This is a genomic window from Streptomyces sp. NPDC021225 (genome assembly GCF_044332865.1).
In the GTDB taxonomy this organism is placed as follows: domain Bacteria; phylum Actinomycetota; class Actinomycetes; order Streptomycetales; family Streptomycetaceae; genus Streptomyces.
This window is the reverse complement of the sequence record NZ_JBIRPV010000001.1, coordinates 418,046-475,012: the sequence shown is the minus strand read 5'-3', so window position 1 is coordinate 475,012 and position 56,967 is coordinate 418,046. Positions and strand designations below refer to the sequence as shown.

General features: G+C 72.0%; 46 protein-coding genes, 3 pseudogenes and 1 riboswitch (1 of these 50 running past the window's edge). Of the genes and pseudogenes, 18 read left to right on the top strand and 31 right to left on the bottom strand.

Translation table 11 applies throughout. From position 1 onward, the window contains the following. Window positions 1-98: 98 nt before the first annotated feature. The gene (locus tag ACH4S9_RS02195; RefSeq protein WP_398369249.1) at window positions 99-1,217 is read right to left on the bottom strand and encodes a protein-L-isoaspartate O-methyltransferase; all 1,119 of its coding nucleotides are present in this window, start codon (window positions 1,215-1,217) and stop codon (window positions 99-101) included. A gap of 278 nt (window positions 1,218-1,495) precedes the next feature. Then, window positions 1,496-1,741, bottom strand: coding sequence for a hypothetical protein (locus tag ACH4S9_RS02190; protein WP_311729651.1), 246 nt, complete (start codon window positions 1,739-1,741; stop codon window positions 1,496-1,498). 198 nt (window positions 1,742-1,939) lie between these two features. Between ACH4S9_RS02190 and ACH4S9_RS02185 the strand changes: the two genes are divergently transcribed. Then, complete coding sequence (locus ACH4S9_RS02185; protein ID WP_398369247.1) at window positions 1,940-3,331, top strand: helix-turn-helix domain-containing protein; 1,392 nt, start codon at window positions 1,940-1,942, stop codon at window positions 3,329-3,331. Between the two features lie 85 nt (window positions 3,332-3,416). Here the strand turns inward: ACH4S9_RS02185 and ACH4S9_RS02180 are convergent. Continuing rightward, window positions 3,417-3,506, bottom strand: a pseudogene (locus tag ACH4S9_RS02180) (sugar phosphate isomerase/epimerase); the annotation flags it as partial. A 259-nt stretch (window positions 3,507-3,765) separates the two neighbouring features. After that, window positions 3,766-4,192: pseudogene (locus ACH4S9_RS02175) on the bottom strand (bifunctional 5,10-methylene-tetrahydrofolate dehydrogenase/5,10-methylene-tetrahydrofolate cyclohydrolase); the annotation flags it as partial. A 180-nt stretch (window positions 4,193-4,372) separates the two neighbouring features. Here ACH4S9_RS02175 and ACH4S9_RS02170 point away from each other — a divergent pair. Beyond that, the gene (locus ACH4S9_RS02170) at window positions 4,373-6,067 is read left to right on the top strand and encodes an IS200/IS605 family accessory protein TnpB-related protein (protein ID WP_398369245.1); all 1,695 of its coding nucleotides are present in this window, start codon (window positions 4,373-4,375) and stop codon (window positions 6,065-6,067) included. 9 nt (window positions 6,068-6,076) lie between these two features. Continuing rightward, window positions 6,077-6,164, bottom strand: a riboswitch (ZMP/ZTP riboswitch). Between the two features lie 97 nt (window positions 6,165-6,261). Continuing rightward, on the top strand, window positions 6,262-7,137 hold the full coding sequence (locus ACH4S9_RS02165; protein ID WP_398369243.1) for a glycosyltransferase family 2 protein: 876 nt from the start codon (window positions 6,262-6,264) through the stop codon (window positions 7,135-7,137). A gap of 85 nt (window positions 7,138-7,222) precedes the next feature. Here ACH4S9_RS02165 and ACH4S9_RS02160 read toward each other — a convergent pair whose 3' ends face one another. The 11 genes from ACH4S9_RS02160 to ACH4S9_RS02110 form a co-directional block, all read right to left on the bottom strand. Continuing rightward, window positions 7,223-8,056, bottom strand: a complete 834-nt coding sequence (locus ACH4S9_RS02160) for a sugar phosphate isomerase/epimerase family protein (RefSeq protein WP_398369241.1) — start codon at window positions 8,054-8,056, stop codon at window positions 7,223-7,225. After that, window positions 8,053-9,225 carry a dihydrodipicolinate synthase family protein gene (locus ACH4S9_RS02155; RefSeq protein ID WP_385340740.1) on the bottom strand — a complete coding sequence of 391 codons (1,173 nt, stop codon included), beginning with the start codon at window positions 9,223-9,225 and terminating at the stop codon, window positions 8,053-8,055. Before ACH4S9_RS02155 ends, ACH4S9_RS02160 begins: the two co-directional genes overlap by 4 nt. Further along, complete coding sequence (locus ACH4S9_RS02150) at window positions 9,222-10,373, bottom strand: Gfo/Idh/MocA family oxidoreductase (protein ID WP_311729657.1); 1,152 nt, start codon at window positions 10,371-10,373, stop codon at window positions 9,222-9,224. The genes ACH4S9_RS02155 and ACH4S9_RS02150 overlap by 4 nt, the downstream gene beginning before the upstream one ends. A 126-nt stretch (window positions 10,374-10,499) precedes the next feature. Further along, the gene (locus ACH4S9_RS02145; RefSeq protein WP_398369238.1) at window positions 10,500-12,299 is read right to left on the bottom strand and encodes a hypothetical protein; all 1,800 of its coding nucleotides are present in this window, start codon (window positions 12,297-12,299) and stop codon (window positions 10,500-10,502) included. Next, window positions 12,296-12,931 carry a hypothetical protein gene (locus tag ACH4S9_RS02140; RefSeq protein ID WP_311729659.1) on the bottom strand — a complete coding sequence of 212 codons (636 nt, stop codon included), beginning with the start codon at window positions 12,929-12,931 and terminating at the stop codon, window positions 12,296-12,298. Before ACH4S9_RS02140 ends, ACH4S9_RS02145 begins: the two co-directional genes overlap by 4 nt. A gap of 6 nt (window positions 12,932-12,937) precedes the next feature. After that, entirely contained in the window at window positions 12,938-13,819 is an 882-nt protein-coding gene (locus tag ACH4S9_RS02135) for a carbohydrate ABC transporter permease (RefSeq protein ID WP_385340734.1), read from the bottom strand. Beyond that, window positions 13,816-14,781, bottom strand: coding sequence for a sugar ABC transporter permease (locus ACH4S9_RS02130; protein ID WP_311729660.1), 966 nt, complete (start codon window positions 14,779-14,781; stop codon window positions 13,816-13,818). The genes ACH4S9_RS02135 and ACH4S9_RS02130 overlap by 4 nt, the downstream gene beginning before the upstream one ends. Next, window positions 14,778-16,067, bottom strand: coding sequence for an ABC transporter substrate-binding protein (locus tag ACH4S9_RS02125; protein WP_398369235.1), 1,290 nt, complete (start codon window positions 16,065-16,067; stop codon window positions 14,778-14,780). The genes ACH4S9_RS02130 and ACH4S9_RS02125 overlap by 4 nt, the downstream gene beginning before the upstream one ends. 120 nt (window positions 16,068-16,187) lie before the next feature. Further along, window positions 16,188-16,937 (bottom strand): cupin, encoded by a 750-nt coding sequence (locus ACH4S9_RS02120; protein WP_398369233.1) that lies wholly within the window; start codon window positions 16,935-16,937, stop codon window positions 16,188-16,190. Between the two features lie 7 nt (window positions 16,938-16,944). Further along, a complete protein-coding gene (locus ACH4S9_RS02115) occupies window positions 16,945-17,910 on the bottom strand; it encodes a PmoA family protein (protein WP_311729663.1) in 966 nt (321 codons plus the stop codon). 2 nt (window positions 17,911-17,912) lie between these two features. Next, window positions 17,913-19,079 carry a Gfo/Idh/MocA family oxidoreductase gene (locus ACH4S9_RS02110; RefSeq protein WP_311729664.1) on the bottom strand — a complete coding sequence of 389 codons (1,167 nt, stop codon included), beginning with the start codon at window positions 19,077-19,079 and terminating at the stop codon, window positions 17,913-17,915. 180 nt (window positions 19,080-19,259) lie between these two features. Between ACH4S9_RS02110 and ACH4S9_RS02105 the strand changes: the two genes are divergently transcribed. Then, window positions 19,260-20,312, top strand: coding sequence for a LacI family DNA-binding transcriptional regulator (locus tag ACH4S9_RS02105; RefSeq protein ID WP_311729665.1), 1,053 nt, complete (start codon window positions 19,260-19,262; stop codon window positions 20,310-20,312). A 175-nt stretch (window positions 20,313-20,487) separates the two neighbouring features. On the opposite strand, the gene ACH4S9_RS02100 is transcribed toward ACH4S9_RS02105, so the two are convergent. After that, window positions 20,488-21,198, bottom strand: a complete 711-nt coding sequence (locus ACH4S9_RS02100; RefSeq protein WP_398369230.1) for a lytic polysaccharide monooxygenase — start codon at window positions 21,196-21,198, stop codon at window positions 20,488-20,490. A gap of 196 nt (window positions 21,199-21,394) precedes the next feature. Here ACH4S9_RS02100 and ACH4S9_RS02095 point away from each other — a divergent pair, with 196 nt between their 5' ends. Both ACH4S9_RS02095 and ACH4S9_RS02090 read left to right on the top strand, forming a co-directional pair. Further along, entirely contained in the window at window positions 21,395-22,543 is a 1,149-nt protein-coding gene (locus ACH4S9_RS02095; protein WP_398370490.1) for a methyltransferase, read from the top strand. Between the two features lie 45 nt (window positions 22,544-22,588). Further along, window positions 22,589-23,263, top strand: a pseudogene (locus ACH4S9_RS02090) (sugar phosphate isomerase/epimerase family protein); the annotation flags it as partial. On the opposite strand, the gene ACH4S9_RS02085 reads toward ACH4S9_RS02090, so the two are convergent. Continuing rightward, window positions 23,253-24,233 (bottom strand): EamA family transporter, encoded by a 981-nt coding sequence (locus tag ACH4S9_RS02085; protein WP_398369228.1) that lies wholly within the window; start codon window positions 24,231-24,233, stop codon window positions 23,253-23,255. The pseudogene ACH4S9_RS02090 and the gene ACH4S9_RS02085 overlap by 11 nt on opposite strands. Before the next feature lie 87 nt (window positions 24,234-24,320). Between ACH4S9_RS02085 and ACH4S9_RS02080 the strand changes: the two genes are divergently transcribed. The 3 genes from ACH4S9_RS02080 (at window position 24,321) to ACH4S9_RS02070 (ending at window position 28,430) form a co-directional block, all read left to right on the top strand. Then, window positions 24,321-25,226 carry a LysR family transcriptional regulator gene (locus ACH4S9_RS02080; RefSeq protein WP_398369226.1) on the top strand — a complete coding sequence of 302 codons (906 nt, stop codon included), beginning with the start codon at window positions 24,321-24,323 and terminating at the stop codon, window positions 25,224-25,226. Window positions 25,227-25,737: 511 nt separating this feature from the next. Then, the gene (locus tag ACH4S9_RS02075) at window positions 25,738-26,262 is read left to right on the top strand and encodes a hypothetical protein (protein WP_385340725.1); all 525 of its coding nucleotides are present in this window, start codon (window positions 25,738-25,740) and stop codon (window positions 26,260-26,262) included. A gap of 182 nt (window positions 26,263-26,444) precedes the next feature. Beyond that, window positions 26,445-28,430, top strand: a complete 1,986-nt coding sequence (locus tag ACH4S9_RS02070; RefSeq protein ID WP_398369223.1) for a glycoside hydrolase family 3 protein — start codon at window positions 26,445-26,447, stop codon at window positions 28,428-28,430. 21 nt (window positions 28,431-28,451) lie between these two features. Here the strand turns inward: ACH4S9_RS02070 and ACH4S9_RS02065 are convergent, their stop codons facing one another. The 4 genes from ACH4S9_RS02065 to ACH4S9_RS02050 form a co-directional block, all read right to left on the bottom strand. After that, the gene (locus ACH4S9_RS02065; RefSeq protein WP_398369221.1) at window positions 28,452-29,807 is read right to left on the bottom strand and encodes a lanthionine synthetase C family protein; all 1,356 of its coding nucleotides are present in this window, start codon (window positions 29,805-29,807) and stop codon (window positions 28,452-28,454) included. Beyond that, window positions 29,804-32,980 carry a lantibiotic dehydratase gene (locus ACH4S9_RS02060; protein WP_398369219.1) on the bottom strand — a complete coding sequence of 1,059 codons (3,177 nt, stop codon included), beginning with the start codon at window positions 32,978-32,980 and terminating at the stop codon, window positions 29,804-29,806. Before ACH4S9_RS02060 ends, ACH4S9_RS02065 begins: the two co-directional genes overlap by 4 nt. A gap of 76 nt (window positions 32,981-33,056) precedes the next feature. Next, window positions 33,057-33,221, bottom strand: coding sequence for an SCO0268 family class II lanthipeptide (gene lanA, locus ACH4S9_RS02055; protein ID WP_311729673.1), 165 nt, complete (start codon window positions 33,219-33,221; stop codon window positions 33,057-33,059). Window positions 33,222-33,456: 235 nt separating this feature from the next. Then, the gene (locus tag ACH4S9_RS02050; protein ID WP_398369217.1) at window positions 33,457-34,872 is read right to left on the bottom strand and encodes a S28 family serine protease; all 1,416 of its coding nucleotides are present in this window, start codon (window positions 34,870-34,872) and stop codon (window positions 33,457-33,459) included. Window positions 34,873-35,018: 146 nt separating this feature from the next. Between ACH4S9_RS02050 and ACH4S9_RS02045 the strand changes: the two genes are divergently transcribed. Next, entirely contained in the window at window positions 35,019-35,462 is a 444-nt protein-coding gene (locus tag ACH4S9_RS02045; protein WP_311729675.1) for a hypothetical protein, read from the top strand. Between the two features lie 111 nt (window positions 35,463-35,573). Here ACH4S9_RS02045 and ACH4S9_RS02040 read toward each other — a convergent pair whose 3' ends face one another. The 5 genes from ACH4S9_RS02040 to ACH4S9_RS02020 form a co-directional block, all read right to left on the bottom strand. After that, on the bottom strand, window positions 35,574-39,518 hold the full coding sequence (locus ACH4S9_RS02040) for an ABC transporter ATP-binding protein (RefSeq protein ID WP_398370488.1): 3,945 nt from the start codon (window positions 39,516-39,518) through the stop codon (window positions 35,574-35,576). Window positions 39,519-39,661: 143 nt separating this feature from the next. Then, entirely contained in the window at window positions 39,662-40,780 is a 1,119-nt protein-coding gene (locus tag ACH4S9_RS02035; protein WP_398369214.1) for an esterase-like activity of phytase family protein, read from the bottom strand. A 103-nt stretch (window positions 40,781-40,883) separates the two neighbouring features. Continuing rightward, window positions 40,884-41,174: a helix-turn-helix transcriptional regulator gene (locus ACH4S9_RS02030; RefSeq protein WP_311729677.1), complete on the bottom strand. Its 291-nt coding sequence runs from the start codon at window positions 41,172-41,174 to the stop codon at window positions 40,884-40,886. 105 nt (window positions 41,175-41,279) lie between these two features. After that, window positions 41,280-44,003, bottom strand: coding sequence for a discoidin domain-containing protein (locus ACH4S9_RS02025; protein WP_398369212.1), 2,724 nt, complete (start codon window positions 44,001-44,003; stop codon window positions 41,280-41,282). 84 nt (window positions 44,004-44,087) lie between these two features. Further along, window positions 44,088-44,936: a hypothetical protein gene (locus tag ACH4S9_RS02020; protein WP_398370558.1), complete on the bottom strand. Its 849-nt coding sequence runs from the start codon at window positions 44,934-44,936 to the stop codon at window positions 44,088-44,090. On the opposite strand from ACH4S9_RS02020, the gene ACH4S9_RS02015 reads away from it, so the two are divergent. The 4 genes from ACH4S9_RS02015 to ACH4S9_RS02000 all read left to right on the top strand — a co-directional run bounded on the left by ACH4S9_RS02015 (window position 44,829) and on the right by ACH4S9_RS02000 (window position 49,234). Next, entirely contained in the window at window positions 44,829-45,455 is a 627-nt protein-coding gene (locus ACH4S9_RS02015) for an EamA family transporter (protein ID WP_398369210.1), read from the top strand. The two genes, ACH4S9_RS02020 and ACH4S9_RS02015, sit on opposite strands and share 108 nt — an antisense overlap. Before the next feature lie 130 nt (window positions 45,456-45,585). Beyond that, window positions 45,586-46,851, top strand: a complete 1,266-nt coding sequence (locus ACH4S9_RS02010) for a M20 family metallopeptidase (protein WP_398370486.1) — start codon at window positions 45,586-45,588, stop codon at window positions 46,849-46,851. Between the two features lie 116 nt (window positions 46,852-46,967). Then, on the top strand, window positions 46,968-47,615 hold the full coding sequence (locus ACH4S9_RS02005) for a TetR family transcriptional regulator (RefSeq protein WP_358846941.1): 648 nt from the start codon (window positions 46,968-46,970) through the stop codon (window positions 47,613-47,615). 77 nt (window positions 47,616-47,692) lie between these two features. Next, window positions 47,693-49,234, top strand: a complete 1,542-nt coding sequence (locus ACH4S9_RS02000; protein WP_398370484.1) for an FAD-dependent monooxygenase — start codon at window positions 47,693-47,695, stop codon at window positions 49,232-49,234. Window positions 49,235-49,324: 90 nt separating this feature from the next. Here the strand turns inward: ACH4S9_RS02000 and ACH4S9_RS01995 are convergent, their stop codons facing one another. Further along, window positions 49,325-50,176 (bottom strand): calcium-binding protein, encoded by an 852-nt coding sequence (locus tag ACH4S9_RS01995; RefSeq protein WP_385340706.1) that lies wholly within the window; start codon window positions 50,174-50,176, stop codon window positions 49,325-49,327. Window positions 50,177-50,518: 342 nt separating this feature from the next. Between ACH4S9_RS01995 and ACH4S9_RS01990 the strand changes: the two genes are divergently transcribed. Then, on the top strand, window positions 50,519-51,688 hold the full coding sequence (locus ACH4S9_RS01990) for a serine hydrolase domain-containing protein (protein WP_398369207.1): 1,170 nt from the start codon (window positions 50,519-50,521) through the stop codon (window positions 51,686-51,688). Window positions 51,689-51,697: 9 nt separating this feature from the next. Here the strand turns inward: ACH4S9_RS01990 and ACH4S9_RS01985 are convergent, their stop codons facing one another. From ACH4S9_RS01985 to ACH4S9_RS01975, 3 genes are read right to left on the bottom strand one after another with little or no spacing between them, the layout of a single operon-like run. Further along, window positions 51,698-52,681: an aldo/keto reductase gene (locus ACH4S9_RS01985; RefSeq protein ID WP_311729684.1), complete on the bottom strand. Its 984-nt coding sequence runs from the start codon at window positions 52,679-52,681 to the stop codon at window positions 51,698-51,700. Further along, the gene (locus tag ACH4S9_RS01980; RefSeq protein ID WP_361182822.1) at window positions 52,678-52,899 is read right to left on the bottom strand and encodes a DUF397 domain-containing protein; all 222 of its coding nucleotides are present in this window, start codon (window positions 52,897-52,899) and stop codon (window positions 52,678-52,680) included. Before ACH4S9_RS01980 ends, ACH4S9_RS01985 begins: the two co-directional genes overlap by 4 nt. An 11-nt stretch (window positions 52,900-52,910) precedes the next feature. Beyond that, the gene (locus ACH4S9_RS01975) at window positions 52,911-53,765 is read right to left on the bottom strand and encodes a helix-turn-helix transcriptional regulator (protein WP_361182824.1); all 855 of its coding nucleotides are present in this window, start codon (window positions 53,763-53,765) and stop codon (window positions 52,911-52,913) included. A gap of 142 nt (window positions 53,766-53,907) precedes the next feature. Here ACH4S9_RS01975 and ACH4S9_RS01970 point away from each other — a divergent pair, with 142 nt between their 5' ends. Beyond that, window positions 53,908-54,444, top strand: coding sequence for an ATP-binding protein (locus ACH4S9_RS01970; protein ID WP_398369204.1), 537 nt, complete (start codon window positions 53,908-53,910; stop codon window positions 54,442-54,444). Window positions 54,445-54,677: 233 nt separating this feature from the next. On the opposite strand, the gene speB is transcribed toward ACH4S9_RS01970, so the two are convergent. Continuing rightward, window positions 54,678-55,661, bottom strand: a complete 984-nt coding sequence (speB, locus tag ACH4S9_RS01965; protein ID WP_311729689.1) for an agmatinase — start codon at window positions 55,659-55,661, stop codon at window positions 54,678-54,680. 350 nt (window positions 55,662-56,011) lie between these two features. Here speB and ACH4S9_RS01960 point away from each other — a divergent pair, with 350 nt between their 5' ends. Further along, window positions 56,012-56,215, top strand: coding sequence for a cold-shock protein (locus ACH4S9_RS01960; protein ID WP_311729690.1), 204 nt, complete (start codon window positions 56,012-56,014; stop codon window positions 56,213-56,215). A gap of 169 nt (window positions 56,216-56,384) precedes the next feature. Then, a protein-coding gene (locus ACH4S9_RS01955) for a DEAD/DEAH box helicase (protein WP_398369201.1) crosses the window boundary here: on the top strand, window positions 56,385-56,967 show its start. It continues 902 nt past the right edge of the window; the window shows 583 of its 1,485 coding nt (coding positions 1-583); its start codon is at window positions 56,385-56,387; the stop codon falls past the right edge of the window.

The window sequence follows — 56,967 nt, the reverse complement described above, 5'->3', positions numbered from 1 at the left end:
CCGTGGTTGACTCGACGGGGCGTCTTGCCGCCCACTGCCGGGCCTAACGATACTCAGCCGTCCGGGTAACGGACGCTCGGAGGATTACGGGATAAGTCTTAGACGGGCCACCGAGACCCCGCGACCGGATCGCGGCACCACACATACTGCTGGTCCGGCTCCACGGTCATGCCGAAGTCATACAGTTCCGGCCTGCCCTCGCTCACCCACCAGCCCCGGGCGCGCTCCAGCTCCTCGACGAGGCGGCGCGGCCCACCCTGATGCGCGATGGCAGCGCCTTCGTCGTCGGACGCGGACAGCATGGCCCACGACGAGACACCGTCGTGGGCCCAGACCGCCGTGCCGTCGCATGCGTTCATGATGACCACCACGTCGGGCAGGACGACGCGCACCGCGAACAACAGGTGCGCGTCATCCCGGAGCGACAGCAGCTCCCGTGCGACCGGGCGCTCATCCTGCGGCGGCCCATCACCCCGTACCTCGCTCCAGCCCAGTCCCGCCTCACTCCCCCGACTGGGCATGAACATCGCCAGCCCCTGCACCCAGCCCGTCGCCGAGCCACCGCCCTCGGCCACCGTGAGAGCCACATGCCCCAGCCGCCCCCACGGGGTGACGATCCGCCCGCCCCCGCGCGTCTGGGCCACCCACTCCCAGGGCACCCGGTCCACGGCGTAAGTCGAGATCACCCGGTCGTACGGCGCGCCGACCGGCCATCCGAGGCTGCCGTCGCCGACCTGCACGTCCACGTCCGCCCCCGCCACCGCCAGGCATCGCCGTGCCTCTGCCGCGAGCCCCGCATCCACCTCGACACTCACCACCCGCCCCGGCCCGGCCCGCCACCCCAGCAGGGAGGCATTCCATCCCGCGCCGGTGCCGAGCTCCAGAACGCGATGCCCCTCTTGCAGCATCAGAGCATCCAGCATGTCCACCACGACGGCCTGACAGGAGATGCTGGAGGACGCCCGGCCGCCCATGACCTGAGTGACGGCCGGGTCGCTCGGCCCCGCGTACACCTCGGCGGCCCACAGCTCCGGATCCTCGGCGCGATCCACCGGCTGGTAGTGGAAGCCGTCCCAGCACCAGAGCCGGTCCGGGGCGAACAGATGCCGGGGCAGGGCGGCGACGGCGTCCCGGATCCACGGGGAGCGGTCGGGCCAGTCACCACCAGCCTCCATGGCCTCCGCCAACCGCATCCGCCGCTCTTCGAACTGGGTCATCGGAGACTACTTCCTGTGCGTGCCTGACGGCGGTGGCGGTTTGGGCACTTGTCCGTCCGTGTTCCCTGGCGGCGGCGTGCCCTGCCCGGGATCGGGGTCCGGCTTGTTGTGCTTTCCCATAGCGCACTCCTTAGCGACTGACTGTTGATCAACTCTGCGTGCACGCAAGGTGGTGCACGGCTACCCGAGCTGGAGGGCCCCGCCGAGCTGACCGCCCGGCTGCACGGCGACTTGGCGGTCGTGCACCATACCTCCACGTCGTGGTGAGGTGTACGGCGTCACTGGCCCTCTCGACGGGCCTGCTCGCGCTTGGCGATGAGCTGCGCGAACTGGATGGCGTACAGCTCCACCTGGTCGGGGGTGAAGACCAGCACCGATTCTGTGCTCCGGCCATCGGTGTGATGCAGCTCGATGCCGAGGCCAGCCTGCTGAGCACGGTGGTCGTACATCGCGTCCCGCTTCAGCGGAGTCGCGTACGTGACCGACGCCCACACGCCCTCAGCCGCCGGGCTCTTCTGCTCCATGGCACTCATTCCTGGGCTGTCACTGCGACCCGCTCACTGCGGGCCGTCCTGGTCTTCGAGGACACCGCAGCCCGGTCGCCGACGGGAGGTGCCGCCCTCTGACACGTACACGGTTTGCACGTGGCGTAAACGGTTTGCAACTGCCTGTATCGGCGACCGTTTGACGGGACAATAGGGCCCCATAGGAGGTGACTTGTCGTGGACGGCACACATCCGATCTGGCGCTCAGTCGCCATGCGCGATGCCCTCGCCCGCCGTGACGCCGGGGCGATCGTCCGGTTAGCCCGCCGCGCGGCCGACGTCACACTGGCCCAACTCGGAGCGGCCGTCGGCTACACCGCCGCCTCGCTGTCCCGGATGGAGCGCGGCATACAGCCCATGCGCGACGTACAGCTGCTGCGGCAGGTTGCCGAGTATCTGGACATACCGCCCGACCTGCTGGGACTCGCACCCCGACACGAGCAGGCGGCATCCCGCCGAAACGTCGATCAGCGCCTCTCCGGCACCACTAGGGTAGGAGCGCAGGCCCTGTTCGGCGAAGAGGGGGACGACCCAGTGCGACGCCGCGAACTCCTGACCGGTCTGGCCGGGGCGACCACCAGCGCGGTCTTCGGGCCCACGTCGGCCGCCGCCCAGTCTCCGGCGCGGCCGATGCTGTCGGGTCTGGAGGACCTGCTGCTGCACCGGCAGAACAGCCCGCTACTCGGCACGGACCCCACCCCGTCCACGGTCCTCGCGGCGGTCGGCGCCTCCCGCCGCGACTTCAGCGCCTGCCGCTATGACGCCCTTGCCCGTGGCCTGCCGTCCCGAATCGCACTCGCGCAGGCACTCGGCGCCGAGGGGCGCCCCCGGCAGGCGGCAACCGCGATCGCCGACCTCTACACCGTCGCGACCAGGCTGTGTATCAAGCTTGGCGAGGACGGTCTCGCGGCGGTCACCGCCGACCGAGCGCTGACCGCTGCCCTGGGGGGTGCGGACGCGCTGACCGTCGCCGAGGCCCACCGCATGGTCTCCAGCGCCTGGCGGCGCCAGGGCCACTACGCCCGCGCCACCGACGTTGCCGTCACCGCGGCCCAGCAGTTGGCCGCCGACCGCACCACGGACACGACCGAACGGCTGTCCGTCCAAGGCAACCTGTACGCCACCGCCGCCTACACGGCGGCGAAGCAAGGCGACCGACACACCGCGCGAACGCTCATCGCCGAGGCACAGACCACCGCCGGTCGACTCGGCCACGATGAAATGGGGCGCGGCGCCGTCTTCGGCCCCAGCCAGGTGGTCCTGCACCAGATCTCGATCAGCTACCTGCTCGGCGACGCCGGACAAGCCATCGAGCACGCCCGCCGTATCGACACCGCCGCCCTGCCCACCACCGAACGCCAGGGCCGCTACTGGATCGACGTCGCTCGCGCCTTCGACCAGTGGGGTAAGCCCGACCGTTGCTACCGCGCCCTGCTGGCCGCAGAGCACGCAGCACCGCAGGAAGTCCGCCGCGGCTCCGTACGGACCATAGCCGCCGGGTTGATGCGGCATGACCGCTCCCTCCCCGGCGTACGTGCGTTCGCCCAGCGCGTCGGCGCCCTCGCCTGACTGCTCCCGCGCCGGGGTGTGTCCGGCGGCCTGGGCGCACCCTGTCGAACGCACCCCGGGCAGCCGCTGGAGCACCAGATGTCCGGTAGCGGTCGGCCACCTCCGCCAGGACCTCCGCGCCGTCCCGTGCCCACACGGCCGGATTGAAGATCTCCACTTCGATCGGACCGTCGAAGAGCCCGTCGGCTACGCCTACGGCACGCCCCTCCCGCCCCGCTCCCGCTGGTGGGCCGGGATGCTCGAACCCCTTCCCGAGGAGATGACCCCGCGAGGACGGCACGCGGACCATGGCCCTGTGCGAGCTGATAGTGCGCTCGCCATGTCGGAAGGCCAGCACCGCTCACCGAATCCACGAAGAACTCATGCTTCACGTCCTGCGGCCCGCGTAAGCATCCAGGCGGCGCGGACGCGGCCGATGGCGCCGGTGGAGCGCCTCAGTCCACCCCCAACTGCCGTGCCGCCGCCTCCGCCGTCTGCGCGAGGAGCACGGCGATGGTCATGGGGCCGACCCCGCCCGGGACGGGGGTGATCAGGCTCGCCCGCTCCCTAGCGGTCTCGAAATCGACGTCCCCGACATTGGGCGGGTTGTATCCATCGTCGATCACCACGGCACCCGGCTTCACATCGCCCCCGGCGATGAACCGGGGACGGGCCGACCGCGGCCACCAGCACATCGGCCTCCCGCACGATCGCCAACAGATCGGTGGTGCGCGAGTGACAGTAGGTCACCGTGGCGTCCCGGCCGAGCAGCAGCATCCCGGCGGGCTTGCCCAGAATGACGCTGCGCCCCACCACGACCGCGTGTTTGCCCGCGAGGTCGACGTCGTACTCGTCCAGCAGCCGCATGAGGCCGCCGGGGGTTGGGAGCTGCTGTCGGTTGACAGTACCTGGACATGTTTTGGTGCGTATGAGCGAGTATCGACGACTGTGCGACGGGCCTGCGTCGGGAACGGGAGTTCTTGCGTCGAATGCGTGACCTTTGCGGGAGGTGCTCGTTGGGTGTGGTGACGGGTTATTCGCTGCCGGGTGGGGGTGGGGGAAGTGGGAGGGCTGCGTGAGGTGGCGGCGCCGTTTGTGGTGCCCGGTCCGTCCGGGGTGGCGATCCGCGGCAGCCTCAAGGGCCTGACCGGGCAGGACGAGAGGGTTCTGCGCCTGGTTGGTGGGCTGCTGGGCTCGCTGGCCTCCCGGGACCTGAAGGTCCGCTGCGCGGCCGGTCTTGATCATGACAGTGGCCAGTGGGCGGAGCGCAAGCGGGCTGTGACCGGTCAGTCCTCCTCGCGCTGGGCGGGCAGTATCACCAAGGCCACGCATGATCAGTGGGCGCTGGCCCGGCGCGGTCAGTCCGCGTATATCCACAGCCTCCAGGCAGGCATCGGCATGATCGCGCGTCGGTTGTCGCTGCCGGTGGGGTCGAAGGGTTCCAAGGGTTCACCGGGTGGTTACCGCTCCCGGCAGGAGTGGTTTGCCAAGTCCCGGCGCCTGCGCCTGCTGGAGGAGCGGCTGGAGCGGGAGCGGGCCGATCGTGAGGCCGGGCGGGTGCGGGTGGTGCGCGGTGGAAGGAAGCTGCTGCGCAACCGGCACAACCTTCAAGCCGCCCGGCTGACCGGGACCGGGTGGCGGGAGCGGTGGGAGGCCGGGCGCTGGTTCCTTCAGGCCGATGGCGAGTCGGGGAAACGCTGGGGGAACGAGACGATCCGTGTCAGTCCGGACGGTGAGGTGAGCATCAGGCTTCCGGCGCCGCTGGCCCATCTGGCGAACGCACCCCACGGCCGCTACATACTGGCCTGCCGGGTCCACTTCCGGCACCGGGGCGAGCAGTGGGCCGACCGTATCGCGGCCAACCGCGCCATGGCGTACCGCATCCACTACGACGTGGAGCGTGGGCGCTGGTACGTGACAGCCTCCTGGCAGATCCCACCCGTGAAGATGGTTCCGCTGGAGGCGGCCCGGTCCGGTGGGCTGATCGGCGTGGACATGAACGCCGACCATCTGGCCGCCTGGCGCCTGGACGCCCACGGCAACCCCGTCGGCGAACCCCGCAGATTCGACTACGACCTGTCCGGCAGCGCACCACACCGGGACGCACAGATGCGGCACGCCCTCATCCGCCTCCTGCACTGGACCCAACGCCACCACCTGTCCATCGCCATCGAAGACCTGGACTTCCAGGCGGAGACGACCCGCGAGAAGCACGGGCGGCGCAAACGCTTCCGCCGTCTGATCTCCGGCATGCCCGTCAGCAGGCTTCGCAGCAGGCTGACCTCCATGGCCGCCGAACTCGGCATCACCCTCGTGGCCGTCGACCCGGCCTACACCAGCCGCTGGGGCGCCCAGCACTGGCAACGGCCTCTGACCACCAACACCCGCACAACCACCCGCCACGACGCCGCCGCCGTGGCCATCGGACGGCGCGCCCTGGGATACCCAATCAAGCGACGGACGCAACCGCCCCCACAGCACCGGAGTGATGCTGCGGGGCATCGGAGCGTCCAGGCCACATCGGGAATCCTGGGGCGCGAGGGAACCCGCCCCCGCATTCCCGGACCACGGACACGATCCGCCGGCGCCGGACGCGGAGCGAAAGCGGGGAACCAGGGGGTACCTCCCAGCGGTAGCTGGGGGAGTGCCCACAACCGTTCGGAGCACACGGCTGAGCACGAGTCCTGGCAACAGGACTCGTGCTCAGTCCCTAGGAACGGTCCTGGGACAGCGCGGTCATGGGTACGTCACTCCTGAGGCACTCACATGAGTCGCCCAGGCGCGCGGCGTCGACAACCGGTGTCAGGCCGCTCCCCGGTGGTGCTCCACCTCAGCGCCAGTCACGGCCCGCGTCCACTGTAGGGGAGGAACGCTGCCCGGCGGCGGACGGGGGTCGGCCCCCGGGGGCGGATAGCATCGCCGGAAACCGGCCCCAGGAACGGAGTTCACCCGTGCGTCACCCGCGCGTTGGCGTCGCCATCCTGACCATGGGCACTCGGCCCGCCGAACTGGCCGACCTGCTCGCCTCGGTCGCCGAGCAGGACACCCCCGCGACGCGGGTGGTGGTCGTCGGCAACGGCTCGCCGCTGCCGCCCCTCCCCGACGGGGTCACCGGTGTCGAACTGCCGGAGAACCTGGGCATCGCCGGCGGCCGGAACGTCGCCCTGGCCCGGCTGAAGGAGTTCGGGGATGTCGATGTGGTGGTGGACCTGGACGACGACGGGCTGCTGATCAGCCCGGACGTCTTCACGCGGCTGGTGGAGCTGTACGAGTCCGACCCCCGGCTGGGCATCGTCAGCTTCCGTGTCGCCGACGAGCGGGGCCGCACCCAGCGCCGCCACGTCCCCCGACTGCGTGCCTCGGATCCGATGCGCGGCGGGCTGGTGACGACGTTCCTCGGGGGCGGGCACGGCCTGTCCATGCGGATGCTGGAGGAAATCGGCGGCTGGCCCGAGCCGTTCTTCTACGCCCATGAGGAGACCGACCTGGCCTGGCGGGCCCTGGACGCGGGTTGGAAGGTGCTCTACGAGCCGGAGTTGGTGCTCCGGCACCCGTGGACGTCGCCGACCCGGCACGCGGTCTTCTACCGCATGGTGGCCCGCAACCGGGTCTGGCTGGCCAAGCGGCACCTGCCCGCCCTCCTCGTCCCCGTCTACCTGGGCGTCTGGACCACGCTGACCGTGGCCCGCACCAGGTCGGCGGCGGGTTTGCGGGCGTGGTTCGGAGGCTTCGTCGAGGGCCTGCGCACCCCGTGCCCACCGCGTCGGCCGATGCGGTGGGCCACGGTTTGGCGGATGACCCGGCTGGGCCGGCCGCCGGTCATCTGATCAGGCGGCGGGTTTCCGGGCCCCGCGCCGGGGGTGTGTTCGGCGGTCTGGACGCACCCCTGCCGAACACACCCCGAAGCGGCGGCTAGAGCACCAGCGTGCGGTAGCGGTCGGCCACCTCCGCGAGCACCTCCGCGCCGTCCCGTGCCCACAGGGCCGGGTTGAAGATCTCCACCTCGATGGGGCCGTCGAAGCCCGTCGCGTCGACCCGCTCGCGGAACCAGCGGAAGTCGACCGCGCCGTCGCCGAGTTGGCCGCGGCCCAGGAGGACGCCCTCCGGGAGGGGGGTGATCCAGTCGGCGAGCTGGAAGGAGGCGATGCGGCCGCCCGCGCCCGCGCGGGCGATCTGGTCGGCCACGGTGTCGTCCCACCACAGGTGGTAGGTGTCGACGACGACGCCCACCTGATCCGCCGGGAAGCGCTCGGCCAGGTCGAGGGCCTGGGCGAGGGTGGAGACGACGCAGCGGTCGGAGGCGTACATGGGGTGCAGGGGCTCGATGGCCAGGCGGACGCCGCGCTCGGCGGCGTACGGGGCGAGCTCGGCCAGGGCGTCGGCGATGCGCTCGCGGGCGGCGAACAGGTCGCGGCTGCCGGGCGGGAGGCCGCCGGAGACCAGGATGAGGGTGTCGGTGCCGAGGGTGGCGGCCTCGTCGATGGCGGCGCGGTTGTCGGCGAGGGCGGCGGCGCGCTCGTCCGGGTCGATCGCGGTGAAGAAGCCGCCCCGGCACAGCGAGGTGACGGCCAGGCCCGCGTCGCGGATCAGCCTCGCGGCCGCCTCGACGCCGTACTCCTGCACCGGCGCGCGCCACAGGCCCACGCCCGGGACGCCCGCCTTGACGCAGCCCTCCGCCAGCTCGGACAGCGACCACTGCTTGATCGTTTCCTGGTTGAGGCTCAGGCGGGTGAGGTCCTGGGTCATTGCGCCACTCCGTATACCGCCAGCAGATTCTTCATTCTCGACTCCGCGAGGGCCGGGTCCGGGAACAGGCCAAGACCGTCCGCCAGTTCGTACGCGCGCGCCAGGTGCGGGAGCGAACGGGATGACTGCTGGCCGCCCACCATCGTGAAGTGCGACTGGTGGCCCGCCAGCCAGGCCAGGAAGACGACGCCCGTCTTGTAGAAGCGGGTCGGGGCCTGGAAGAGGTGGCGGGACAGCTCGACCGTGGGGTCCAGCAGGCCGCGGAAGGCCGCCACATCGCCGGTGTCCAGCCTGCGCACCGCCTCGGCGGCCAGCGGGCCCAGCGGGTCGAAGATGCCGAGCAGGGCGTGGCTGAAGCCGCGGTCGTCGCCCGCGATCAGCTCGGGGTAGTTGAAGTCGTCGCCCGTGTAGCAGCGCACGCCGTCCGGCAGCAGGCGGCGCAGCTCGATCTCGCGCTGGGCGTCGAGGAGGGAGACCTTGATGCCGTCGACCTTGTCGGGGTGGGCGGCGATGACGTCGAGGAAGGTGCGGGTGGCGGCGTCCAGGTCGGTGGAACCCCAGTAGCCCTCGAGCGCCGGGTCGAACATGGGGCCGAGCCAGTGCAGGACGACCGGCTCGGCGGCCTGGCGCAGCAGGTGGCCGTAGACCTCCAAGTAGTCCTCGGGGCCCTTGGCCACGGCGGTCAGGGCGCGGGAGGCCATCAGGATGGCCTGGGCGCCCGCCGTCTCGACGACCTCCAGCTGTTCCTCGTACGCGGCCCTGACCTGGTCGAGGCTGTACGGGTAGCCGATGTCGGTGGCGGGCAGCTGGTCGGTGCCGACGCCGCAGGCGATGCGGCCGCCGACCGCCTTGGCCTCGGCGGCCGAGCGGCGGATCAGCTCGGCGGCGCCGGCCCAGTCCAGGCCCATGCCGCGCTGGGCGGTGTCCATGGCCTCGGCGACGCCGAGCCCGTGGGACCACAGGTGGCGGCGGAAGGCGAGGGTGGCGTCCCAGTCGACGGCGGCGGGGCCGTCGGGGGTCACATCGGCGTACGGGTCGGCGACGACATGGGCCGCGGAGAAGACCGTACGGCAGGCGAGCGGCGCGCCGCCGGGGGCGAAGGCCGCGGGTTCGGTGCGGGGCTGGTACGGGCGGATGGCGCCGCCCTCGGCGGGGAGGTGGATGGTCACAGGCCCAGCTCCGGGACGTCCAGGCGGCGGCCCTCCGCCGACGACTTGAGGCCCAGCTCGGCGAGTTGCACGCCGCGCGCGCCGGCCAGCAGGTCCCAGTGCCAGGGCTCGTCGAGGGCGACATGGCGCAGGAACAGCTCCCACTGCGCCTTGAAGCCGTTGTCGAACTCCTCGTTGTCCGGGACCTCCTGCCACTGGTCGCGGAAGGACTCGGTGAGCGGGATGTCGGGGTTCCAGACCGGCTTGGGGGTGGCGGAGCGGTGCTGGACGCGGCAGCGGCGCAGCCCCGCGACGGCCGAGCCCTCGGTGCCGTCGACCTGGAACTCGACCAGCTCGTCGCGGTTGACGCGGACCGCCCAGGAGGAGTTGATCTGCGCGACGGCGCCGCCTTCGAGCTGGAAGATGCCGTAGGCCGCGTCGTCGGCGGTGGCGTCGTACGGCTTGCCCTGCTCGTCCCAGCGGGTGGGGATGTGGGTGGTGACATGGGCCTGGACGGACCGCACGGCGCCGAACAGCTCGTGCAGCACGTACTCCCAGTGGGGGAACATGTCGACGACGATGCCGCCGCCGTCCTCGGCGCGGTAGTTCCAGGAGGGCCGCTGGGCGCTCTGCCAGTCGCCCTCGAAGACCCAGTAGCCGAACTCGCCGCGCACCGACAGGATCTTGCCGAAGAAGCCGCCGTCGATGAGCCGCTTCAGCTTGAGCAGGCCGGGGAGGAAGATCTTGTCCTGGACCACGCCGTGCTTGATGCCGGCCGCGTCGGCGAGCCGGGCCAGCTCCAGGGCGCCGTCCAGGCCGGTGGCAGTGGGCTTCTCGGTGTAGATGTGCTTGCCGGCCGCGATGGCCTTCTTGAGGGCCTCCTCGCGGGCGGCGGTGACCTGGGCGTCGAAGTAGATGTCGATCGAGTCGTCGGCGAGGACGGCGTCCAGGTCGGTGGTCCAGTGGTCCAGGCCGTGGCGCTCGGCCAGGGCCTTCAGGGCGTGGTCCCGGCGGCCGACGAGGACCGGCTCGGGCCACAGCACGGTGCCGTCGCCGAGGTCGAGGCCGCCTTGTTCGCGGATGGCGAGGAGGGAGCGGACGAGGTGCTGGCGGTAGCCCATACGCCCCGTCACGCCGTTCATGGCGATCCGCACTGTCTTGCGTGTCACGGTTTTCTTCTCCTCACCGAGGTCCTCATCAGACGTCGCCAGAGTTATAGCAAGCGCTTTCTTTCTACCACGCTAGCCGCCCCGGCCCGCGTCTGTACAGAGAGCGGGCGCGGGGCGGTCGGCGCATCAGCGCAGCGTCAGGCGGTAACTGAAGGGCGTGCGCCCGGTGATCAGCACCCGGATGCCGGACACATTGAGGCTGCCGGCCATCCAGCTGTAGCGCTCCCCCGCGTCCACGGTGGCCGGCTGACGCGGTCCGCTGCCGTTGCCCGGCCCGAAGGTGATCACGTCATCGCCCACGGTGTACGTCCCGTACCCCTTCACCAGCTGGTACGTGTCCGTCTGGCCGGAGACCGGCTCCACGCCGCCGAGCGTGCCGCCCGGCCGGAAGCACAGCTCCAGGGCGAGCGGGACCTCGGAGGGGCCCACCGAGAAGTCCAGGTCCCAGCCGCCGCCGGACTCCCTCAGCCGCACCTCCGTCCGCAGCGTGCGCCACTGCTTGGGCCGGTGCGGGAAGTCCATCGCGGACCAGAACCGGCCGTCGTCGGTCAGCGGGTACTGCCCGTCGGAGCGCCGGTGCTGGGGCGGCAGCGGCAGATGGAACGCGGCGCGCACCTCCGCCGACAGGCGCCAGCCGTCGGACGTGCGCACCAGGTCCTCGGCGCGGAAGTGGCCGGTGGAGAAGAACTGCGGGGACAGCCGCAGCGAGTCCAGGATCGCCTCGCCCTTGCGCCACTTGAGGAAGGTCGGGTTGGTGGACAGACCGGAGGCGATGGCGCGCACATCGGGGAAGTCGGTCCCGCCGAAGATCGACGTACGGGCGGCGCCCCGCCCGATCCGGACCAGGCCGCACTCCTTGTCGTGGAAGGTGAACTTCTCCGGCGCCTCCGTGGCCTTGGGCAGCGGCTCGGCCAGCTCCGGGTGGTCGAGCACCTCGGCGAGGAAGTCCCCGAGCGGGGTCTCGTCGAAGATCTGGTCCTTGCCGCGCCGCTGGATGGTCTCGGCGACGGCCGCGAACCGCCCGTCCTTGTCCCGGAGCGCCAGGGCCCGGTACTGGAGCCAGTACTCGGACACATGCTTCATGGACTTCTGGTCCTGGCGGCGCGAGTGCACCGTCTCCACCTCGCCGTTCGGCTCGATCAGGTGGAGCGTCGCCTCCAGGTTGCGGCGCACGCATGCGTACAGCTTCGGCCGGCCGGTCAGCCGCGCCACGGTCAGCAGCGAGGGGTTGGTGACGATCGGCGCATAGGTGGCGCTGCGCTCGCTGTACTGGCCGGCCGGGTACTGGTCGACACCCTCGGCGAGCCAGGCGTCGATGCGACGGGTGTAACTGTCGTTCGGCCAGAAGGAGTTGACGCGGGCGAGCGCGGCGCAGATCTTCCAGCGGTGGTTGGGGGTGTGCACCCCGCCCTCGGCCAGGCCCTTGCCCGCCTTGAGCAGGATCTTCTTGAGGGTGGCGCGGACCCCGTTCGTGGCCGCGTGGTCGTCCTCGTCCAGCAGCCCGTACGCCAGGCCCAGGTCGACGATCGAGAATCCGGTGTCCGGCGGGGAGTGCACCGCGCCCTGGTCGTAGAGGCCGTCGTCGAACTGCGCGGCGGCCAGCGCGTCCGCCAGTTCGGTCAGCGGCGCGATCAGCGCGGCGTCGTGGTGATGGTCGGCGTCGGCCCACACATACACCGAGACCAGCAGACGCAGGCTCCGGGCGGCCCAGCGGGCCTTGCCCTGGTTGGTCAGCTCGGCGATGGCGGCGGCGCGCCCGTCCAGGACCTCGGCCACCCGGCCGTCGGCCGCCTTGGTGAGGACGGCCAGAAAGTCCTTGTCGACATCCGTGGCGCCGGCCGGGGCCGCGACGGACTCCGGCGCGGCGGCGAGCAGTCCGCCGACGGCGGCGGTCCCGGCGAGGAAGTGGCGGCGGTGCAGGGTCATCTGTGGCGCTCCGTGGTGGTTCGGGAATGCTCAGGAGTGGCCGAGCCGGCCCCCGAGTGCTCGACGGCCCGCGCGGCCAGCGCGAGGGGGCCGGGGACGAGCAGGGCCAGGGGCGGGTAGGCCCAGGCGCAGACCGCCGCGGTGGCCACGGCCAGCAGCAGGACGACGCTGCCGCGCGGCGCGCGCACCGTCTCGTACGCCGCCGCGCGCGCCGCCTGCCTCCAGCTGATGGCCGACTCCGGGCGGGCGCAGGCGCGCAGCAGGACGACGGCCAGCAGGGCTCCGGCGGCCAGCAGGGCGGGGCGGAAGACCGCCGCGCCCGGCAGTCCCGCCCCGGCCACCAGCGCGTTGAACAGCACCAGCGCGCCGCCCGCCACGACGGCCGCGCCGGCCAGCAGGTCGCCGGTGCGCAGCCGGGCCCGCAAGGCGCGGAAGTAGCCGGTGACGGTGACCGTCTCGTCGTGGCGGACCCGCCGCTCGAGGACGGCGCAGGCGGTGGACATCGCGGCGGGCGCGGTGAGCACCGGCAGACAGGCGACGGCGGTCGACAGGCCCAGCAGCAGCACATCGGAGAACAGGGCGAAGCGGGGGCCGACCAGCTCCCCCGGCTCCCGGGTGGTGGCGTGGGGCATGGCGGCTCAGCCCTTCAGTCCGGAGTTGGCCATGCCCTCCACCAGGAAGCGCTGGAAGGCGAGGAAGAACAGCACGATCGGCAGCAGCGCGAAGACCGACATGGCGAACATCGGGCCGAAGGCCGACTGGCTGGAGGCGTCCACGAAGGACCGCAGGGCCAGGGTGAGGGTGAACTTCTCCGGCTCGAAGAGGTAGATGAGCTGGGTGAAGAAGTCGTTCCAGGTCCAGATGAAGGTGAAGATCGCGGTGGTGATCAGGGCGGGCCTGGTCAGCGGCAGGATGACGCTGAAGAACGAGCGGAACGGCCCGCAGCCGTCGATCCGCGCCGCCTCCTCCAGCTCGCGCGGCAGCGAGCGCATGAACTGCACGATGAGGAAGACGAAGAAGGCGTCGGTGGCCAGGAACTTCGGCAGGATCATCGGCCAGTAGGTGTTCACCATGCCGAGCTGGTTGAAGACGATGTACTGCGGGATCAGCACCGCGTGGTGCGGCAGCATGATCGTCGCGATCATGAAGGCGAACAGCGGGCCGCGCATCCTGAACCGCAGCCGCGCGAAAGCGTACGCGGCGAGCGAGCAGCTGATGACGTTGCCGAGCACCGCGCCGCCCGCGATCAGCAGCGAGTTCCACAGCAACTGGCCGACGCTGACCTCGTTCACGCCGTCCAGCGCGGTCGAGTAGTTGCTCCACTCCAGATGGCTGGGGAGCAGCTTGAGGCTGGCGATCACCTCGTTGGCCGGCTTGAAGGAGGTCGCGACCAGCCAGGCCAGCGGGTAGAGCATCACCAGCAGCACGGCGATCAGCACGACGTGCAGGGCGATCCGGGCGGGGCGCGGGCGGCGGCGGGCCGTGGCGCCCGCCGCCACGGTGGTGTCCACGGTGGTCATCGGGCCCCCTCATTGTCGTCGTTGGCGTAGAAGACCCAGGAGCGGGAGGTGCGGAACAGCACCGCGGTGACGATGCCGATGGCCGCCAGCAGCACCCAGGCCATGGCCGAGGCGTAGCCCATGTGGGAGGCGGTGAAGCCGCGGTCGTAGAGGTAGAGCGTGTAGAAGAGCGTGGAGTCCGCGGGTCCGCCCTTGCCGCCGCTGACCGCGAAGGCCGGGGTGAAGACCTGGAACGCCTGGATGGTCTGGAGCACCAGGTTGAAGAAGAGCACCGGGGACAGCATGGGGAGCGTGATGGAGCGGAACTGCCGCCACCATCCGGCCCCGTCCATGGCCGCCGCCTCGTACAGCTCGCCGGGTATCTGCTGGAGCCCGGCCAGGAAGATCACCATGGGGGCGCCGAACTGCCAGACGGTCAGCAGCGCGACGGCCAGCAGGGCCCAGCCCGGCTTGTTGATCCAGCCGCCGATGTCCAGGCCGAACCAGGACAGCATGTTGTCCACGGTGCCGCCGTCGTTGAAGATCGCCCGCCAGACCAGGGCGATGCTCATGGACGCGCCGAGCAGCGAGGGGGCGTAGAAGGCGGAGCGGTAGAAGCCCTTGCCGCGCTTGACCGACTTCAGCGCCAGCGCGACCGTGAGGGCCAGCGCGAGCTGAAGCGGCACCGCGATCACGACATAGGTGAGGGTCGAGGTGACCGACCGCCAGTAGCGGGGGTCCTCGGTGAACATCTGGACGTAGTTGCGGACCCCGACCCAGCTGGGGCTGTTGAACATGTCGTAGTTGGTGAACGACAGATACAGCGAGACGGCCATGGGCAGCAGCGTCAGCACACTGGCGCCGAGCACCCACGGGGACAGGAACACCCAGGCGGCGCCCTGGCGCTCGCGCTTCGGGGGGCGCTTGCCCGGCCGGCCGGCGCTCGCCGGGGCCGGCTGGGGGCGGGTTGCGGTCGCGCTCATTGCCTCAGCTCCGCCTTCGCCTCGGTGACAAAGTCCTCGGCCGCCTCACGCGGCGACATCTGCTCGAACGACACCTGGTCGTAGTCGCGGCTGAAGGTGGTCTGCAACGACGCGTCGCCCTTGGGCGGCGCGGGCGGCGGATCCTTGAGCTTGCCCTCGAACTGCTTCTGGTACGCGGAGACCACCACGTCGAACCCCTCCAGCTTGGGCGTCACCACCTTGCGGATGGAGTCGTTGGCCGGGATGCCGCGGGAGTTGCCGAGGATGGCGCCCGCGTCGGGGTCGTTCAGCAGGAAGTCGATGAACTGGGCCGCCTCCTTGGGGTGGCCGGTCTTCGACGAAGCCCCGAAGAACATCGACGGCTTGAAGTACTGGCCGGGCGTGCCGTTCTCGCCCGCCGGCATCGGCGCGAGCTTCACGCCCTCCCCGATGATCGCCAGATAGCCGCTGGCGGGGGCGTCCCAGTTGAAGTCCGAGACGGCCGTGAGCCGGCCGAACGGGGTGTTCTCCACCGAGCCGTCCATCTGGGTGGTCTGCTGGGCGGAGCTGACCGCGCCCTGCTTGCGGAGCCCCGTGCACCACTCCCAGTAGCGCGCCAGATCGTCCGCCGTGAAGCCGAGCTTGTAGTCGTCGGTGTAGAGGACCTTGCCCTGGCCGCGCAGCCAGATCTCGAAGACGTCCTCGCTCTGGCCGGGATCGGTGCCGCCCACCCGGCCGCCGGTCGCCTTGGATTTGGACAGCTTGACCATGGCGTCCGCCCAGTCGTCCCAGGTCCAGCCGACCTTGGGCTCGGGCACCCCGGCCTTGCGCCACAGGACCGAGTCGTACACCACGGTCTCCGAGCCGCGCGCCACCGGGATCGCGTACTGCTTGTCGTTCACGACGCCGGTGGCCAGCAGCCCCTTGTCCATCTCGGAGGTGCTCAGCTCCTTGTGCTCACCCAGGTCGAGCAGCACACCGCCGTCCGCGTACTGGTTGATCATGCGGTAGTCGAGCTGCATCACATCGGGGGCGTCACCGCCCGCCGCCTGGGTGGCGAGCTTCTGCTTGTACGCGTCGAAGCCCGCGAACGAGGTGCTGATGTTGATGTTGGGGTTCTTCTTCTCGAAGAGCTTGACCGCTTCTTCCGTGCGGGCCGCCCGGTCCGGGTTGCCCCACCAGGTGAAGCGCAGGGTGACCTTGCCGCCCGAGCCGCCGCCTTCACCGCCGCCGCACCCGGTCAGGGTCGCGCAGAGGGTGAAGGTGAGGGCCAGAGCGCAGGACACCTTTGTCCTGATTCGAAGCATGCTGTGGCCAGCCTCCCTTCTGATCTTTCCGAAATATGGTCGGCCAGCGATGATCGCGGTTGTTCCCTGTGATGGACAGGGCTGTGCGCCGAGTTGGCCGTGCTGATCCAGCGGTTCAGGTCACTCGCCGTAGTACGGCAGCGTGACCCCGGGGAGTTCGTACTCGTCGCGGCGGCCGCACATGCCGTAGCCGCCCCGCCGGGTGGGCCCGGCCGCGCGGACACGGGCCTGCGCCAGATGCGCCGGGTCGCCGGCCGCGAGCGCGGCCAGGTGGTCGCCGGTGCGCCGGGCGGCGGCGAGGGCGCCCGCGCGCCAGCGGGGCTCCCAGGCGGCCAGCTTGGGCCCGACCAGGCGCACCGCGGCCTCGTGGAAGGCGCGCAGCGGGCCGTCGTCGCCCTTCTCCAGGGCCTCCCTCAGCTCCAGATAGCCGGTGACCGCCAGGTCCCGGCGGCGCCGGGCCGCCGCGTCGGCCTCGGGCCCCTCCTTGGCGGGCAGGGCGGCGGCCGCCGCGTACGCCTCGGGGTCGGCCAGCACCTCCTGGGGAAAGGTGAACACGGCGTCCCCCGCCTCGGGCAGCCCGCTGTTCTGCATCAGCACGGTCACCTTCAGCCCGCCGCGCTGCACCATGCGGTGCACCGTGCCGGGCGAGAACCACACCACGGCGCCCGGCTCCAGCGGCGTCTCGACGTAACCGTCCTCGACGGTCAGGGTCTGCACGGCGCCCCGCCCGCCGGTCACCACATACGCCTCGGTGCAGGCCAGATGGAGGTGCGGGCTGCCGCCGCACACCCCGTCGGCGGCCTCCCACTCATACGCGCTGATGTGGGACAGCCCCACCCCGCCCGGCAGCGGGTCGGTGATCCCGGTCATCGCCGGCTCACCACCCATGGGACTTGAGGTAGGTCTCGGCGCGCTCCTGGTCCCACGCGCCGTCCGCGATCACCACGCGGTAGCGGTACGCGAAGCTCTCGCCCGGGGGCAGCGCGAACTCCTCGAAGAACGCCCAGGAGAAGGCGACCGAGGGGATGGGCTCGGAGCGCACGAACCAGTGAGAGGCGTGCACGGCCTCGGCGTTCTCGGGGGCGTGCGAGAACAGCAGCGTGGAGTGTCCGTCCACGTCGTCGTGCTCGCCGGTGAAGGCGATCCACGGCGCCTCGGCGGCCGGGGTGCCCATCAGGCCGGACGCGCCCTCCTCGCCCTTGCCGCCGCGCCCGCCGGGGCCGAACACATCGCCGCCGGTGAAGTCGCGGGGACCGCGCCAGTTCAGCCCGGTGTAGCCGGCCATCTCACGGCCCGCGGTGGTCGGGGAGCCGAAGCGCAGCTCCTCGCCGCGGATGTTGGTGAGGCGGATGGACCAGTCGATGGCCCAGGTGCCCTCGGCGGGCTCCACGGAGTGCACCTCGACGGTGCGCAGCTCCTCGGCCCACTCCTGGCCGCCGCTGTGCTGTTCAGAGGGATGGGCCACCCAGGTGAGCTTCTCGGCGAACCGCAGCCGGTCGTCGGCGACGGTGAACTCCTCGAAGCCGTCGTGGCGCATCGAGCCGACGCGCTCCTCGACCCGCCGGTAGCCCTCCTCGGGGCCGAGGTAGGAGTTGCCGCCCCAGAAGTTCTGCTCGGACAGATGACTCGCCGTCATCTGGAGGCCCTTGTGCCAGCGGTGGTCGTTCGGCCGGTAGCCGGAGACCGCGTTGCCGGCCAGGGTGCGCAGCGGGTGGGTGTACGGCTTGAGCGACTCGAACGGGTCGGCGTCCGGCCGGTAGACGTAGGCCAGCAGCTCGACACCCCCGGAGGCGACCGTGACGCGCTCGCCGTGGATATGGGTGACGGTGATCGGCTCGGTCATGCTCACTGCTCCTTCGCGGACGGGGCGGGGGCCCAGTCGGGGTGGTTTCCGTGCATGGCGTCGTAGTACGGGTCCCCGGGGGCTATCTCGCCCGCGTGGACGGGCTGTCCGGTGAAGGCCGACTTGTAGAGCGCGGCGATGAACTCCATCGTGCGGCGGGCGTCCGGGCCGCTGCCCGGGGGGCGCACGCCGTCCCGCATCGCGTCGAGGACGACCGCCAGCTGGGCCTTGTGCGAGCTGGGCAGGTCGGCGGCGGGGGTGCGCCAGCGGGCGACGCGGTCGGCGTCGTCGGCCGCGTGCGGGGCGGGGGTGTAGGCCCAGTCGTCGTTGGTGTGCCCGTACAGATGGGTGAGTTCGACCGTGGCGTCGGCGCAGTCGACGCGGATCCGGCTGACCTCGTCCGGCGAGACCACGCTGTTGACGACGGTGGCCATGGCGCCGCCTGCGAAGCGGACCAGCGCGGTGGAGACGTCCTCGCTCTCCACGTCGTGGACCAGCCGCCCGGCCATGCCGCGTATCTCGCTCCAGTCGCCGAGGAGATGCAGCAGCAGGTCCATCTGGTGGATGCCGTGGCCCATGGAGGGGCCGCCGCCCTCGCTGTCCCAGCGGCCGCGCCAGGGCACCGCGTAGTAGTCGGTGTTGCGGTACCAGGTGGTCTGGCAGTGGGCGACCAGCGGCTTGCCCAACTCGCCGCTCGACAGCAGCTCCCGGGCGTGGACGGCGCCCGAGCCGTAGCGGTGCTGGAAGACCACCGACGCGTACGGGCCGCCGTCGGGCTTCTCGGCCGCCTCGGCCGCCGCGATCTCGTCGTACTCGGCGAGCGTGAGACACAGCGGCTTCTCGCACAGCACCCAGGCACCGGCGCGCAGCGCGGCCACGGTCTGCTCGCGGTGGAGCGAGGGCGGGGTGCCGATGAGGACCAGGTCGGGGCGCTCGGCCTCGAGCATGGCGGACAGATCCGTGTAGCCGGTCACGGTGAACCCGGGACCCGCCTCGCCGGGCTCGGCCGCCTGGGCGCGGAACGCCTCCAGGCGGCCCTCGTCCACGTCGACCCCCGCGACGAGGTCCACGCGGTCGGCCAGCGCGCGGAGCGCTGGCAGATGGCTGCCGGAGACAATGCCTCCGGTGCCGACGACGGCGGCACGGATACGGGTGGTGGCTGCGGCCATGGGCGGGGCTCCTCGCCGAGGGAAAGCGCTTGCTGGGGAGGACCCTAGACATGGTCCTGATGACCGGACAAGACCTGGGAGAGCACAATCGCATCCGTCCTCCGGCACCGGCCCTGACCAGTGAGAGCATGGGCACGGACCGAGCGGCGCACCACCAGCGGACCATCCAACGGAGGAATCATGGCAGTGACCCTGGCCGATGTGGCGGCACGGGCACGGGTCTCGGCGGCCACCGTGTCGCGCGTCCTGAGCGGCAACTATCCGGTCGCCGAATCGACCCGGGCCCGGGTGCTGCGCGCGGTGGACGAGCTGGAGTACGTGGTCAACGGCCCGGCGAGCGCGCTCGCCGCCGCCACGTCGGATCTGGTGGGCGTGCTGGTCAACGACATCGCGGACCCCTTCTTCGGGATCATCGCCGGGGCCGTGCAGTCCGAGATGGGCGCGGTCGCGGAGTCCGGGCGCCACGGCGAGAAGCTGGCCGTCGTCTGCAACACCGGCGGCTCCCCGGAGCGCGAACTGAACTACCTCACCCTGCTCCAGCGGCAGCGGGCCGCCGCGGTGGTGCTCACCGGCGGCGCGGTCGAGCACCCCGACCACATGGCCGCGGTCGCCGCCAAGGCGTCCCGCCTCGCCGCGTCCGGCACCCGCGTGGTGCTGTGCGGCCGCCCCCCGATCGAGGACGCGGTCACCCTCGCCTTCGACAACCGCGGCGGCGCCCGGCGGCTCACCGAGCACCTGCTGACCCTCGGCCACCGCCGGATCGGCTACGTCGCGGGCCCCGCCGAGCGCACCACGACCCGCGACCGCCTGGACGGCCACCGGGCGGCCCTGGCGGCGGCGGGCCTGGGCGAGGCGGCGGACCGACTGACCGTCCACGGCCTGTACGACCGCTCCTCCGGCTATGACGCCACGCTCGAACTGCTGCGCCGCGACGACGCGTTGACGGCGATCGTGGCCGCCAACGACACGATCGCCCTCGGCGTCTGCGCGGCGCTGCGCGACCAGGGGCTGCGGATCCCCGACGACGTGTCGGTCGCGGGCTTCGACGACCTGCCGTTCAGCGCGGACGCGGTCCCGGCGCTCACCACGGTCCGGCTCCCCCTCCACGAGGCGGGGGCCCGCGCCGGCCGCCTGGCGCTGGGCCGCGAGCCGCAGCCGCCGGGCGGGGTGGCGATGGTGCGCTCCGAACTGATGGCCCGCGCGTCCACGGCTCCGCCGCGGCGCGCCGGGTAACGGGGCCGCGACCGGGGGTGCCCGGCGGCTCTTTCCCCTGCCCGCCCCTTCCCGCAGCTGGGGCTCCGCCCTGGACCCCGGGGTCCAGGGCGGAGCCCTTGCCACCCCACGGAAAGACGCGGGCGGGGAAGGGGAGCGGCTCGCCGCAGGCGTCGAGACGGGCCGGAGGCCGGACCTACCCGCCGGGGAAGATCACGTCACTGCACGAGTAGAACGACTGGTCCAGGTGGCTGGCCTGCCAGATCATGAAGACGACGTGGCGGCCGGTGCGCCCGGGGGCGTTGACCGGGATCGAGACGGTGACCCCGTTGAGCGCGGGGTCGGTGGAGGGCTCCCCCACACCGGGGGCGATCTTGCCGGTCTGGGCGACCAGCTCGAGGTCGCTCCAGCGCAGCGCCTGCGTAGTGGCGTCGTAGCCCTGCTTCGTCACATAGATGCGGTAGTAGTCCGCACCGTGCTTCGCCTGGTCGTGGTTCTTGAAGGTGAAGCTGTTGCTGACGGCCGTGGCCTCCCACTTGCCGGGCACGTCCATCGCGTTGTAGCGGCCGGACGAGGTGTGCCCGCCGCTACAGAGCTGGCCGTCGGGGAGGGCGGCCTGGTGGTTGCCCGCGACGCCCTCCCGGTAGAGCCCGTTCCAGTTCCACATGGCGTTGGTGTCGGCCTGCCAGGCCTGCCAGCACATGGGGTCCTTGGTCTTCATCTCCGGGTTCTGGAAGTCGCTGCCCCAGCGCTTCCAGCAGCCGTAGTTGCGCGAGGCCGGGCCGATGGCCGAGCCGTGGGCTGCGGCGGTGTCCGCCAGCGGGATGGCGATCATCAGGACGGCGGCGGACGCGGCGGCCGAGGCCCGCGCCACCCACCTTTTCCGGTTGTGCTCATGACAAATCATGACGGCTCCAAGTGTCCCTTGTTCTCCTCTGGTGCGGGGTGCGCGAGATGCGCGGGAGCGCTCCCATCGTAGAACCGGACCCCCGGGCCGACCAGAGACCTGAGGGGGCGTCATCCGGCCGAAAACCACTCGCACCAAAGCCCGTAGCACGATAGGGAGAACGACATCGGCACCAAACCAACCACGAGGTAACCCCCTGAGTACGCATCAGGTCATCGAATGGACCGAAGCCGGGCACACCCACGACGCCCGCTGGCGCTCCGAGAACCAGACGCCCCCACCCCGGCGGGTGACCACCGCCGACGACCGCATGACGGCCGACACCGCCTATCGCCTCGCCTGTGAGGGCACCGCGCTGCTGTGGCGCGGCGACTACCGGGGCGCCCGCCAGCTGCTGACCGCGATGGCCCGGCGCGCCGACCGCGGCCCGCGCCGGCCGCGCCACCGGCGCGCCCCCGCGGCCTCCCCCGCCGAGGCCTTCCACCAGCACCGCCAGGCCCAGTCCCGGCGGGCCAGGGTGCTGGGCATGCTGCTGGTCCCGCTGGACGCCGACTACGGCGTACCGCTGCGCCGCGCCCCCGACGTACGGCAGGCGTGCGCGGAGGCGTACGGACCGGCCGACGGGCCCTCGGTGACGTCCCTGCGCGAACTGCTGGGCCTGATCGGCGCGCACGAGTGGCGCAAGAAGGGCGTCGCGGTACCGGCGCTGGGCGGCGACCGGATCCATCCGCACTACGGCGTGTTCTCCCCCGTACGCGGCGAATACGTGGACCTCGTGGCCCAAGCCCCCCTCCCCGAGACCCCACCACCCCTCGCCTACGACATCGGCACGGGCACCGGCGTCCTGGGAGCCGTACTGGCCCGCCGGGGCGTCCAGAAGATCACGGCCACGGACCAGGATCCCCGCGCGCTGGCCTGCGCACGCGAGAACATCGCAAGACTAGGCCTGGCCGAACAGGTGGATGTCGTCCAGGAGGACCTCTTCCCGCCCGGCCGGGCCCCGCTCGTCGTCTGCAACCCGCCCTGGGTGCCCGCCCGCCCCACCTCCCCGGTCGAGTACGCGGTGTACGACCCGGACGGCCGGATGCTCCACGGCTTCCTCGACGGGCTGGCCGACCACCTCGCCCCGGGCGGCGAGGGCTGGCTGATCCTGTCCGACCTCGCCGAACACCTCGGTCTGCGCCCGCGCGCCGAGTTGCTCGCCGCGTTCGACCGGGCGGGCCTGAAGGTCGTGGACCGGCTGGACACCCGCCCCGTCCACCGCCGCGCCACCGACCCCGGCGACCCGCTGCACGAGGCCCGCGCGGCGGAGGTGACCTCGCTGTGGCGCCTTGCGACCGGGTAACGAGCAGAATGGAGACCTGATCCATTGCGAAGAACCGGAGCCCGTATGCAGCTCGCCTTCTCCACCCTCGGCGTCCCCGGCCTGCCGATCCCGGACGTGGTGCGGCTCGCCGCCGACACCGGCTACCACGGCGTCGAGCTGCGGGCGCACCCCGAGGAGCCGGTGCACCCGGGGATCGGGGCCGCCGAGCGGGCGCGGGTGGCGGCGGAGTTCGAGGCCGCGGGGCTCGCGGTGCTCACGGTCGCCGGCTACGTCCGGTCCGCCGCCGCCGGCCCGGACGAGCCCGCGCTGCACGACCTCCGGGAACTCCTCCAACTCGCCCACGACCTGGGCGCGGCGCACGTCCGGGTCTTCCCCGGCGGCGGCGACCTCGACGCCGCCGAGGCCGACACCAACGCCGCCCGCCGCCTCGCGGCCGCCGCGCCGTACGCCGCCGACCTGGGCGTACGGCTGCTCCTGGAGACGCATGACTCCCACCGCACCGGGGCCGACGTGGCCCGCGTCCTCGCACGGGTCGACCGACCCGATGTGGGCGCGATCTGGGATGTGATGCACCCCTGGCTGGGCGGTGAGGACCCCTCCGCCACCCACGCCGCGCTCGCCCCGCACCTGGGCTATGTGCAGGTCAAGGACATCGCCTCGGCCGAGGACACCACCCCGCTGCCGCTCGGCGCGGGTGTGCTGCCGCTGGCCGAGTCCGTCGAGCTGCTCAGCCGCGCGGGCTGGGACGGCTGGCTGTGCTGGGAGTACGAGAAGCGTTGGTACCCACAGGCGGCCGAGCTTCCGGGGCTGCTTCCCGCGGCGCGGGACCATCTGCTGCGGCTGCTCGCCGAGGCCGCCTGAGGGACACCGAGGTCAGCGCCACGCCGCCCACCAGCAGCGCCGCCGCCAGCCAGCGCAGCGGGCTGATGCCCTCCCCCAGCACCAGCGCGGCCGAGGACATCCCGAAGACCGGCACCAGCAGGGTGAAGGGCGCGACCGCCGAGGCGTCGTAGGTCCGCAGCAGGAAGTTCCAGGCGCCGAACCCGAGAAGCGTCACGATCCAGGCGACGTAGACGATCACGCCCGCCCCGGCCCAGTCGAGCGAGCGCAGGGCCTCCAGATCGGGGTCCGCGCCCTCGAACACCAGGGACAGCCCCAGCAGCGGCAGCACCGGCACCAGGCTCACCCAGACCATGAAGTTGACCGGGTCGGGCGGCGCGGCCTTGCGGGTCAGAACGTTGGACACCCCCCAGAAAACAGCGGCGGCGATCACGAGGGCAAAGGAGAGCAGCGGCCCGGAAGTCCCCTCATCAACAGCGGCCACCCCGATACCGGCGAGCGCCACCCCCATGCCCACCAACCGCAGACGCCCCGGCCGCTCCCCCAGCACCACGGCCGCGAACAGCGCCGTGAACACCGCCTGGACCTGCAACACCAGCGACGACAGCCCGGCGGGCATCCCCTCGTGCATGCCGATGAACAACAGCCCGAACTTCGCCACGCCCAGCGCCAGACCGACCCCGAGCACCCACTTCCACGCGACCTTCGGCCGGCCGACCAGAAAAACGGCGGGCAGCGCCGCGACGAGAAAGCGCAGCGCGCCGAACAGCAGCGGCGGGAAGTGGTCGAGCCCAATATCGATAACAACGAAGTTGACGCCCCAAACCGCGGTGACAAGGACGGCCAGAAGCACGTGTGCAGGTCGCATGAGTCGAGCATCACGGCAGCCGACCTTGTAGCACCAGCGCGGATTCCTTCATGGTTGGATGCAGTATCTCTAAAAGAAAGAGTCGCCATGCTCGACCTGGCCCGGCTCCGCGCACTGCACGCCGTCTCCGTCCACGGCTCGGTCAGCGCGGCGGCCACCGCGCTCGGCTACACGCCCTCCGCCGTCTCCCAGCAGATCGCCAAGCTCGAACGGGAGACCCGCACCACGCTCCTGGAACGCCAGGGCCGGGGCATCGCGCTGACCGACGAGGCCCAGCACCTGGCCGCCACCGCCCAGCAACTGCTGGCGATCGTCGAGCGGGCCGAGACCACGCTGGAGGAGCGGCGCGGGCTGCCCGCCGGGCGGCTGATGATCGGCGCCTTCGCGTCGGCGGCCCGCGGGCTGCTGCCCCAAGTCCTCGCCGAACTCGCCGAGCGGCACCGCTCCCTGGACGCCCGCCTCATCGAGGTCGACCCACACCTCTCCCCCGACCTGGCGGCCCAAGGAGTCATCGACCTCGCGGTCGCCCACGACTGGGACATCGCGCCGCTGCCCGCCCCCGACGGCCTCGAGCGGGCCGTCCTCGGCGACGACCTGTGCGACGTCCTCGTACCCGCCGGACACCCGCTCGCCGGGCCCGGCCCGCTGCGCCGCGAGGACCTGTCGGGGCAGCGGTGGATCTGCCAGCCGCCGGGGTCCGTCTGCCACGACTGGCTGGTCCGCACGCTGCGCGCCTCGGGCACCGAGCCTGACCTCGCGTACCAGGCGGCGGAGAACCACACCCAGGTCGCCCTGGTCGCGGCGGGCCTCGGCATCGCGCTGATGCCCCGCCTCGGCCGCGGCCCCCTCCCGGACGGCGTCCTGGCCGTCCCCCTCGACCCGGTGCCGATCCGCCGCCTGTACGCCCTATGGCGCACCGGCGCGGCCCGCCGCCCGGCCATCACGGAGACCGTGCGCCTGCTCCGCGCCCACTGGCCGAGTCGCGCGGTCTGACGCGCGAGGGGGCTTTCCCCACCCCGCCCCTTCCCGGCAGCGTCGATATGCGGCTCCGCCGCGTGAGGGACACCCCCAGGCCCCCCCGACGCACCCCGGTGGGCGGTTCGGCACGCGGCTCCGGCGGCGAGACGCCGGGAGCGGGACGCCGGACGGATTGGGGCCACCGGGCGGAGAGCCGCCGACGAGACGGGAGGGGGTGGGGGTGCAGGGGTGGTGCCCTGGACGCTTACGCATATTTGTGGCGCCAAGTTCCGGGTTCCCTGCCGTTCCGGGCACCGGCGCCGTAAATATGCGGTCCAGGGTGACAGCCCCGGAGGCCCCGCCCCCGCACCCACCACCGAACAGCAGGCGCACCCCCCACACGGCGCAACCCCGGCGCGCCCACCGCACCGCGCACGACCGCCGCTGCCAACATGACCACATGCGTACCGCCCGTATCCGATTCCGCGCGGCCGCGCCCGCCGCGGAACCGGCAGGGGGCGCGGGCCGTCCAAGGGGCGTGCTGCCGGTGAGTCTCCGCAGGGCGGTGTCGGCCTCGCTGCTGGCTGCGTCGCTGACCTCCCTCTCCACGGCCTGCGGCCAGCAGCATCCCGCCGTCGGCGTGCCCCCCGTCAACCGCGCCGACGGCGGCACCCCGAGCTCCCCGCCCGGCACGCCCTCCCGCCAGGGCCGCGTCGACACGGGGCTCGTCTACTTCACGAGCGCCCCCGGGGCGGTCCGCGAGGTCCGTGCCGTGCTGCGCCGCCCGGACGAGCTGAGCGCCTTCGCCCGGCTCTTCGGCGAGCGGTCACGCGAGATCACCGCCAGGGCCAAGGACATCGACTTCACCCGCACCCCCCTGGTCGGCTGGTCCACGATCACCGGCTGCGCCCAGTGGCCGTCCGCGCGCCTCCACCGCACCGATGACACGCTGAGGCTGATCCCGGCCCCGCACCCGAAGCCGCCGCCGGAGTGCTACGCGCCCTTCCACACCATCGCGGTCTTCCAGGTGCCCGAGGACCGGCTGCCCGCGCAGCCACGTTTCGCGGACTGACCGCCGCACGCCACTCCCCGACAGCGTCCGGCCGCCCCGTGACCGGCGTCGTGCACCGATTGACCGAGGCTGTTCCCCTCCGTCCCGCGAATTGACCCAGCCTCACTTCCCGCATATTTTCCGCATGTTCGCTTCATGCGGACCACAGCCACCCCCTCCCCGACCCTACGGAAGGAGCGCGGGTGCAGAACCCTGCATTCCCTCAGGCGGCCTCCCGCCGCGCCCTCCTGGCCGCCGCCCTCGCGGCCACCGCCGCCGCGTGTTCGCCACAGCCGTCCGCCGCCACCCGGGACCGCAAGACCACCCCAGCGCCAACCCAAACCCCCACCCGCCACCGCGAACGCGACCGCAAGCGAATCGACGCGCTCCTGGGCCGGATGACTCTGGACGAGAAGATCGGCCAGCTCTTCGTGGCGCGGGTCTACGGCCACTCCGCCACCGCCCCCGACCCCGCCGACGCCGCCCAGAACCGCAAGGAGGCCGGCGTCGCCAACGCCGCCGAGCTGATAGCGAAGTACCACGTCGGCGGCATCATGTACGTCGGGTGGGCGCACAACATCCGCGATCCCCACCAGCTCGCCGCGCTCTCCAACGGCATCCAGAAGGCCGCGCTCGCGGGCCCGGCCCCCGTCCCCGTCCTCCTGTCCACCGACCAGGAGCACGGCATCGTCACGCGCATCGGCGCCCCCGCCACGCTCCTCCCGGGCGCGATGGCGCTCGGCGCGGGCCGCAGCGCCGCGGATGCCCGGACCGCCGCCGGGATCGCGGGCGCCGAGCTCGCCGCGCTCGGCATCCGGCAGGACTACGCGCCCGTGGCGGACGTCAATGTCGACCCGGCGAACCCGGTCATAGGCGTACGCTCCTTCGGCGCCGACCCCAGGTCCGTGGCCCGCCTGGTCGCGGCCCAGGTCGAGGGGTATCAGAGCGCCGGGGTCGCGGCCACGGCCAAGCACTTCCCCGGGCACGGCGACACGGCCGTGGACAGCCACATCGGCCTCCCGGTCATCACGCACTCCCGCGCCGAGTGGGAGCGGCTGGACGCGCCGCCGTTCCGGGCCGCCATCGAGGCGGGCATCGACGCGATCATGACGGCGCATCTGCTGTTCCCCGCGCTCGACCCGGTCGACGACCCCGCCACGCTCTCCAAGCCCATCATCACCGGCGTGCTCCGCCGTGAACTGGGCTTCGGCGGCGTGGTGGTGACGGACTCGCTCGGGATGGCCGGGGTGCGGAAGAAGTACGGCGACGGACGGGTGCCGGTCCTGGCCCTGAAGGCGGGTGCGGACCAGCTGCTGAACCCGCCGGACCTGCCGACCGCCTGGGCGGCCGTCCGCCGGGCGGTCCGGGAGGGGGTGCTCAGCGAGGCCCGCATCGAGGAGTCCGTACTGCGCATCCTCGAACTCAAGGCGCGCCGGGGCCTGTTCGACGACCCCCACACCTCCGACCGCGAGGTGAACCGCACGGTCGGCACCCGCGAACACCGCGCCGCCGCCGACCGAATAGCCGAGCGCACCACCACGCTCCTCGTCAACGAGGGCGGCCTGCTGCCGCTGTCCCTCTCCCACCACCGCAAGCTGCTGGTCGTGGGCCCGGACCCGGCCGCCCCCTCCGGCACCGGCGGCCCGCCGACGGCCGTCCTGGGCCGCGCGCTGACCGCCCTCGGCTTCACCGCCGAGACCCTGTCCACCGGCACCGCACCCGAGCCGACACCGGAGCGGATCAAAGCGGCGGTCGCGGCGGCCAAAAACCAAGACGCGGTGATCGTGACGACGTACGACGTCGACGCGGGGTCCCGCCAGCGCAGGCTCGTCTCCGAGCTCGCCGCCACGGGCGTCCCGCTGGTCCACGTGGCCATCCGGAACCCGTACGACGTCGCGTACCTCAACCTCACGCACGGCAACGGCAACGGCAACGACAACGACAACCGCAGCACCAACCGCGTCGGCGCCGGCAGAGCGGCCGAGGCGGCCCCCGACGCGGCCCCCGAGGCCTCCGCCGTCCCCATCGCCTCCCTGGCCACCTACTCCTGGACGGACGTCGAGCTGCGCGCCGCCGCGCGCGTCATCGCGGGCCGGGTGAACCCGCGCGGCAGGCTGCCCGTCCCGGTACGGCGCGCGGACGCGCCGCACGGGGTGCTCTACCCGAGAGGCCACGGCCTGTCGTACTGAGCACCGGATACTCGGTGAAGGTCAGGACAGCAGCAAGGGCATGTCCCAGCCGGATGAGGTGGTTCCCGCCGCGTAGGAATCGAGGGCCAGGGCGACGCCCGCGGCACCGTCCAGGTAGCCCGAGACGTCGGAGCCGTAGGGCACCGCTGTCATGGTGAAGCGGTGGCCGAACGGCAGGTCCGGGTCGAAGGCACTGGTCAACTCGGTGGCCAGCCGGTCCCGGAGAACCTCGATCCGCGGGTCCTGGAAGTGTTCGTTGAGACGGCCGAGTTGGTGCAGGGCGCCTGCCCAGCCGTGGCACAGGGCGTGATCGTGGATGCCCCAGTCGTGCATGGGCAGGGTCAGCAGCCGCTCCACCGACGCTCGCGACAGGGCCGCCCAGTCTTCGCGTCCCAGTGCCAGTCCGGCCAGTTGGAGGGCGCGCGAGACGCCGGGGGCGCCGTAGCACCACGACGGCCATCCGGCGGGATCGCCGTACTCCTCCGGGCCGGCCAGCCACTGGGCGAGGCTGAGATGGCCGGGCCAGAAGACGCCGTGCCCGTCTTCGACCGACCACCGCACCAGCAGGTCCGCCATGGACTCGATGGCCTCCCGCTGATCCGGCAGCCTGACGCCCTGCTGCCAGGCGAGCGACATCAGCGCAAGAGGGCCCGCGACACCGTGTGAGATGCCGAGGTTGAGGTGGCCGCCGGGAAACGCGGCCTCCGAACCGATCCGTGGAGCGTCCAGAGCCCACCACCGGGGCACGCGGTGCCCGCGGTGCCCGACGGTCCCGCGCGCCAGGCGTATCAAGTAGCCGAGGACGCTTTCGAGCGCCTCACCGCAGCTCTCGACGCGGGCGAGAAGGTAGCGGCCGACTCCGGTCAGACCGCGGACCACCTCGTAGTGGCCGATGGTGGGAAGTGGGGCGTCGTCCACGACCGGAGGCAGTACGGTGCCCACCAGATCACGCTGGTAGGCGTCGAGACGCTGGAGCGCGGAGAGGTAACCGCCGGTGCCGCGATGGGCGATCAGCACCGCGAAGGCCAGTGCTCCCGGCCCCTTGAAGATGCCGCTCGGGGCCACGGTCCCGGAGGCCACCGCCCGTGTCGCCACTCCGAGATAGGCATGCGCCCGGGGCGCCTGCTCAGCCGCACGGTGGTGCACTCCGCTGAACGCGATGGACAGGCCGGGGCTTCCACTGCCGAGGGTCAGTTCGGCCCAGATGCCTTCGGGGACACCGTCGTCGGCGGCCTCGGCGGGGATGCGTGTGGCGGCCATGGTGGCGGCGGGGTCGGCCAGCCGGTCGAGGATCTGGGCGGAGACGGCCTGCGCACGTTCACGTACAGCGGCACGTGTCCGCGCGGTGGCCGGCTCGCTGTGGGCTGTGCCGCTCATCCGGCCCTCCCGGGGGTAAGCAGGGAGGAGGCAGGGCGGGGAGCATGAGCCCTCCTTCCGATGTGGGCGCGGGCCACGCCGCGAAGTACGGCGTATCCGCGGGCCTCAGCCGCCGGACCGACGCCGAAAAGGCGGTTGTGCCGCATGTGGAGAAGGGAGAGCACCGCCTCGTCACGGTCGGCGGGCGAAGTGGCCAGAATCAGACGGCCGTAGGCGCGCGGCTCCGGTGTCTCGGTCCATAGCCGCGCGAGCGCCGGGGACGACAGTTCCTCGGCGGCCAGGCGGGCGGTCTCGCCGGTCTCGCCGGGGCGGATCAGGTGGTGGGCCGTCGACCGATGCCGTTGGTAAGCGTCGTGTTCCGGTCCTTTGGCGATCATGCGGTCCACCCAGGCGCACCAGTCCCAGTCCCCCAGGGAGTCCAGCAGGACAGCGTGTCCCAGGGCGGCCAGCACCTCGTCGGGCATGGCTGACGCCCCCGCCCCGCGCGCACGCAACTGGAGCAGTGCGGAGAGGCTGTCCGTCTGGAACATACGCTCGGCCGCCTCCTGGAGGGAGTCGCCGCCGTAACGGTCGGTCTCGGGCCGGTACACGTCCAGGGCCATGGTGCGCAGGGCACCGGAACCGACCGAATCGCGGATGCGGCGGCTGAGGGCGGGCAGGACACGACCGTTCAACACGTCCGGATCTCCATGGAAACGCAGCCGCAGATGTGGCTCCGGGTCCCGGTAGCGCAGGAAGAACCATCGGTCGACGTCCTTCTCGATGTCCGAAAGCCACTGCGGCAGGTGGTCGGTCAAGAGTCCGTCGTGAGCTGCCGGTTCCGCGTACACCTTGACGAACAGCCAGTCCTCACCGGGCAGGTGGACCCGGGTCGGGGCGCGCCGGACCGGTGCGGAGGCGGACGGCGCGGAGGCGGACGGCGTGGAGGCGGACGGTGCGGAGGCGGACGGTGCGGAGGAACGGCGGGTCTCGGAGGCGCGCACCAGAGGCACCACGATCTCGGTGCTGTGCCCCGCGTTCCAGCCCAGGTGCGCACCGTCGGCGGTGATGTCCTCGTACAGGACGAAGCGGGGCTGCGCGGCGGTCAGTTCGGAGCGCAGCAGGTCCTGGTCCCATGGGTCGCGCAGGTCGATCGGGTACATCTGATCATTCCTGGCGATCTGCACGCGGTCGGGTACGACGAGGCGCCGCCGCCACTCGCGCAGCCCCTCCTGCCACGCGGATCCGCCCTGCGCGCGGGCGGCGTCGCGCAGCCGTCGGCCCGGCAGCCAGCGGCGGGGGGCCGCCAGGACCCGGCCGTAGCGAACCCGGGGCAGGTAGGGAAGGACGTCCAGGCCGGCCCAGTCCCAGCCGGACCATACGCGGGGACGGGCCGCGGCCAGATCCGACAGGAAGCGGGCCACCGGGGGCGCCTGGGTGTCGAGCGCCAGCATGTGCGGGAACACCGGCACGACCTGACGCTCCGTGGGTTCGTGCAGCAGTCTCAGTCCGTCCGCACCGGCCGCCACCAGCAACGTGCGCCAGTCCAGGCAGTGGGGGTCGCCGCGGTCGTCGGCGACGCCGATGGGGATGCGGTGCGCCAGCAGGCGCGGCACCTGGACGATGTTGAGCGAACGAGGGTCGCGGGGCGCGACGTCCACCTGCGCCAGCAGGCTGTCCGAGCCGGCGGAGTGCGAGACGAGCCGGGAGAGTTCCTCGGTGAGGCCGGTGGTGGCGGCGAATCGGCCCGCGGTGGCGCCGCCCGTCCAGGAGCCGATGTGCGGGCTGCCGAGGAGCTGGAAGTCTCCCCGGTCCAGGGCGTCCAGGCTGTCCGCGAGAATCTGGAAGCACAGTTCGAGGGTGCGCGGAGGCCTGGCGTCGGGGTCGTGTCCCGCGGCGGTGGCCAGACGTGCCACGTCGTCGTCGGTGAGCTCGATGTCGGTTCCGGCGAGGACGGCCTGCTGGACGAGTTCCGCGATCACGCCACGGCGCGTGCGGTCGGCGTCGTCACCCGGTCCGGTGCGCGGATGGGCGGGCGGATCCGCGTACTCGGGCGGCAGTCCAAGACCGCGGTGCGGGTCGACGAGATCGGCGAGGGGCACGGCCGATGCGGTTCCGTACCGCTCGATGAAGCGGTCCCGGTAGTCCCGCATGTACTCGAGCGTCGTCCACTCGGGCGTCATCGCCCAGATCGCGGCAGCGTAGCGGCGCACTTCCGCACCGACCGTGTGCGGTACGACGAAGTCGGCGGGCATCCGCAGATCGACGTGGACCGGTGGCCGCTGGTGCCCGTCACCGCTCTCTCCGGGTGCGTCGAGGCGGCGGACCCGGTCGAGAAGTGCCTGCCAGGAGGCGAGTCCCTCGCCGGGAGGGTCCTGTTCATGGGCGGCGGCGGCCGAGCGGATCGAGCGCAGTCCCGCGGCCGTGTCGGGAAGGGTGTCCTGGAGCGCGGCCTCGATCCGGTCGAGGTACTCGTCGTCGATGCGGTGCGGGGTCAGCGAGGTGAGCAGGAGGCCATGCTGGACGAGACCGCCGAGTTGGGCGTCGAGGCGCTCCGGGCCGAGTGTGGGGAAGCGGCGGGACAGCTCGTCGAACAGAGCGGCGTAGGGGACTGGGCCGGCGGTGAGTTCGCGCACCGCGGCGACCAGCGCGTTGTCGCGGACCGAGGTCTGCCGCTCGCCGGTGCGCAGCGTCAGTCGGCCGTCCCGGAGGACGCACAGGTCGTTGAGGATCACATCCACCCGGCGGCGCACCCCGGGGTGGGCCAGCCAGGCCGTCACGCGGCGGTGCAGCCAGGCTCCGTCAAGGCGGACCGACACCTCGCCGGAGCCCCGGAACCCCGCCTTGGCGGCGGGGCCGAAGCGGGCCCTGCCCACTCCCGCGAAGAGTCCGAAGGGGGTGGGGCGTCCGCCGGACCGCCGCGCGTACCGGGTGAGGGTCCGTGCGGCGCTCAGGGTGCGCTTGCGGCCGTAGGCCGCCGCCTCCTCGTCGTCGCCCAGGCGCCGGAGACTGAGGGCCAGACTGCCGCTGGCGACGTGGACGGCCTGCTGGAGCAGGGGGTCGGCGGCCAGGCTGCGGATGCCGGGCACGGGGTCGTCGGGGCTGATCACGGCCTCGGCGCGGTCCCGGGGCCTGCTCGCGATCCGCACCAGCACCGGTTCACGTACCTCGAAGATTTCGGACTCCGGTCGCACGTCCCTGTTTCCTCGCCTCGCCTGGGATACAGAACAGCGGGGCAGGCACTGCCTGCCCCGCCCGGTCATCCGGCCCCTACGCGCAACAAACGGGGCAGCGGGTACCGATCGCGTAGCTGCTCGGCGAGGTGAACGTGCCCTGCCCGAACTGCTCCGTTCCCTCCGGAAGGTCGGAGACGCGCAGATCGAGGTCTAGGTCGAGGTCAAGGTCATCATTCTTAAGAACAATCTCAGTGCGCATGCTTCTCCCTGGTGTGTCAAGGTGCACGGACTGGAACTAGCCGAAGCACTGGTTCTCCTCGGCAGCCCTAACTGTCACTCCCGATTCACCCGTCAGGGAGTCGATTTTCAGCCATGATCTGCGGGGCCGATATGTCCGCGGGGCCGCGGAAGCCCCCCATGCGCGGAAAGGGCGGCGAGCGGACTTCGGCGCACTCGCCGAGTCCTGTCTCGCCGCCCTCCGCGCTCAGGCCCCCTTACGGCCGCAGGGCCGGCTCGCGCTCGACGTCCCGGCGGTCGAGCCGCGCGTCGTACGGGGCCAGCGGCTTCGCCGCGGGCTGGACGCCCGCCCACCGCTGCACCGCGGCCGTGGCCTTGGCCTTCTCGTCGGCCGCGAGCTGGGCGATGCTGGAGCCGTGGTTGCCGCCGGCGACGGTGTAGACGTACGAGTCCTCGGCGCCCTTGCCGAGCCGGAACCGCTCCGCGCCCCACGGGTCGTTCTGCCCGTACACGAACAGCATCCGCCGCGCGTCGTGCCGCACCCAGGTGTCGACGTCCCGCATCGCGTTCGGCCGGAAGCGCATCGGGATCTCGCGGGGCACATAGCTGCGCGGGGTGTAGATGCCCGGGTAGCGCAGCAGCCCGTCCAGGTGCGGGGTGTCGAAGCTGGGCGAGCCCAGTTCCGTGCCCGCCTGGTAGTAGTACGGCGTGTAGGTCTCCAGGCCCTGGTCGGTGTAGGCGGCGAAGCCGGAGATGTCGTCGACGAAGGTGTACAGCTCGTCGGTCGAGGCGGTCGGCGCGGGCACGTCGGCGCACTCGCTCACCCCGTGGTACTGCCAGAAGGCCCACACCAGGTCGAGGGCGACGTTCTCGTACGCCTTGTCCGCGCTGCCGACGACCGTGAAGGTCTGCCCCTCGTCGTCCGCCCACTTCTGGTAGCGGGCCAGGATCTCCTCGCGCCGCACCAGCGCCTCGCGCTGCACCGCGTTCAGCTTGGTGCGGCACTCGGCGGTGCCGACGGAGGCGAAGAAGCGGTCGTAGGCCGAATCCTCCTCGTTGACCACGTCGTTGGGCGCGACGTAGGCGACGGTGGCGTCCATGTCGTTCGGGTAGAAGCGGCGGTAGTACGTGGCGGTCATGCCGCCCTTGCTGCCGCCGGTGGCCAGCCACTTCTTGCCGTAGACCGGCTTCAGGGCCCGGTAGAGGCGGTGCTGGTCACTGGCCGCCTGCCAGATGTCGAGCTTGGACCAGTCGGCGGGCTGGGGCCGGGACGGAGTGAAGAAGCGATACTCCAGCGACACCTGGTTGCCGTCGACGATCTGGGTCGGCTCACTGCGGCGCGGGCTGGTGTTGACGTTGTAGCCCGAGGTGAAGAACACCGTGGGCCGGTCGGTGGATTTGTGCAGCAGGGTGAAGCGCTGCTCGAAGGTCCCCTTGGCCGGGTGACGGTGGTCGATCGGCTGCGTGTAGGTCAGTACGAAAAAGCGGTAGCCGTCATACGGCTTTTCCTCGACGAGCCGCATTCCGGGTATCGCGAGTATTCGGTCCTTGATGTCAGGCTCCGCGGTGGCCGGTTTCGCGGTGGCCGGTGCCGCGGACGCGCTGCCGACGCCGGCGCCGACCGCTCCCACCAGCATCACCAGCGCCAACAGCCATCTGAGCGCCTTGCCCATTCGCCCTCCCCATGAGTTCGCACGGATCGCCGAGAACCTATCGGGGCACAGGTGGGGCCGCCAGACCCGGCAACCGGAGCCCGAATACGGAGAGTTGTGGGCTCCGCCCTCTTTCGTAGCGGGCTGTGATGGCTCATCCTGCCTACATGGACCGAGACGAACGGCACGACCGGAGCGAACGGGCCGAGCGGCTGACCCAGTATCTGACCGAATTGCAGAACCGAATCGATCCTCGCTCGTTGGAGCTGCTCATGCGGCTGCTGCGCGAGCTGAGCACCTCACCGGCCGTCCACGGGGGGACGTACGAACTCGGCATGGGGCCGGAGGAGAAAGAGCTGTTCACCCCCGCTCTACAGGCGGAGCTGCTGGTGCTGTTCGGCCTGCTCACCTCCCAGGACGAGCGGGTGGTCGTCGACCTCGGCGACAGCCCGCACGCCAAGGGCATGAAGGTCCTGGTGCCCCAGGACCGGGCGGAGGACCCCGACTTCCTCCTCCGTCACAAGCAGCGGGTGGCCGCGGACGCGGAACAGCGGGAACGAGACCGGCGTGAGGTGGAGGGGATAGCCAGGGCCAGCGGTATGGAACCGTGATGTAACGGTGGGTAACATCGGCTGAATGCCGAGAGTCACCACGGGGGTTACGGGTAAATGCCGTCGGACGACGCCGTCAACAGACGACGCCGCCCTCGAGCGACGACACCATCAGGCGACGGCCGTCGGAGCCGTCTCCCCCGTGAAGGTGCGCCACAACTCGGCGTACCGACCATCGAGGGCCACCAACTCCTCGTGCGTACCGTCCTCGACGACCCGCCCGTGATCCAGGACCACCACCCGGTCCGCGCGGGCCGCGGTCGTCAGCCGGTGCGCGACGACCAGCGTGGTACGCCTGCCCGCCAGGCGGTCCGTGGCCTGGTTCACCAGGGCCTCGGTGGCCAGGTCGAGCGCGGCCGTGGCCTCGTCGAGCAGCAGGATGTCCGGGCCGACCAGCTCGGCGCGGGCCAGTGCGATGAGCTGGCGCTGCCCGGCTGACAGATTGCGCCCGCGCTCGGTGACCTCGTGCAGATAGCCGCCGTCGAGCGAGGCCACCATGGCGTGGGCGCCGACCGCGCGGGCCGCCGCCTCCACCTCCGCGTCGCTCGCGTCCGGGCGCCCGTACGCGATGGCGTCGCGCACCGTCCCGGGGAACAGATACGGCTCCTGCGGTACAACGCCCAGGCGGTTGCGGTACGCCGTGAGATCGAGCTCGCGCACATCCGTGCCGTCCACCCGCACGGCCCCGGCGGAGGGGTCGTAGAACCGCGCGACCAGCTTGACGAGCGTGGACTTGCCCGCGCCCGTCTCGCCGACGAAGGCGACGGTCTGCCCGGCGGGGATCGTCAGGTCGATGCCCGCCAGCGCCTCGTCGCCATCGTCCCCGTACCCGAAGCGCACCCCGTCGAAGGTGACCTCGCCGCGCAGCGCCCGCACCTCGCGCGGCGCGTCGGCGAGCGGGGTCTTCGTCGGCTCGCGCAGCAGCTCCTGGATGCGCCGCAGCGAGACGGTGGCCTGCTGGTAGCCGTCGAAGACCTGGGAGAGCTGCTGGACCGGGGCGAAGAACAGGTCGATGTAGAGGAGATAGGCGACCAGCGCGCCCGCCGTCAGCGTGTTGTCGCCGACCCGCCCGGCGCCGACGATCAGCACCAGCGCGGCCGCGACGGACGACAGCAGCTGGACGAAGGGGAAGTACACCGAGATCAGCCACTGGCCGCGCACCCGCGCCCGGCGGTACGCGTCGCTGCGCCCCGCGAACCGCTCCCGGCCCGCCCGCTCGCGGCGGAAGGCCTGCACGATGCGCAGTCCGGCCACGCTCTCCTGAAGGTCCGCGTTGACCACGCTGACCCGCTCGCGCGCCAGCTCGTACGTCTTGACGCTCTGCCGCCGGAAGAAGATCGTGCCGACGACGAGCAGCGGCAGCGCCGCGAACACCACGAGCGCCAGCTGGACGTCGATGATCAGCAGCGCGACCAGGATGCCGAAGAAGGTCAGCAGGGAGACGACGGCGGTGACCAGGCCGGTCTGGAGGAAGGTGGACAGCGCGTCCACGTCCGTGGTCATCCGGGTCATGATCTTGCCGGTCAGCTCGCGCTCGTAGTAGTCAAGACCGAGCCGCTGGAGCTGCGCGAAGATCTTCACCCGCAGCGAGTACAGGACGCGCTCGCCGGTCCGCCCGGTCATCCGCGTCTCGCCGATCTGCGCGGCCCACTGCGCGAGGACGACGACGAGCGCCAGCCCGGAGGCGGCCCACACCGCGCCCAGCGCCATCCGCTGGACGCCCTGGTCGATGCCGTGCCGGATGAGCACCGGCAGCAGCAGCCCGGCCAGCGCGTCGACCGCGACCAGCAGCAGGCTGACCGCGAGCGGCGCGCCGAACCCGCGCAGCAACTGCCGCAGCCCGTACGCCCGCTCGGGGCGCGCGGCCCGCTGCTCGTCGATGTCGGGCGTGTCGGTGGCGGGCGGCAGCGCCGCGACCTTGGCCAGCAGCTCGGGGGTGGCGGGCATCCCGGCGAGCGCCCCGGCCATTCCGGGGCCGGGGGCGGCAGCCGCGGCGGTGGCGGCGGGGGCCGCTCCGCCGCCGGGCAGGTCGCTGTCCCCGTCCGCGTCGGCGCGCCGCACCCACAGCTCGGGCGTCACGCCGTTTTCCGCCGCGTCGTCGTCGCCGTCCTGCCGCGCGAGAGTGCTGCTGATGACCGTACGGGCGCCCCAGCTCTCGCCGTCCGGGCCGGGTACGCCGTCGAGGTACGGCACGGCGAGCCCGGTGGCCGACGCCTCGCCGCCGAAGGCCCCGGCGACCGCCACCGCGCCGTCGCCGCCCACCGCGCCGGCCGCCACGCTGCCCGCCGGGTCGCGGGCGATCCCGCTGAGCTCGTCCGGGTCGGTCAGCAGCCGCCGGTAGAGCGCGCTGCGCTCCCGCAGCTCCTCGTGGGTGCCGATGTCGGCGAGGCGGCCGCGGTCGAGCACGGCGATGCGGTCGGCCAGGGCGAGGGTCGACAGGCGGTGGGCGATGAGCAGCGTCGTACGCCCCGCCATGACGCCCCGCAGCGCCTCGTGGATCTCGTGCTCGACCCGCGCGTCCACCGCCGATGTGGCGTCGTCGAGGACGAGCAGCCGCGGGTCGGTGAGGATCGCGCGGGCCAGGGCGACACGCTGGCGCTGGCCGCCGGAGAGGGTCAGGCCCTGCTCGCCGACCTCGGTGTCGTAGCCGTCGGGCAGCGCCGAGATGAAGCCGTCGGCCTGGGCGGCGCGGGCCGCGGCCCGGATCTGCTCCTCGGTCGCGTCGGGCTGCCCGTACGCGATGTTGGCGCGCACCGTGTCCGAGAACAGGAAGCTGTCCTCCGGCACCAGCCCGATCGCGGCGCGCAGCGATTCGTACGTCAGCTCGCGCACATCGTGGCCGCCGACCCGCACCGCCCCCGCCGACACGTCGTAGAAGCGGGGCAGCAGCAGCGCGAGGGTCGACTTGCCGCTGCCGGACGCGCCGACGACCGCGACCGTCTCGCCCGGCTCGATCCGCAGGGACAGGTCGTCGAGGACGGGGCGCTCGGCGTCGTAGCCGAAGGAGACGTGGTCGAACTCGACCGTCGCGGGGGCGTCGGCGGGCAGCTCCCGCGCGTCGGGGCGCTCCGCGATGGCGGGCTCGGTGTCGATCAGCTCGAAGACCCGCTCGGCACCGGCCCGCGCCTGCTGCCCGACCGTGAGGATCATCGTGAGCATCCGGACCGGCCCGACCAGTTGCGCGAGGTAGGTGGAGAAGGCCACGAAGGTGCCGAGGGTGACCTGGCCGCGGGTGGCCATCCAGCCGCCCAGCGCCAGCATGGCGACCTGGCCGAGGGCGGGCACGGCCTGGAGGGCGGGGGTGTAGCGGGAGTTCAGGCGGACGGTCCGCAGCCGGCCGGCGAACAGCCGGCGGCTGACCTCGCGGAGCTTCCCGGTCTCCTGCTCCTCCTGCCCGAACCCCTTGACCACGCGAACGCCGGTGACCGCCCCGTCCACGACCCCGGCGACCGCCGCCGCCTGCCCCTGGGCGTACCAGGTCGCGGGGAACAGGCGGGTGCGGCTGCGCGAGGCGATGAACCACAGCGCGGGGGCGACGGCGAGCGCGACGACGGTGAGCACCGGCGAGAGCACCGCCATCACGGCCAGCGAGATCACGAAGAGCAGGACGTTGCCGATCATCATCGGCACCATGAAGAGCAGCCCCTGGACGAGCTGGAGATCGCTGGTGGCCCGGCCGATGACCTGCCCGGTGCTCAGCTCGTCCTGGCGCCTGCCGTCGAACCGCGAGATCGCCGCGAACATCTCGGTGCGCAGCTCGTGCTGCACGTCCAGGGCGAGCCGGCCGCCGTAGTAGCGCCGGACGAAGGTGAGCCCGTAGACCACGAGCGCGGCGACGACCAGCAGCGTGGCCCAGGGCGCGAGCGAGCGGTCGTGCTTGACGATCACATCGTCGATGATCAGCTTCGTGACGAGCGGCACCAGCGCCGTCACGGCCATCCCGCCGAGCGAGGCGCCGAGGGCCAGAGTCACGTCGCGGCGGTACCGCCAGCAGTAGCGGATCAGCCGCCGCGCCCAGCCCTCCCGCGTATCCGCTGTATCCGCGTCGTCCGCCATCGCGTCCGCCACCCGTGACCTCCCGATCCGCCTTTGCTACCGGAAGACACCAACACCCTGGCGTGCGGATTTCATCCTGCCGCAACAAAACGGGGCCCGGGGGCTCGGCCCCTGGACCCCGCTGTGACCTGTGGTTCCCGCCCCTAGGACCCGCTGCTGGGCAGCTTGGCGGTCAGCGCGTACAGGCGGGTGATCTGCGCCACGTTCGCGTTGTCGTCGCTGACGAGCAGGAGCTTCAGCGTCCCTCCGGTGGCGCTGGTGACGGCCATGCCCTCGATGTTGTCGAGCAGCTTGTTGTGCTGGGACTGCTTGGCGGGCGCGCCGAGGTCGGGGCACTTGACGAGGTCGGCGAGCAGGGTCTTCTTCACCAGCTGGGCCGACCCGGGCAGGTTCTCGGTATTGGTGACGTCGGTCGCCCCGCTCAGATCGGCGAGGTAGAGGCGGACGGTGTTGCCACTCGGGGAATGGCCGCGCTCGATGACGAGGAGACGGCCGTCGGGAGTCGCGGCGATCTCGGAGATGCCGAGATCCTTGCTCGCGACGTCTGGATTCTTGTCGACCGCGTAGCCGTACTGCGCGGCGATCTTGAAGTCTTTCGCGCTCTGGCCCTGCTCCCGCTGCCAGCTCTGAAGCCGCACCAGCGTATGCCCCGCAGTGTCCTTGCCGTCCCCTTCCAGCGGCCCCTCCATGGAGGCGACGAGCGTCTTGCCGCCGGGCTGGAGGGTCAGCCCTTCGAGCGTCAGGTTCCTGTCGGGGGCCCGCCCGTCGGGCTTGACCAGCAGCCTCTTGGGCATGGGCAGCTTGACGGGATTGCGGCCGGACTCGTCATAGATCCGGATGGACGGCTCGATCTCGGACGTGACCAGGCGGGTCTTGTCGCTGTCGATCACCAGGGCCTCGGAGTCGAGTGAGGGATATCCCTGCTCGTCCCTGAGGTCGGTCACCCCGGTCGGCTCGGCGGTGGGGTTCCCGTTCTGGCTCTGTACCTTCAGGCGGAACAGCAGGGACCGGTCGGAGACCGCGGCGATGGAGCCGTCGTGGTCGACGGCGAGGCCGGAGAGGTTTCCGACGTACCTCTTCCGGAAGAGGGTCCCGTCGAGGGAGTCGGAGAAGCCGTCGACGTCCACGTTGTCGGAGCACTTGTGGTCGACGTTCTGGGCACGGGCGCGGGCGGTGGCGCTGCCACCCTCGACGCCCAGGGAGCTACAGAGCGCGAGGGCGGCGGTGGTGGTGGCGAGGGCGATGCGGAGACGGCGGCGCATGGGCGTTTCTCCTCGGTGGAATGCGTCCTGACCTGCGCGGCCGAGTTGGCCGACGCGGCCCGGACGCTAATTCGCCCAGCTGGAGCCCGGGTTGAGCGCCGCACTATGCCGCGGCGCCGGCCTCCGCCGGTGCGGCCTCCTCCGCCACCGTGACCGCCGCGCACCGCTCGGCCAGCTCGTCGAGCGTGAGCCCGAGCGTGCCGACCAGGGCGGCGATGGTGAAGAAGGCGGGGGTCGGGGCCCGGCCGGTCTCGATCTTGCGGAGGGTCTCGGCGGAGATCCCGGCCGCGGCGGCGATCTCGGCCATGCTCCGTTCTCCGCGGGCCTGGCGGAGGAGGAGGCCGAGGTGGCGGCCGCGTTCGCGTTCCAGCGGAGTGAGAGGGGTGCGCACCATGTCCGTGATACTAATGCCGGTATAAGAATTGGACCACTACACCATGTCGCCGCGCGCCACATGGACAGGCGCCACATGGACACGCACCAGGCCGCCTGGAGGCCGCTACCCCGCCGACGCCACGCTCAACTCCGCGATGCCCGCCCGCCGCTTGTCGTCCGCCGACCGCACGGTCACCCGCACATGGCGCGCGAGCGCCGAGCCCCCGGCAGAGCCCCACGTGTGCCAGGCCCGCCCGTCCAGCGACGTCTCCACCTCGTACGAGGCCGGGCGCGTCGCCGTCCACTCGGGTGTGATCTCCGCGATCCGTACGGCGCGTCCGAGGTCGGCGGTGAGCGAGCCCGACACGCCGTCGGGCACCCAGGCCGTCGCCGGGCTGCCGTCCAGCGCCGCCCCCGCGTACATCCCCGGCTCCTCGGAGGTCGCCATCGCCGGGCGGCACCGGGCGAGGTTGTCGGTCGGCGCCAGGTCCGGGCGGCGGGTCTTGAGGACGGCGGGGGCGCCGGCGCTCACCAGCCGCTCCCCCTCCGGGGTCTCGATCGTGAAGGGCGCGCCGTCCGTCAGCCGCACCTCGGTCTCGTGCGGGCCGAGCGCCACGTCGTAGGTGCGCCCCTGCCAGTGCAGCCCGCGCACCGTGACCCCGGCGGCGAGCTGGGGCGGCAGCATCGGGTCGAGCCGCACCCGGTCCTCGCGCAGCCGCAGGCCGGTCAGCCCGTGGGTGAAGACCTGGAGAAACCCGCCCTTGCCGGTGAGGAAGTCCTGGGCCGGGGAGCCGGACAGCGGGTCCGCGGCGCCCGCCTTCTGCCCGCGCGCCTCCGAGAACAGCTCGAACGGCCCGCGCGCGAACGGCCTGATGGCGCGCGTCAGATAGGTGTACGTCGAGCAGCCGGGCGCGCCGATGCCCGCCGCGTCGATGGCGTGCACCGAGTCGGTCATGGCCGGGCCGTCGGGGTCGGTGCGGGCGGCGTAGTAGTCGAGGGTGGCGGCGGCCGTCCGCGCGGACATCGGCCACTCCAGCGGATACATGAGCAGCACCGTGTCCGCCTGCTTGATCAGCGAGCCGTCGTAGCCCGCGTACTGGAGGAAGACGTCCTTCCGCGCGTCGTACGGGATGCGCAACCCGCCCGCGATCCGGTTCCATGCGGCGGGGGCCGACTCGCCGAGGACGCGCGCGGCGCGGGTCGCGGCGCGCAGGGCGGTGGCCGCGCCGGCGTTGGTGAAGACGCCGTCGTCGACGCCGTTGCTGTACTCGTCGGGGCCCGCGACGTCGTTGATGGAGTAGCTGCCGTCGGCGTTGCGCGTGACGCGGCCCGCCCAGAACTCGGCGATCCCCTTGAGCACCGGCCAGCCGCGCCCGCGCAGCCAGTCGGTGTCCCCCGTGGCCAGGTAGTACTGCCAGGCCGCGAGCGCGATATCGCTCTGGAGGTGGTTCTGGGTGCGGCAGTGCGGCGGGTCCCAGCTGTGGCACTCGGACCACAGATCGCCCCGGCTCGCGCTGGTCCAGCCGTAGAAGAGGCCGGGGTAGCCGAGCGCGCGCGCGTTGGCGCGGGCGGCGGCGCGGGTGCGGTAGCGGTACTCGACGACGGTCGCGGCGAGTTCGGGGTGGGCGGCGAGCAGCCCCGGATACATCCAGGTCTCGGCGTCCCAGAAGATCAGCCCGGCGTAGTTGTCGCTGGTCAGGCCGGTCGGGGAGATGCTGTCGCGGGTGCCGGGGCGGGTCGCGGACAGCAGTCCGTACTGCGCCGAGCGCAGCCACCGCCGCAGCTCCCCCGCCTCCTGCCCGCGCCCGGCCACCTCGATGTCCGCCCGCCACAGCCGGTCCCACGCGGCGGCGTGGCCCGCGAACAGCGCGGCCCAGCCCCGCCCCGCCGCCCCCTCCGCCGCGGCGCGGGCGGCGCCGCGCGGGGTGCGGGAGGTGAGGGCGGTGTCCACGCCGACGTATTTGGCCAGTTCGTAACTGCGGCCGCGCTCGACGGGGAAGGTGACGTACTGACGGGCCGACAGATCCTTGACGGGGCCCGCCCGGTGCGGCCCCTCGTCGCGTACGCCCGCGCCGGGCCGCAGCGTGGAGGCGACCGCCCCGTCGGTGTCCGTGCCGTCCGTACGGAACGCGACGTCCATCGTGCGGCCGCCGTAGCTGTAGCCGCTGCCGCCGGTCTGGCTGATCCGGCGGGCGCCGCGCCCGTCGATGCGGTCGGTGACGGTCGCCTCGCCGCTCCAGTGCGGGGTCATGCGCAGCCGTACGGCGCCCACATGGGCGTTGACGCGGTCGGCCAGCACGTCGTAGACGAGGTCGGTGGCGCGGCCGTCGGACGCGGTCCAGGTGAGGGAGGTGCGGACGAGGCCGCAGCGGAGGTGGAGCGTCTGGCGGTAGCGGGAGACGCGGCCGGTGGGGGTGTCGGAGGAGAAGGTCTCCGCGCCGGCGCCGCCGGTCGTCACGTCCAGGGACGTCCAGGTCGGGATGGCCGCGGCGACCTGCCGGTCCTCGGTCGTCGCGATGTTGTGCGCGTACAGCCCCGCGACGAAGGAGCCGTCGTAGCGCGGGGTGAACAGCGGCCAGCCGGTCTTGGCGCCGGTGGCGGCGTAGCCGGTGCCGTGGGGGGCCACGCGCTGGCCGAGATAGCCGTTGCCGACGACGGCGTCGAAGCCGCTGTCCGGATCGATCCGCGTCGCCGACAGCGCCCAGCCGTCGCCTTGTGCACAAGGGGCGTTGTACTCGGCGGGGGCGGCGGACGCCGGGGAATCCGGGGGGACCGCGGCGATCAGCGCGCCCGCGAGCAGCGGGGCGATCAGCCGGGCGGGGCGGGGCAGCCGGGGCGCGTGCGTCATGGTTCTCCGTCGTGGTTCGCCGGTGACGGTCGCAGCGACCATAGCGGCCACAAGGAGGCGAACGGGACGATACAACACATCACGTCAGCGTTTCGGCCGCGGAACACGAGTGTGGACGATACGCGGCTTCGGGCGGTCGAGCGTGCGCCGAAGGTAGTAGTGCCCCCAGGCCAGAAGCGCCGGGGCCTCCTCGGCCGCCCACCGCGCCGAGAGCGTGACCTCCCGCCCCTGCCCGAGCGCGTCGATGAGATCGTGCCAGGCCTCGGCCCGGCGCAGTTCGGGCTCGCGCTCGCGCGGATCGTCCCAGGGGTCTCCGATGAAACCGGCAAGCGCGCCGCCGCCCCTATGCGGACGTTCGTGCCACTCCTCGCGGGGAGGCGGATAGGGCGGGGGCGGCACGTCGGAGCCCGCCCGGGACAGGTCCGCCAGCACGCCCTCTTCGATCGCCCGGCGGTGGCCCACCTCCTCGACCCGGTCCCAGTCCCAGCGATAACGGCTGTACGCGAAACACGTCAGCTCCGGCACCAGCGCCTCGACCCGCCGCCACACCTCCTCGCTCCACGGCGGGCGCCCCACCGTCCCGTACAGAACGCACCGCATCCGCTGCCCCACCGCCGCCTTCACGGTGGCGACCAGCTCCTGCCAGCGGCTCTCCTTCCGCCTGCCACGCCCGCTCAGCCCCGGGTGGACGCCGACGCGGACCGGCTTCCGTCCGCGCAGGGCCAGGTCGAAGCGGCGCCGCTCACCCTCCCCGCCGAGCCAGGCGTAGTCCGCGGCCAGCACCTGGGCCAGCGGATAGCGCCGGGTCCGCAGGCCGGGGACGGGGTGGAGCCGCCATGTGACGCTCACCGCCTTCCCGTCGAAAGCCACCCGGGCCCAGAGGGTGCCCGCGCGCAGCGGGGGCGGCGGGGCCTGCCGAGAGGTCCGTCCCATCGCCGGATTGTCACACCGAGCGCGCGGACGGGGCGAGGGCCGAGCGGCCCTGTCGGCTCGGCCCTGGCCGCTGGTTGTGGGACGCCGCGGGGATCGCGCTCGCCACGCTCTCGGGGCTGTTGTTACGCCGCGTACTCGCTCATCGGCGGGCGGCTCATCCGGCGGGGGCACCCGTCCGGTGTGGTCATGGGTGCGATGTTCGGCGCGGCGGGGCTGCTGGTGCTGCCCGTCCTGCTCGCCGCCGGCACGGCCTGGCTCGCCACCGTCCGAGGTGCCGCGGTGGCCCTCCACCTCGGAGTGTTCCCCGCCTTCCTCGCCTATCGCCTCTTCGGCCACGGCCTGCGCCACACCCCGGCGGCGGTGGCCACCACCCTCAGCCTGGCCGAAGCCGCGGTGGCGGCGCTGCTGGGCGTCACGGTCGTGGGCGAGCGGCTGCCGGTGGTGTCCTGGTGCGGCCTGGCGGTCCTGGCCCTGGCACTGCTGGCGGCACCGAACCGGGCGGGCCGCGGCGCCTCGTGATGGCCGTGCTGGGGCTACCCCCACCCCCACGTGGTGGTCAGCCGGATGGGCGGTGGCACCCGCGAGCGGCGATGGTGTGTCGAACGTTCCGGAAGACCACATGAAGGATCAGGAAACGGTGAAAGAGCCCATGAAGCACGCCCTCACGCGCCGCTCACTGCTCACCGGCGCGACGGCCACCGCCGCGGGAATCGGCTGGGGAACCGCGGGGACGGCCGCCGCCGGCGGGCGGGGGCGGCCGGTGGCGCAGGGGGCGGTGGACGCCCAAGTGGCGCGCCTGGAGCCCGGGCTGATCGAGCTGCGGCGCGACATCCACCAACACCCCGAAGCGCCGGGGCAGGAGCAGCGGACCGCGGGCGTGGTGGCCCGGGAGCTGCGGGCCGCCGGGCTGGCCGTCACCACCGGGGTGGGCGGCCACGGCGTCGTCGGCGTCCTGCACGGCTCGCTGCCGGGCCGCACCGTCGCGTACCGGGCGGACATGGACGCGGTGCCGCCCGGGGACATCGTCGGGGGCGGCCCGGCGGCGGCCCACCTCTGCGGCCACGACATCCACACCACGGTGGCCCTCGGCGTGGCGAAGGTCCTGGCCCGGCTGCGGCGTCAGCTCAGCGGGACGGTGGTGTTCCTCTTCCAGCCCGCCGAGGAGGCCCTGGCCGGGGCTCGCGCGATGATCGACGCGGGCGTGCTCGAGCACACCCGCGTCGAGGAGATCCACGCGCTGCACTGCGGGCCGTTCCCGGTCGGGCGGTTCGCCGTGACCCCGGGCTACGGGCTGCCGGGCCAGGACCGCGCGGAGGTGACCCTCTCGGGGCCGGACGCGCCCGACGCCGCGCGGCGCCTGGCCGCCGAGATCGGCGCGCTCGCCACGGTGGCGCCGCCGCAGACCCCCGCCGACCTGGAGCGCATGGTCGCCGACGTCCAGACGCCCGACGGGCCGCTGGCCCGGTTCGTGGCCGTCCGGGCCAGGGCGCAGGAGGCCAAGGTGAGCGTGTCCTACCGCTGCTGGCCGCAGGAGCGTTACGCGGAGGTCCGCGCGGACATCCGGCGGCTGGCCATGTCGTACGCAGGGACCGGGGTGAGCTTCCCCGGCGAGCCGTTCCCCGCCATGGTCTGCCCCGAACCGGACGCCCGCGCCCTCGCTCGCCACCTCCGTCGCGAACTCGGCGGGGACCCGGTCACCGAACTCCACGCCGCCTTCCCGTTCAACGGCGAGGACTTCGCCCTCTACCTGGACCGCGTCCCGGGCACCTACACCTTCCTCGGCGTCCGCGCCCCCGGCGCGCCCATCACCGCCTGCTACCCGCACTACCCCGACTTCCTCCCGGACGAGCGCGCGATCGGCGTCGGCGTACGGGCGATGGCGGGCTGGGTCGCGCAGCGGACCCGCGGGGCGTGAGGCCGCCCCGGCGGGTCCGGTGACAGAGCCATGAGCACCGGTCATCGCAGCCAGCCCAAAAACTTGCCGTTCTGGAAATCTTGCCTCATCGGCAATATTTGCCCTACGCTGCTCGCATGGCACCCGCAGACGAGAACCGCACGACCGGGCAGCCCGGACTCCGCGAGCGCAAGAAGCGGCAGACCCGGGTCGCGCTGAGCCAGGCGGCGATCCGACTGTGCGTCCTGCACGGCTGGGCCAACGTGACCGTCGAACAGATCGCCGCCGAGGCCGACGTCTCGGTGCGCACCTTCCGCAACTACTTCGCCGGCAAGGCCGAGGCGATCGCCGCCAGCCACGTGGAGCGGATGCTCCGGGTGGCCGACGACCTGCTCGCCCGCCCGGCCGGCGAACCGCTGTGGGACTCGCTGCTGCACGCCGTCCTGGACCAGTTCGTACCGCCGGAGGGCTCGGCGCAGCAGGACTCCGCGCCGCAGAACGAGCGTTGGCGTGCCGGGGTGCGGCTGATGCTGGCCGAACCCGCGCTGGCCGGTGAGATCGTCAAGGCCAACGCGGCCGCCCAGGAGGAGCTGACCAAGGCCGTCGCGCGGCGCACCGGCACCGACGCGGAACGCGACGTCTACCCGAAGTTGGTCGCCTCCGTGGTCGCGGCCGGCAGCGCGGTGGCGGTCGAGCACAGCCTGCGCGCCGAGAAGCCCGCGCCGCTCGGCGCGATCCTGGCCCAGGTCTTCGAGCAGCTCGCCGCCGGCCTGCCCGTCCCGTAGCCAACAGCGGCGGCCGACGCGCTTCCGGTGCCGCCCTTCCCCGTTCGCACCAAGGAGATCCGACCGTGACAGCCGACGTGACAGCCGACGTGATCATTGTGGGAGGCGGTCCTAACGGGCTGATGCTGGCCTGCGAACTCAGCCTGGCCGGCATCCGCCCGATCGTCCTGGAGCAGCTCCTTCAGCCCAGCACCGAACCCAAGGCCAACGGCCTGCTGGGCCAGGTAGTGCGCCTGGTGGACCACCGCGGTCTGCACGAGCGGCTCAGCGGCAGCCCGGAACCCCCGCAGCCGAACACCGCCTACTTCATGTTCGCCGCCATGGGCCTCAACCTCGGCCTGCTGGACGACAGTCCGGTGTTCGGCCTCGCCGCCCCGCAACACCGCATCGTCGAGGTCCTGGAGGAGCACGCCCGTACCCTCGGCGTCGACCTGCGACGCGGACACCGGGTCAGCGCCGTCACCCAGGACGAGGACGCCGTCACGCTCGACGTCACCGGACCCGACGGCGACCAGCGGCTCCACGCCCACTACGTGGTCGGCGCGGACGGTGCGCACAGCGTGATCCGCAAGCTCACCGGCATCGACTTCCCCGGCGTCAGCTACGACCGCCGCACCAACCGCACCGCCCACGCCACCGTCCCGGCCGACTGGATCGACCCGGTCAACGGCGCCCTCGCCATCCCCGGCCATGGGCCGGTCCTGCCCTTCCTGCCGCACCGCACCGAACAGGGCGGCTTCTCCTACGCGCCGTTCCCCGGACTGCCGCCGCTGGTCAGCACCACCGAGTGGGACCAGCCCGCCACGGACGAGCCGATGACCCTGGCCGAAATGGAGGCCAGTATCCGGCGGGTCCTCGGCGTGGACCTGCCGCTCGGCCCGCCGGACGGAGCGGGCCCGCATGTGCTGCGGCGGCTGACCGGCGGCAACACCCGGGTCGCCGACCGGTTCCGGGACCGCCGGGTCCTTCTGATCGGCGACGCCGCCCACGTCTACGCCTCCGGCGGCGGCCCCGGGCTGAACCTCGGCCTCCAGGACGCCGTCAACCTCGGCTGGAAGCTCGCCGCGACGCTGCGCGACACCGCCCCACAGGGCCTGCTCGACACCTACGACACCGAGCGCCGCCAGGCGGCCCGCCGCATGGTGCTCAACGCCCAGGCGCAGTCCGCGCTCGACGCCCCGGGCAGCGACACCACAGGCCTGCGCGAACTCTTCACCGAACTGCTCAGCCACAAGCCGGTCGTCCAGCACCTCGCCGACCTGATCGCGGGCACCGATGTGCGCTACGACATGGGCATCGCCGACCCCCACCCCGCAGTCGGCTACTTCGCACCGGAACTGGAGCTGATCGCCGACACGGGGAAGGTCCGGATCGCCGAAATAGCGCGAGACGCCCGACCGTTGCTCGTCGACCTGACCGAGGACCATTCACTGGCGGCCATACTGGCGGGCGATCAGGACGCCGTCTCCCCCGTTGTCGCGCAGGGCGGCCCGGTCGGCCTCACCGGCCTGCTGATCCGCCCGGACGGCTATGTCGCCTGGGCCTGCGGCTCGCCCCGACCCGACGCAACCGAGCTGGCCGGCCTGCGGTCGGCTGTCCAACGCTGGTTCGGCGTCTGAGTTTGCGGTGAGTTCAGGACAACGACACGCCGTGGCGACGGCGTGTCGCTGTCCCATATCCACCACAGAATCAGGGCGACCCCGCTCGGGTCAGTCCTGGTAGACCTTGTTGGTGCCCGGGCCGCCCGAGAGCGTGTCCGTGCCCGGGCCGCCGTACAGCGTGTCGTTTCCGCTGTTGCCGTAGATCGTGTCGTTGCCCTGCTCGCCGTAGAGGATGTCGTCGCCCCGGCCGCCGTAGATGTGGTCGGCGTCGGACAGGCCGTGGATCACATCGTTCCCGTCCTCGCCGTACATGTTGTTCTCTGTGTCGTTGGTGCCTCCGGACATGGAGTCGTTGCCGGGACCGCCGTAGCAGTCCATCGCACAGTTGGTGATGGTGTCGTCGCCGGCATCGCCGTAGGGGCCGACGCTCCAGACACCGCCGCCGCCGTCGAGGCGGTCGTCGCCGTCGCCGCCGTGGAGCACATCCCGCGCGGAGCCCTTGATGACGTCGTCGCCGGCACCGCCGTAGATCGAGGAGTAGGCGGGGCTGTCGGCGTCGACGGTCGCGGTGTCGTCGCCGTCACCGAGGTTGACGTCGAAGTTGTCCGAGTCGTCGGAGCCCAGGGGGACCATGGTCGCGCACCGGACGACGGTGTGGTCGGCCGCCGAGGGGTACGTGCACTCGTCGGCGGTCGCCGCGCTCGGGTCGATGGTGATGGCACCCCGGTCGCGGAAGGTGATGATGTAGTACGACTCCCACTCGCCCCGCTGTTCGATCTCTTCGGAGATCGTGAGCTTGTTCGTCTGTCCGGGGGCGCCCTTGTACCAGAGCTCGCCGTCCTCGTGGACGACGGAGGCCACCGGTGTGGCCGCCTGGGCGGCGGGTGCCGCGAATAAGGCTCCGCCGAGGGCGAGGGCGAGCGTGGAGGTGGCGGCGATGATTCCGTGCTTGCTACGCATGCAGAAGTGATCCTTCGCGGAACGGGGGTGAATCGGCCGGTGTCTTCGGCCGGTGACTTTCGAACACCCGCGTAGACATGGCTCCGGGGGCGGGGGTTGTGCCGGAAAACGCGCTTCGGCTGCCCGGGGCGAACATGTCATTCCGGAGCTTCCTGGTGTTCTCTTGCGAGGCACCGGGAGGCAACCCTTACGGGCGGGCCCCTGTGGCCGAGGGGACTTTCAGGGGTGTGTCCCGGGGGACTGCTCAGGGTGATCCCCGATGGCTCCTGCGGTCGGGCCGGGCAGAGTTGCCCGCGGTTCACCGTTACCCGGTTCTGTGGCAACACCCTTGGGAGCAGCCTGATGCACCACCGCCCGTCCGCCCTCCGCCGCCTGGCCGTGACCGGCGTCGCCCTCGCCGCGATCACCGCGGGTACGTGCGTTCCCGCAGCGATGGCGTCTGCCGCGGGGCCGCAACAGGCGGCGGTCGCCGACTCGTTCGACCCCGCGCCGATGCGCGATCTGCTCGCCCGCCTCCCCGATCCGGTTGTCGCCGGTGCGCTGGTCAGGGTGGCGGGGGACGGCCCGGCGATGCCGTGGGCCGGAACCGCGGGGGAGGTGTCCCGGGACGCTCACTTCCGCATCGGCAGCGTGACGAAGATCTTCACCAGCACGGTCGTGCTCCAGCTGGCCGCCGGGCACCGGATCGCCGTCGACGCGCCCGTCCGGCGCTATCTGCCCGACCTCATCCCGGCCGCATACGGCGCGGTCACCGTGCGCGAACTCATGGACCACACCAGCGGCCTGCCGGCCCCGGCCGGCATACCCGGGCCTGCCGACGGTCCCGGTTGGTGGCAGAAGAGCGTGTCGCCGCGGGACGTGGTGCGCAATGCGTTCGCAGCCGCCGCGAGCCAGGGGACGCAGCCGACCGAGCCCGACAGTGTCCAGCAGTACAACGGCGTCAACACATTCGTCCTCGGCCTGCTGGTCGAAAAGGTGACCGGCCGCAGCTTCAACGACGAACTCACCCGCCGCATCATCCTGCCGCTGGGGCTGCGCGACACCAGCCTCCCCGCATCGGACGACCTGTCGATCGCCACACCGCACGCTCGCGTCTACGTCGGTGCCGACGAGGTGACCGAGCAGAGCCCCTGGGCCTGGGCCGAGGGCGGAATGATCTCCACCGCCGCCGATCTGGACCGGTTCATGACCGCCCTGTTCCGCGGCCGGCTCCTCCCGCCCGCCCAGCAGAAGCTGGCGTTCACCGTGCCCAACGTAGCCAGCGCGCCGACCAACACGCACTGCATCAACGGAACGAGCTGCTTCAGCGCCGGCGGCCTGATGCGGGTCACGCTCGACAACGGCGTCACCGTGTGGGGCAAGACCGGCTCCCTCCCGGGGTGGACCAACGGCGTGTTCGCCACCCGCGACCTGACACGCCGTGTGGTCTACTCCCTCAACCCCACGGGCACCGCCTCCGAACGGCCCTACGTCATGGCCGTCATCAACGCCGCCTTCGAGCACGCCGGTTGAATTCAGGCCCTATGCAGTGGTTGGCGCCCGCTCGTCGAGCAGCCCCTCGCCCCGCAGATCGGCCCACACCCCGTCCGGGATCTCGGCCCCGAACGACTCGACGTTGCTCCGCGCCTCCTCGACGGTGCGCATGCCCACGACGATGCCCGCGACGACCGGATGCCGCAGCGGAAACGCCATCGCCACCTGCGGCAACGTCACGCCGTGTGCCTCGCAGACATCCGCGATGCGATGCGTCCGGCCGACCAGCTCCTGCGAGGCGGGCGCGTACTCGAAGTGCGCGCCTTCGGCCGGGCGCGGGGTGGCGAGCAGACCCGAGTTGAAGATCGACGCCGCGAGTACGGAGACGCCGCGCTCGGTACATGCGGGCAGCAGGTCGTCGAGGGCGTTGTGCTGGAGGAGGGTGTAGTAGCCGGACAGCATCACCGCGTCCACGTCCGCCTCTTGGACCAGCTTGGTGAGCATGCCGGTGTGGTACATCCCCGCCCCGATGGCTCCTACGACGCCCTCGGCGCGCAGCTCGGCGAGCGCGGGGTAGCCCGTGCGCAGCGCGTCCTCGAAGTGTTTCTCCGCGTCGTGGAGGAAGAGCATGTCGATGCGGTCGACGCCCATACGGGTGAGGGAGTCCTCGACGCTGCGGCGTACACCGTCGCGGGAGAAGTCCCACACGCGGCGGTGTGTGGCGGGCACCTGGAACGCGTCGTCCATGCGGCCCGCCGGGTCCTGCGGGACGAGCAGCCTGCCGACCTTCGTCGACAGCGTGAACTCGTCGCGCGGCTTGTCACGGAGGAGCTCGCCCATCCGGCGCTCGGAGTGGCCGATGCCGTAGTGGGGCGAGGTGTCGAAGTACCGGATGCCGAGGTCCCACCCCTCGGCCAGCGCCCCGGCCGCGGTCTCGTCGTCCAGCGCCTCGAAGAGCCCACCCAGCGGCCCGCCCCCGAACCCCAGCTCCGTAACCTCGACCGCGCTGCGCCCGAGCCGGTTCGTCCTCATCCCGCGGATCCTCCTCGTGCCACGGCCAGGTGGTCGAAGTCCCCTGCCTTCACGGCGGCTATGAACGCGGCGAGGCCGGGGCGGGTGGCGGCGAGGACGACGTGGGGGTCGTCGCTCTCGCGTATGAGGGTGGTGTCGGCGCGCCGGGCGAACTCGACGCAGTTCGGCCCGTCGCCGCCCGAGAAGGACGACTTCCGCCACCGGATCGAAGTACTCATGACCACGCCTCTCACAGTTCTCGCGCGATGTGATGAACGAGTTGCCGCGATTCTTCCGTACTGAGCGCCATGCTCTCAGCCTTGTCGAGCAGCTTTCGATACCTCTGAAGCTCGGCCTCGGTGTCCAGGAAGTGTCCCCCGACGATGTTGTCCACCTGAACCGTGTCCAGACGGGGAACCGTCGTAGCGGCGTAGGCGATTTGGTCGGTGGTCTCGACGAAGTGTTCGTTCGTGAAAGGGACAACGCGCACGGTGACGACGTCGCATCCGGACACCTCCACCAGATGCTCAAGCTGCGCGCGAGCTACCTTGCGGCCGCCGAACCGCATACGCAGCGCAGCCTCGTGAATCGTCGCCGTCAGTCGCACCGGCTCCTCGCGCATCAGGATCGCCTGCCGCCTCATGCGGTGCTCAACCCTCGCGTCGATCTCCTCGGTCGGCAGCTCGTAAACAACGCCCCGGAAGAGAGCCCGCGCGTAGTCCTCGATCTGAAGCAGACCCGGGATCACCATCGCCTGCATGGACCTGACGTACACCGCATGGTGTTCCATCTCGGCGACATCCAGAAAGCCCGGTGCAAGGATTCCGCGATACTCGTCCCACCAGAACTGCCCCCGCCGCTCCTCGGCGATGGCGCACAGCGCGTCGACCAACGCGGCGTCAGCGCACGCATAGAAGGTGGCGAGCCGGCGGATGCGCTCGCCGCTGATCCCGATCCGGCCCGCTTCGATGTTGCTCACTCTGGCCTGGTCGACGCCGAGCAGCGCCGCGGTCTCCCGGGCGGTCCGGCCCGCTCGCTCCCGCATTCTCCGCAGCTCGGACCCGAGGCGCATCTGTCGAACCGTCGGAGTGTCCCTTGGGGGCATTGGCCGTCACAGTCCTTCCTTCTCCACCACCCACATGAGTGAGACACGGAGAAAAACCTTGTACCGGCACAGAGTTTATCCATACCGTCTGTGATCGTACCGCTACCGATATGACACGCGCGCGGCGCCGGAAGGGACCACCATGGCAGAGCTGCCACCCCAACTCCTCACCGAGGCAACGGAACCGGCCCACCGCTACCGACTCCGCGCCCCCAACATCCCCGAAACCGCCGAAGTGGCCCGCGACATGGTCGCGGGCCTGCTGGCGGCCACCGGCCACCCCGCCCTCGTCGAGACCGCGCGCCTCCTGGTCAGCGAGGTCGTCGCAAACGTCCACCTGCACACCAAGGTGCCGCTGCTCTCGCTCGAAGCGACGATCCGGGGCCACCGACTCCACGTGTCCGTACGGGACGACGACCCCAACGGCGCCCCCTGGCCACCCGAACCCCGCACCCCCGAGGCGGAGGCCGACGCCGAGCACGGGCGTGGGCTGCTGCTGGTGCAGGCGTGTGCGGACGCCTGGGGGACGGTGTGGCATGGCGGGATCCAGCGCACCGGCAAGAGCGTGTGGTTCTCGCTGTCCGACACCCCGGGCCCGCCGACACCGGCGGCGACGACCGTCACCTCGGCGGGACACGGGGGAACTTCGCCCGCAGCCAGTGGCGCGCCTGATCGTTGAGCTTCAGATGCCATTGGACGAAGCCGCACGCGGCACAGACAAAGGCCGCGAACCTGGACTGCTTCGACGTGATGCCACCGGGCTTGTAGATGCGGAGCTGCCCGCTGATCTCCGCTTGGTGGATCTCCTGGCTGCCGCAAGAAGCACACCGGCCGTGTTTCAAGTCCTCGATCGCCATGCGGCCCGACGCTATTACCTGCTACCTGCCGTCGCCGAACCACACCCGCCAGGCGTCACGCGCCGCCGGAAGCGCGCCCCGCCGCGATCTGGCGGGCCATGATCGTGGTGAGCTCGTACGCCGTGTGGGAGGCGGCGACGGAGGTGATCTCGGCGTGGTCATAGGCCGGGGCGACCTCGACGACGTCGGCGGAGACCAGGTGGCAGGAGGCCAGGCCGCGCAGGATCTCCAGGAGCTCGCGGGAGGTGAGGCCGCCCGCCTCGGGGGTGCCGGTGCCGGGGGCGTGGGCGGGGTCGAGGACGTCGATGTCGATGGAGATGTAGAGGGGGCGGTCGCCGATGCGCTCGCGCAGCTGCTGGGCGACCTCGTCCACGCCGCGCCGCATGACGTCGGCGGAGGTGACGATCCCGAAGCCCATCTTGGCGTCGTCGTCCAGGTCCCGCTTTCCGTAGAGGGGGCCGCGCGTCCCGACGTGCGAGAGGGCGGAGGTGTCGAGGATGCCCTCCTCGACGGCCCGGCGGAAGGGCGTGCCGTGGGTGTATTCGGCGCCGAAGTAGGTGTCCCAGGTGTCCAGGTGGGCGTCGAAGTGGAGGAGGGCGACCGGGCCGTGCTTGCGGGCGACGGCGCGCAGCAGGGGCAGGGCGATGGTGTGGTCGCCGCCGAGGGTCATCAGGCGGGCGCCGGTGGCGAGCAGGTCGTCGGCGGCGGCCTGGACGGTCTCGACGGCCTCGTTGATGTTGAAGGGGTTCGCGGCGATGTCACCGGCGTCCGCGACCTGGGCGAGGGCGAAGGGGGACGCGTCCTGGGCCGGGTTGTAGGGGCGCAGCAGCCGGGACGCCTCGCGGATGGCGTTGCCGCCGAAGCGGGCGCCGGGGCGGTACGAGACGCCGCTGTCGAAGGGCACGCCGACCACGGCGACGTCCGCCGCGCCGCCGACCTCGTCGACGCGCGGGAGCCGGGCGAAGGTGGCGGGGCCCGCGTAGCGGGGGACGCGGGAGGAGTCGACGGGGCCGAGGGGGCGGCGGTCTGCTGTGGTCATGGCTCAGAGGGTAGGCAGGCCGGGCATCCCGGCACATGTACGTTCCCGATGATCACGGCCGCCGTTTTGGACGCCACGTCCATGTCCCGCCCCGTTTTGGCGACGCGCTGCCGGCCCGCGGCCCGATGCGGACGCGCAGAATCACACGGCGTGGCTCCCCCGCCCGGGTACCACACGTGCTAGCGTGTTAGCAGTTGCAGTTTTGGTACCCATGAACGTTATGTGCGCCTGACGAGTATGTAGCGATCAGGCGCATTTTGTTTTTCCGGTCATTCCGGATGGGGTCATTGCGGCGACGCGGAATCCGTAAGGTTCGGATTTCGGTTCTGCACCTGTCAAAGGAGAATGACATGGCGACTGGCACCGTGAAGTGGTTCAACGCGGAAAAGGGCTTCGGCTTCATCGAGCAGGACGGCGGCGGCGCCGACGTCTTCGCCCACTACTCGAACATCGCCACCCAGGGCTTCCGCGAGCTCCACGAGGGCCAGAAGGTCTCGTTCGACGTCACGCAGGGCCAGAAGGGCCCGCAGGCCGAGAACATCGTGCCCGCCTGACGTAGTACACAGTGAGTGAGCCGGGGCCCGCGCCCGAAAGGGTGCGGGCCCCGGCTCGCGCCTGCCCGTCACCCATTTCGCTCTCCGGCACGTTCTGCATTCTTTCGTCCCCGGGATCATCCCCGCTGAGGAGTCCCCCTCGAAACGCGCCGTACGAGGAAGGCTCCGCATGAACCGCCCCGCCCGCTCGTCCCGCAGCGCCTCGCCCCGCAGTGCCTCGTCCCGCAGCGCTTCCTCGCGCAGCGCCTCGTCCCGCAGCGCCTCCGCGCGCCCCCGCAACCGTCGCACATCCCCCGCGCCCGCCCCCATACCGGCCGACGGGAACGAGTTCGCCCTGCCGCCGAGCACCACCCCGCTGCTGCCCGCCGTCGACTCCTTCACCGAGCTGGACCTGCCGGACGGGATCGCCGCCGAGCTGGCGCGCCAGGGCGTGACCGTGCCCTTCCCGATCCAGGCGGCCGCGCTCCCCAACGCGCTCGCCGGGCGCGATGTCCTGGGCCGTGGACGGACCGGCTCCGGCAAGACCCTGGCCTTCGGCCTGGCCCTGCTGGCCCGTACCGCCGGGCAGCGCGCCGAACCCCGCCACCCGCTGGCCCTGGTCCTGGTGCCCACCCGGGAGCTGGCCCAGCAGGTCACCGACGCGCTCACCCCGTACGCCAGGCCGCTGCGGCTGCGCGCGGCCACCGTGGTCGGCGGGATGTCGATCGGCCGCCAGGCGGGCGCGCTGCGCGACGGCGCCGAGGTGGTCATAG

Bases quoted from the DNA above. Each gene is read 5' to 3' on its own strand.
- ACH4S9_RS02195 (WP_398369249.1), bottom strand. From the start codon at position 1,217: ATGACCCAGTTCGAAGAGCGGCGGATGCGGTTGGCGGAGGCCATGGAG.
- ACH4S9_RS02190 (WP_311729651.1), bottom strand. From the start codon at position 1,741: ATGGAGCAGAAGAGCCCGGCGGCTGAGGGCGTGTGGGCGTCGGTCACG.
- ACH4S9_RS02160 (WP_398369241.1), bottom strand. From the start codon at position 8,056: ATGACCCAGGACCTCACCCGCCTGAGCCTCAACCAGGAAACGATCAAG.
- ACH4S9_RS02145 (WP_398369238.1), bottom strand. From the start codon at position 12,299: ATGACCCTGCACCGCCGCCACTTCCTCGCCGGGACCGCCGCCGTCGGC.
- ACH4S9_RS02140 (WP_311729659.1), bottom strand. From the start codon at position 12,931: ATGCCCCACGCCACCACCCGGGAGCCGGGGGAGCTGGTCGGCCCCCGC.
- ACH4S9_RS02135 (WP_385340734.1), bottom strand. From the start codon at position 13,819: ATGACCACCGTGGACACCACCGTGGCGGCGGGCGCCACGGCCCGCCGC.
- ACH4S9_RS02130 (WP_311729660.1), bottom strand. From the start codon at position 14,781: ATGAGCGCGACCGCAACCCGCCCCCAGCCGGCCCCGGCGAGCGCCGGC.
- ACH4S9_RS02125 (WP_398369235.1), bottom strand. From the start codon at position 16,067: ATGCTTCGAATCAGGACAAAGGTGTCCTGCGCTCTGGCCCTCACCTTC.
- ACH4S9_RS02120 (WP_398369233.1), bottom strand. From the start codon at position 16,937: ATGACCGGGATCACCGACCCGCTGCCGGGCGGGGTGGGGCTGTCCCAC.
- ACH4S9_RS02115 (WP_311729663.1), bottom strand. From the start codon at position 17,910: ATGACCGAGCCGATCACCGTCACCCATATCCACGGCGAGCGCGTCACG.
- ACH4S9_RS02110 (WP_311729664.1), bottom strand. From the start codon at position 19,079: ATGGCCGCAGCCACCACCCGTATCCGTGCCGCCGTCGTCGGCACCGGA.
- ACH4S9_RS02105 (WP_311729665.1), top strand. From the start codon at position 19,260: ATGGCAGTGACCCTGGCCGATGTGGCGGCACGGGCACGGGTCTCGGCG.
- ACH4S9_RS02100 (WP_398369230.1), bottom strand. From the start codon at position 21,198: ATGATTTGTCATGAGCACAACCGGAAAAGGTGGGTGGCGCGGGCCTCG.
- ACH4S9_RS02085 (WP_398369228.1), bottom strand. From the start codon at position 24,233: ATGCGACCTGCACACGTGCTTCTGGCCGTCCTTGTCACCGCGGTTTGG.
- ACH4S9_RS02080 (WP_398369226.1), top strand. From the start codon at position 24,321: ATGCTCGACCTGGCCCGGCTCCGCGCACTGCACGCCGTCTCCGTCCAC.
- ACH4S9_RS02065 (WP_398369221.1), bottom strand. From the start codon at position 29,807: ATGAGCGGCACAGCCCACAGCGAGCCGGCCACCGCGCGGACACGTGCC.
- lanA (WP_311729673.1), bottom strand. From the start codon at position 33,221: ATGCGCACTGAGATTGTTCTTAAGAATGATGACCTTGACCTCGACCTA.
- ACH4S9_RS02050 (WP_398369217.1), bottom strand. From the start codon at position 34,872: ATGGGCAAGGCGCTCAGATGGCTGTTGGCGCTGGTGATGCTGGTGGGA.
- ACH4S9_RS02045 (WP_311729675.1), top strand. From the start codon at position 35,019: ATGGACCGAGACGAACGGCACGACCGGAGCGAACGGGCCGAGCGGCTG.
- ACH4S9_RS02040 (WP_398370488.1), bottom strand. From the start codon at position 39,518: ATGGCGGACGACGCGGATACAGCGGATACGCGGGAGGGCTGGGCGCGG.
- ACH4S9_RS02035 (WP_398369214.1), bottom strand. From the start codon at position 40,780: ATGCGCCGCCGTCTCCGCATCGCCCTCGCCACCACCACCGCCGCCCTC.
- ACH4S9_RS02030 (WP_311729677.1), bottom strand. From the start codon at position 41,174: ATGGTGCGCACCCCTCTCACTCCGCTGGAACGCGAACGCGGCCGCCAC.
- ACH4S9_RS02025 (WP_398369212.1), bottom strand. From the start codon at position 44,003: ATGACGCACGCGCCCCGGCTGCCCCGCCCCGCCCGGCTGATCGCCCCG.
- ACH4S9_RS02020 (WP_398370558.1), bottom strand. From the start codon at position 44,936: ATGGGACGGACCTCTCGGCAGGCCCCGCCGCCCCCGCTGCGCGCGGGC.
- ACH4S9_RS02010 (WP_398370486.1), top strand. From the start codon at position 45,586: ATGAAGCACGCCCTCACGCGCCGCTCACTGCTCACCGGCGCGACGGCC.
- ACH4S9_RS02005 (WP_358846941.1), top strand. From the start codon at position 46,968: ATGGCACCCGCAGACGAGAACCGCACGACCGGGCAGCCCGGACTCCGC.
- ACH4S9_RS01995 (WP_385340706.1), bottom strand. From the start codon at position 50,176: ATGCGTAGCAAGCACGGAATCATCGCCGCCACCTCCACGCTCGCCCTC.
- ACH4S9_RS01990 (WP_398369207.1), top strand. From the start codon at position 50,519: ATGCACCACCGCCCGTCCGCCCTCCGCCGCCTGGCCGTGACCGGCGTC.
- ACH4S9_RS01985 (WP_311729684.1), bottom strand. From the start codon at position 52,681: ATGAGGACGAACCGGCTCGGGCGCAGCGCGGTCGAGGTTACGGAGCTG.
- ACH4S9_RS01980 (WP_361182822.1), bottom strand. From the start codon at position 52,899: ATGAGTACTTCGATCCGGTGGCGGAAGTCGTCCTTCTCGGGCGGCGAC.
- ACH4S9_RS01975 (WP_361182824.1), bottom strand. From the start codon at position 53,765: ATGCCCCCAAGGGACACTCCGACGGTTCGACAGATGCGCCTCGGGTCC.
- ACH4S9_RS01970 (WP_398369204.1), top strand. From the start codon at position 53,908: ATGGCAGAGCTGCCACCCCAACTCCTCACCGAGGCAACGGAACCGGCC.
- speB (WP_311729689.1), bottom strand. From the start codon at position 55,661: ATGACCACAGCAGACCGCCGCCCCCTCGGCCCCGTCGACTCCTCCCGC.
- ACH4S9_RS01960 (WP_311729690.1), top strand. From the start codon at position 56,012: ATGGCGACTGGCACCGTGAAGTGGTTCAACGCGGAAAAGGGCTTCGGC.